The sequence below is a fragment of the Luteibacter sp. 9135 genome (assembly GCF_000745005.1).
Classification (GTDB): Bacteria; Pseudomonadota; Gammaproteobacteria; order Xanthomonadales; family Rhodanobacteraceae; genus Luteibacter.
This window is the reverse complement of the sequence record NZ_JQNB01000001.1, coordinates 4,261,687-4,317,002: the sequence shown is the minus strand read 5'-3', so window position 1 is coordinate 4,317,002 and position 55,316 is coordinate 4,261,687. Positions and strand designations below refer to the sequence as shown.

57 protein-coding genes (2 of these 57 only partly in view) are annotated in these 55,316 nt (G+C 66.5%); 33 read left to right on the top strand and 24 right to left on the bottom strand.

Features of this window, described 5'->3' with window-relative positions; genetic code table 11:
• Positions 1-350 carry the 5' portion of a Glu/Leu/Phe/Val dehydrogenase dimerization domain-containing protein gene (locus tag FA89_RS18375; protein WP_036143059.1) on the bottom strand. It extends 754 nt beyond the left edge of the window, so only the first 350 of its 1,104 coding nucleotides appear in the window; the start codon lies at positions 348-350; its stop codon lies beyond the left edge, outside the window.
• A gap of 191 nt (positions 351-541) precedes the next feature.
• On the bottom strand, positions 542-883 hold the full coding sequence (locus tag FA89_RS18370) for a YXWGXW repeat-containing protein (RefSeq protein WP_051938962.1): 342 nt from the start codon (positions 881-883) through the stop codon (positions 542-544).
• 188 nt (positions 884-1,071) lie between these two features.
• Between FA89_RS18370 and FA89_RS18365 the strand changes: the two genes are divergently transcribed.
• The 5 genes from FA89_RS18365 (at position 1,072) to FA89_RS18345 (ending at position 8,080) form a co-directional block, all read left to right on the top strand.
• Positions 1,072-1,950 carry an alpha/beta hydrolase gene (locus FA89_RS18365; protein WP_051938960.1) on the top strand — a complete coding sequence of 293 codons (879 nt, stop codon included), beginning with the start codon at positions 1,072-1,074 and terminating at the stop codon, positions 1,948-1,950.
• Positions 1,951-1,984: 34 nt separating this feature from the next.
• A complete protein-coding gene (locus FA89_RS18360) occupies positions 1,985-2,482 on the top strand; it encodes a DUF2199 domain-containing protein (RefSeq protein ID WP_036143057.1) in 498 nt (165 codons plus the stop codon).
• A gap of 107 nt (positions 2,483-2,589) precedes the next feature.
• A complete protein-coding gene (locus tag FA89_RS18355) occupies positions 2,590-6,042 on the top strand; it encodes a methylmalonyl-CoA mutase family protein (protein WP_036143055.1) in 3,453 nt (1,150 codons plus the stop codon).
• A 109-nt stretch (positions 6,043-6,151) separates the two neighbouring features.
• Entirely contained in the window at positions 6,152-7,051 is a 900-nt protein-coding gene (locus tag FA89_RS18350) for an alpha/beta hydrolase (protein WP_081916754.1), read from the top strand.
• A 159-nt stretch (positions 7,052-7,210) separates the two neighbouring features.
• Complete coding sequence (locus tag FA89_RS18345) at positions 7,211-8,080, top strand: DUF3014 domain-containing protein (protein ID WP_221174344.1); 870 nt, start codon at positions 7,211-7,213, stop codon at positions 8,078-8,080.
• A gap of 69 nt (positions 8,081-8,149) precedes the next feature.
• Here the strand turns inward: FA89_RS18345 and FA89_RS20750 are convergent, their stop codons facing one another.
• The 3 genes from FA89_RS20750 to FA89_RS18340 form a co-directional block, all read right to left on the bottom strand.
• Entirely contained in the window at positions 8,150-8,353 is a 204-nt protein-coding gene (locus FA89_RS20750) for a hypothetical protein (RefSeq protein ID WP_051938956.1), read from the bottom strand.
• A gap of 226 nt (positions 8,354-8,579) precedes the next feature.
• Entirely contained in the window at positions 8,580-8,819 is a 240-nt protein-coding gene (locus FA89_RS19945) for a ubiquitin-like protein (RefSeq protein ID WP_081916753.1), read from the bottom strand.
• Between the two features lie 253 nt (positions 8,820-9,072).
• Positions 9,073-9,996, bottom strand: coding sequence for a peptidylprolyl isomerase (locus FA89_RS18340; protein ID WP_036143054.1), 924 nt, complete (start codon positions 9,994-9,996; stop codon positions 9,073-9,075).
• 166 nt (positions 9,997-10,162) lie between these two features.
• Between FA89_RS18340 and FA89_RS18335 the strand changes: the two genes are divergently transcribed.
• Positions 10,163-12,391: a DUF5916 domain-containing protein gene (locus FA89_RS18335; RefSeq protein ID WP_036143052.1), complete on the top strand. Its 2,229-nt coding sequence runs from the start codon at positions 10,163-10,165 to the stop codon at positions 12,389-12,391.
• 47 nt (positions 12,392-12,438) lie between these two features.
• Positions 12,439-14,277: a glycoside hydrolase family 15 protein gene (locus FA89_RS18330; RefSeq protein WP_051938954.1), complete on the top strand. Its 1,839-nt coding sequence runs from the start codon at positions 12,439-12,441 to the stop codon at positions 14,275-14,277.
• Here the strand turns inward: FA89_RS18330 and FA89_RS18325 are convergent.
• The 3 genes from FA89_RS18325 to FA89_RS18315 all read right to left on the bottom strand — a co-directional run bounded on the left by FA89_RS18325 (position 14,274) and on the right by FA89_RS18315 (position 17,381).
• Positions 14,274-15,464, bottom strand: coding sequence for a DUF1501 domain-containing protein (locus tag FA89_RS18325; protein WP_036143050.1), 1,191 nt, complete (start codon positions 15,462-15,464; stop codon positions 14,274-14,276). The genes FA89_RS18330 and FA89_RS18325 overlap by 4 nt on opposite strands.
• Before the next feature lie 8 nt (positions 15,465-15,472).
• Positions 15,473-16,981 carry a DUF1800 domain-containing protein gene (locus tag FA89_RS18320; RefSeq protein ID WP_036143048.1) on the bottom strand — a complete coding sequence of 503 codons (1,509 nt, stop codon included), beginning with the start codon at positions 16,979-16,981 and terminating at the stop codon, positions 15,473-15,475.
• Between the two features lie 100 nt (positions 16,982-17,081).
• Positions 17,082-17,381: a hypothetical protein gene (locus FA89_RS18315; RefSeq protein WP_036143046.1), complete on the bottom strand. Its 300-nt coding sequence runs from the start codon at positions 17,379-17,381 to the stop codon at positions 17,082-17,084.
• A gap of 101 nt (positions 17,382-17,482) precedes the next feature.
• On the opposite strand from FA89_RS18315, the gene FA89_RS18310 reads away from it, so the two are divergent.
• On the top strand, positions 17,483-18,079 hold the full coding sequence (locus tag FA89_RS18310) for a class I SAM-dependent methyltransferase (protein ID WP_036143044.1): 597 nt from the start codon (positions 17,483-17,485) through the stop codon (positions 18,077-18,079).
• Here FA89_RS18310 and FA89_RS18305 read toward each other — a convergent pair.
• Positions 18,076-18,855 (bottom strand): CPBP family intramembrane glutamic endopeptidase, encoded by a 780-nt coding sequence (locus FA89_RS18305; RefSeq protein WP_036143043.1) that lies wholly within the window; start codon positions 18,853-18,855, stop codon positions 18,076-18,078. The genes FA89_RS18310 and FA89_RS18305 overlap by 4 nt on opposite strands.
• Before the next feature lie 122 nt (positions 18,856-18,977).
• Here FA89_RS18305 and FA89_RS18300 point away from each other — a divergent pair, with 122 nt between their 5' ends.
• Entirely contained in the window at positions 18,978-20,552 is a 1,575-nt protein-coding gene (locus tag FA89_RS18300) for a hemolysin family protein (RefSeq protein ID WP_036143042.1), read from the top strand.
• 6 nt (positions 20,553-20,558) lie between these two features.
• Here FA89_RS18300 and FA89_RS18295 read toward each other — a convergent pair whose 3' ends face one another.
• On the bottom strand, positions 20,559-20,993 hold the full coding sequence (locus FA89_RS18295; RefSeq protein ID WP_051938952.1) for an MAPEG family protein: 435 nt from the start codon (positions 20,991-20,993) through the stop codon (positions 20,559-20,561).
• Between the two features lie 103 nt (positions 20,994-21,096).
• On the opposite strand from FA89_RS18295, the gene ypfJ reads away from it, so the two are divergent.
• Together ypfJ and FA89_RS18285 are read left to right on the top strand one after the other, a co-directional pair.
• On the top strand, positions 21,097-21,984 hold the full coding sequence (gene ypfJ, locus FA89_RS18290) for a KPN_02809 family neutral zinc metallopeptidase (RefSeq protein ID WP_036143041.1): 888 nt from the start codon (positions 21,097-21,099) through the stop codon (positions 21,982-21,984).
• 10 nt (positions 21,985-21,994) lie between these two features.
• On the top strand, positions 21,995-22,336 hold the full coding sequence (locus tag FA89_RS18285) for a YkgJ family cysteine cluster protein (protein ID WP_036143039.1): 342 nt from the start codon (positions 21,995-21,997) through the stop codon (positions 22,334-22,336).
• Positions 22,337-22,353: 17 nt separating this feature from the next.
• Here the strand turns inward: FA89_RS18285 and FA89_RS18280 are convergent, their stop codons facing one another.
• Positions 22,354-23,160, bottom strand: a complete 807-nt coding sequence (locus tag FA89_RS18280) for an NAD(P)H-dependent oxidoreductase (protein WP_036143037.1) — start codon at positions 23,158-23,160, stop codon at positions 22,354-22,356.
• 85 nt (positions 23,161-23,245) lie between these two features.
• On the opposite strand from FA89_RS18280, the gene FA89_RS18275 reads away from it, so the two are divergent.
• Positions 23,246-24,142, top strand: a complete 897-nt coding sequence (locus FA89_RS18275) for a LysR family transcriptional regulator (RefSeq protein WP_036143035.1) — start codon at positions 23,246-23,248, stop codon at positions 24,140-24,142.
• A 411-nt stretch (positions 24,143-24,553) separates the two neighbouring features.
• Here FA89_RS18275 and FA89_RS18270 read toward each other — a convergent pair whose 3' ends face one another.
• A complete protein-coding gene (locus tag FA89_RS18270; RefSeq protein WP_036144797.1) occupies positions 24,554-26,455 on the bottom strand; it encodes a DEAD/DEAH box helicase in 1,902 nt (633 codons plus the stop codon).
• 148 nt (positions 26,456-26,603) lie between these two features.
• Here FA89_RS18270 and fghA point away from each other — a divergent pair, with 148 nt between their 5' ends.
• Positions 26,604-27,452: an S-formylglutathione hydrolase gene (gene fghA, locus FA89_RS18265; RefSeq protein ID WP_036143034.1), complete on the top strand. Its 849-nt coding sequence runs from the start codon at positions 26,604-26,606 to the stop codon at positions 27,450-27,452.
• A complete protein-coding gene (gene rimJ, locus FA89_RS18260) occupies positions 27,449-28,003 on the top strand; it encodes a ribosomal protein S5-alanine N-acetyltransferase (RefSeq protein WP_036143033.1) in 555 nt (184 codons plus the stop codon). Before fghA ends, rimJ begins: the two co-directional genes overlap by 4 nt.
• Positions 28,004-28,084: 81 nt before the next feature.
• Here rimJ and FA89_RS18255 read toward each other — a convergent pair whose 3' ends face one another.
• The 3 genes from FA89_RS18255 to FA89_RS18245 all read right to left on the bottom strand — a co-directional run bounded on the left by FA89_RS18255 (position 28,085) and on the right by FA89_RS18245 (position 30,741).
• A complete protein-coding gene (locus tag FA89_RS18255; RefSeq protein ID WP_036143031.1) occupies positions 28,085-29,494 on the bottom strand; it encodes a DEAD/DEAH box helicase in 1,410 nt (469 codons plus the stop codon).
• A 229-nt stretch (positions 29,495-29,723) separates the two neighbouring features.
• The gene (locus FA89_RS18250; protein WP_036143029.1) at positions 29,724-30,386 is read right to left on the bottom strand and encodes a class I SAM-dependent methyltransferase; all 663 of its coding nucleotides are present in this window, start codon (positions 30,384-30,386) and stop codon (positions 29,724-29,726) included.
• A gap of 55 nt (positions 30,387-30,441) precedes the next feature.
• Positions 30,442-30,741: an EF-hand domain-containing protein gene (locus FA89_RS18245; RefSeq protein ID WP_036143027.1), complete on the bottom strand. Its 300-nt coding sequence runs from the start codon at positions 30,739-30,741 to the stop codon at positions 30,442-30,444.
• Positions 30,742-30,959: 218 nt separating this feature from the next.
• Here FA89_RS18245 and FA89_RS18240 point away from each other — a divergent pair, with 218 nt between their 5' ends.
• Both FA89_RS18240 and FA89_RS18235 read left to right on the top strand, forming a co-directional pair.
• Positions 30,960-32,216: an MFS transporter gene (locus FA89_RS18240; protein ID WP_051938950.1), complete on the top strand. Its 1,257-nt coding sequence runs from the start codon at positions 30,960-30,962 to the stop codon at positions 32,214-32,216.
• Between the two features lie 31 nt (positions 32,217-32,247).
• Positions 32,248-32,736, top strand: coding sequence for an FKBP-type peptidyl-prolyl cis-trans isomerase (locus tag FA89_RS18235; protein ID WP_036144792.1), 489 nt, complete (start codon positions 32,248-32,250; stop codon positions 32,734-32,736).
• 82 nt (positions 32,737-32,818) lie between these two features.
• On the opposite strand, the gene FA89_RS18230 is transcribed toward FA89_RS18235, so the two are convergent.
• Positions 32,819-33,271, bottom strand: a complete 453-nt coding sequence (locus FA89_RS18230; RefSeq protein ID WP_036143022.1) for an organic hydroperoxide resistance protein — start codon at positions 33,269-33,271, stop codon at positions 32,819-32,821.
• A gap of 126 nt (positions 33,272-33,397) precedes the next feature.
• Positions 33,398-33,904 carry a C40 family peptidase gene (locus FA89_RS18225; protein WP_051938949.1) on the bottom strand — a complete coding sequence of 169 codons (507 nt, stop codon included), beginning with the start codon at positions 33,902-33,904 and terminating at the stop codon, positions 33,398-33,400.
• A gap of 234 nt (positions 33,905-34,138) precedes the next feature.
• Between FA89_RS18225 and gorA the strand changes: the two genes are divergently transcribed.
• Both gorA and hutG read left to right on the top strand, forming a co-directional pair.
• The gene (gene gorA / locus FA89_RS18220) at positions 34,139-35,500 is read left to right on the top strand and encodes a glutathione-disulfide reductase (RefSeq protein ID WP_221174343.1); all 1,362 of its coding nucleotides are present in this window, start codon (positions 34,139-34,141) and stop codon (positions 35,498-35,500) included.
• Between the two features lie 17 nt (positions 35,501-35,517).
• A complete protein-coding gene (gene hutG, locus FA89_RS18215) occupies positions 35,518-36,297 on the top strand; it encodes an N-formylglutamate deformylase (RefSeq protein WP_036143020.1) in 780 nt (259 codons plus the stop codon).
• Here hutG and FA89_RS18210 read toward each other — a convergent pair.
• From FA89_RS18210 to asnS, 6 genes are read right to left on the bottom strand one after another with little or no spacing between them, the layout of a single operon-like run.
• The gene (locus FA89_RS18210; protein WP_441295043.1) at positions 36,290-36,727 is read right to left on the bottom strand and encodes a RidA family protein; all 438 of its coding nucleotides are present in this window, start codon (positions 36,725-36,727) and stop codon (positions 36,290-36,292) included. The two genes, hutG and FA89_RS18210, sit on opposite strands and share 8 nt — an antisense overlap.
• Entirely contained in the window at positions 36,702-38,153 is a 1,452-nt protein-coding gene (locus FA89_RS18205; RefSeq protein WP_036143014.1) for an aldehyde dehydrogenase, read from the bottom strand. Before FA89_RS18205 ends, FA89_RS18210 begins: the two co-directional genes overlap by 26 nt.
• An 8-nt stretch (positions 38,154-38,161) precedes the next feature.
• Positions 38,162-38,950, bottom strand: coding sequence for an SDR family oxidoreductase (locus FA89_RS18200; protein ID WP_036143012.1), 789 nt, complete (start codon positions 38,948-38,950; stop codon positions 38,162-38,164).
• Between the two features lie 28 nt (positions 38,951-38,978).
• Positions 38,979-39,311 (bottom strand): hypothetical protein, encoded by a 333-nt coding sequence (locus tag FA89_RS18195; RefSeq protein ID WP_036143009.1) that lies wholly within the window; start codon positions 39,309-39,311, stop codon positions 38,979-38,981.
• A 3-nt stretch (positions 39,312-39,314) separates the two neighbouring features.
• A complete protein-coding gene (locus FA89_RS18190; RefSeq protein WP_036143006.1) occupies positions 39,315-40,130 on the bottom strand; it encodes a MalM family protein in 816 nt (271 codons plus the stop codon).
• Between the two features lie 17 nt (positions 40,131-40,147).
• Positions 40,148-41,551 (bottom strand): asparagine--tRNA ligase, encoded by a 1,404-nt coding sequence (asnS, locus tag FA89_RS18185; protein WP_036143004.1) that lies wholly within the window; start codon positions 41,549-41,551, stop codon positions 40,148-40,150.
• Positions 41,552-41,671: 120 nt separating this feature from the next.
• On the opposite strand from asnS, the gene FA89_RS18180 reads away from it, so the two are divergent.
• From FA89_RS18180 to radA, 10 genes are all read left to right on the top strand, one after another.
• Positions 41,672-41,998, top strand: coding sequence for a HesB/IscA family protein (locus FA89_RS18180; protein WP_036143001.1), 327 nt, complete (start codon positions 41,672-41,674; stop codon positions 41,996-41,998).
• 195 nt (positions 41,999-42,193) lie between these two features.
• A complete protein-coding gene (gene rpsF / locus FA89_RS18175; RefSeq protein WP_036142999.1) occupies positions 42,194-42,616 on the top strand; it encodes a 30S ribosomal protein S6 in 423 nt (140 codons plus the stop codon).
• 15 nt (positions 42,617-42,631) lie between these two features.
• The gene (gene rpsR / locus FA89_RS18170; RefSeq protein WP_029214018.1) at positions 42,632-42,862 is read left to right on the top strand and encodes a 30S ribosomal protein S18; all 231 of its coding nucleotides are present in this window, start codon (positions 42,632-42,634) and stop codon (positions 42,860-42,862) included.
• 116 nt (positions 42,863-42,978) lie between these two features.
• Positions 42,979-43,425 carry a 50S ribosomal protein L9 gene (gene rplI / locus FA89_RS18165; protein ID WP_036142996.1) on the top strand — a complete coding sequence of 149 codons (447 nt, stop codon included), beginning with the start codon at positions 42,979-42,981 and terminating at the stop codon, positions 43,423-43,425.
• A 277-nt stretch (positions 43,426-43,702) separates the two neighbouring features.
• A complete protein-coding gene (locus FA89_RS18160) occupies positions 43,703-44,923 on the top strand; it encodes an alginate export family protein (RefSeq protein ID WP_036142993.1) in 1,221 nt (406 codons plus the stop codon).
• Between the two features lie 119 nt (positions 44,924-45,042).
• Entirely contained in the window at positions 45,043-46,464 is a 1,422-nt protein-coding gene (locus tag FA89_RS18155; protein ID WP_036142991.1) for a replicative DNA helicase, read from the top strand.
• Positions 46,445-47,251, top strand: coding sequence for an SGNH/GDSL hydrolase family protein (locus tag FA89_RS18150; protein WP_051938947.1), 807 nt, complete (start codon positions 46,445-46,447; stop codon positions 47,249-47,251). The genes FA89_RS18155 and FA89_RS18150 overlap by 20 nt, the downstream gene beginning before the upstream one ends.
• A 302-nt stretch (positions 47,252-47,553) precedes the next feature.
• A complete protein-coding gene (locus FA89_RS18145; protein ID WP_036142989.1) occupies positions 47,554-48,522 on the top strand; it encodes a CsgG/HfaB family protein in 969 nt (322 codons plus the stop codon).
• A 109-nt stretch (positions 48,523-48,631) separates the two neighbouring features.
• Positions 48,632-49,720, top strand: coding sequence for an alanine racemase (alr, locus tag FA89_RS18140; RefSeq protein WP_036142986.1), 1,089 nt, complete (start codon positions 48,632-48,634; stop codon positions 49,718-49,720).
• Between the two features lie 82 nt (positions 49,721-49,802).
• Entirely contained in the window at positions 49,803-51,194 is a 1,392-nt protein-coding gene (gene radA / locus FA89_RS18135) for a DNA repair protein RadA (RefSeq protein ID WP_036142983.1), read from the top strand.
• 2 nt (positions 51,195-51,196) lie between these two features.
• Here the strand turns inward: radA and FA89_RS18130 are convergent, their stop codons facing one another.
• Positions 51,197-51,994: a cytochrome C assembly family protein gene (locus FA89_RS18130; RefSeq protein WP_036142980.1), complete on the bottom strand. Its 798-nt coding sequence runs from the start codon at positions 51,992-51,994 to the stop codon at positions 51,197-51,199.
• 130 nt (positions 51,995-52,124) lie between these two features.
• Here FA89_RS18130 and ffh point away from each other — a divergent pair, with 130 nt between their 5' ends.
• The 5 genes from ffh to rplS all read left to right on the top strand — a co-directional run.
• A complete protein-coding gene (gene ffh / locus FA89_RS18125) occupies positions 52,125-53,516 on the top strand; it encodes a signal recognition particle protein (RefSeq protein WP_036142976.1) in 1,392 nt (463 codons plus the stop codon).
• Positions 53,517-53,623: 107 nt separating this feature from the next.
• The gene (gene rpsP / locus FA89_RS18120) at positions 53,624-53,875 is read left to right on the top strand and encodes a 30S ribosomal protein S16 (RefSeq protein WP_029213716.1); all 252 of its coding nucleotides are present in this window, start codon (positions 53,624-53,626) and stop codon (positions 53,873-53,875) included.
• The gene (rimM, locus tag FA89_RS18115) at positions 53,875-54,390 is read left to right on the top strand and encodes a ribosome maturation factor RimM (protein WP_036142971.1); all 516 of its coding nucleotides are present in this window, start codon (positions 53,875-53,877) and stop codon (positions 54,388-54,390) included. Before rpsP ends, rimM begins: the two co-directional genes overlap by 1 nt.
• Positions 54,391-54,406: 16 nt before the next feature.
• The gene (gene trmD / locus FA89_RS18110) at positions 54,407-55,189 is read left to right on the top strand and encodes a tRNA (guanosine(37)-N1)-methyltransferase TrmD (protein ID WP_036142968.1); all 783 of its coding nucleotides are present in this window, start codon (positions 54,407-54,409) and stop codon (positions 55,187-55,189) included.
• A 10-nt stretch (positions 55,190-55,199) separates the two neighbouring features.
• Positions 55,200-55,316, top strand: the start of a protein-coding gene (gene rplS, locus FA89_RS18105; RefSeq protein ID WP_036142965.1) for a 50S ribosomal protein L19. 297 nt of this gene lie beyond the right edge of the window; only the first 117 of its 414 coding nucleotides appear in the window; it begins with the start codon at positions 55,200-55,202; its stop codon lies off the right edge, out of view.

Here is a 55,316-nt window from a genome sequence, read left to right as displayed (position 1 = left end):
ATGCCCACGTCCTCGGCGGTGATGTAGCGGCCGTTGAGCGAGTTGACGAAACGGCCGAACGCGCGGAACAGCGCCTCGGACTTGTCCTTGGAGGGATCGCCGATGATCACGGCCTTGCCGCCGCCCAGGTTCAGGCCGGCCACCGCGTTCTTGTACGTCATGCCGCGCGACAGGCGCAGCACGTCGTTCACGGCATCCTGCTCGGTCTTGTACGGCCACATGCGCAGGCCGCCGAGCGAGGGGCCCAGCACGGTGTTGTGGATCGCGATGATGGCCTTCAGGCCGGCGTCCTTGTTGTGGCAGAAGACGACTTCTTCGTGGCCCGTGTTGGCGATGGTTTCGAAAATCATCGAACGCAAACTCCAGTGGCAAGCGGCAGAGGGGCCGCTTCTAGGTGAATGACCGGCGATGGGGACCGCCGGTCGATAATGACCGTCCAAAAAAATCGCCCCGGCCTGCAAGGGCGGGGGCGATCTGTCGTGTCAGGCGCCTAGTTTAAACCCTTGCGCCGGTTCGTGTAGGTGCGGCGCAGCAGACGGTCTCAGTGATGCCAGTGGGGGTCGCGCACCCAGGTTTCGCGCTCGACGCGCCAGCCGCGGCCGTAGGGATGCCAGACCGGCGGGTGGTAGACGTAGCCGGGGCGTTGCGCGGCCCAGCGACCACCCACCCAGACGTAGCGGCCGCCATACCAGTTCCAGTAACCGGGGGCCCAGACGTAGCCCACCCGAGGCGGCGGCATGCGTTCGAAGCGCGGCGGCGGCGGACGGTCGGTGACGGTCACGCTGACGTATTCGCGCGCCGCAGCGGGTGCGGTGTAGCTTGCCGCGCCGAAGGTGAGGCCAAGGGCGGCCAGGGTGGCGAGCAGGGGCGTGGGGCGCTTCATGGACAGTCTCCTTCGTGACGCTCCGCGGTTGCGGATTCGAGTGCCAGAACGTCGGCGTGCCGATGCCGGTTGACCCTTGCCTCCGGTGCGTTCAGGTTCGTGAAATCGCCGCGCTGCGGGAACCTTGTTCCCCGCGAGCGCTCGAATTCCCGCATGCTTGCCTTTTCCTCCATCGACCCGCCGAGTCCATGAAGCCTCCCCGTCGGTTCAGCGCGCGCACCGTCGCCACCCTGCTTGGCATCCGCCTCGCCTATAGGCTGGGCAGCCGGTTCGCGCCCGGTCGCACGGTGGCGCACGCCACGCGCATTTTCCAGACGCCGCTGGCCAGCAGCCGCCAGCGGGCGGTACATGCCGTGGCGACGACATCCGCCTCCCGCAGCACGTTGTCCCTGGACGGGGAGTCCATCGAGACCTACGTCTGGGGCGATCCGTCCACGCAGCCTTACATCCTGCTTGTCCATGGCTGGTCCAGCCTCGGCCTGCGTTGGGAGACATGGGCACCCCAGCTGCTTGCCCAGGGTTGGGCGGCTGTGGCGTTCGACCAGCCGGCGCACGGCCAAAGCGGCGGCGAACTGTGCACCCTGCCGGATTTCGTTCGCACCCTGACCGCCGTGGCCCGGTATTTCGGGGATCCGGAAGGCGTAGTCGCCCATTCCCTTGGTGGCGCCGCCGCGACGCTGGCACTGGAGCGTGGCTGGACGACGAAGCGCGTGGTACTGATCGCGCCCGCCGCCGATCCGGAAGCCGCCACCGCGCGATTCGCCCGCTTCGTGCGGCTGGGCCAGCACCTGCGCCCGTCCATGCACGACGCCCTGGCGCGGCGCACGGGTATCGCCATCGAGGCCCTGCACATCGCGCACCATGGTCCGCAACGGACACAGCCCCTGCTGGTGGTGCACGACGAGACCGACCGTGACGTGCCGGTCGCCGAGGGTGAACTGTATGCCCGCCTCTGGCCCGGCGCGACCTTGCTGAAGACGCACGGCCTCGGGCACCGCCGCATCGTCGATGACGCAGGCGTCATGACGGCGGCGATACGCTTTCTCGCGGGCGCGGTGCCTTGTTGACCCGCCTATCCAGCCCCCTTTCCAGGAGCGAGCCATGACGACCACCTGCGCGGTGTGTGGATCGGAGCACGACCCGGAAGCACTCGAACTGGGCTATCGCCGCCCGGATGCCGTACTGGAACTCGACGAGGCCACCCGCGCCGCCAGCGTGTTCGAGAACGACGACCTCTGCGTGATCGACGCGCGTCGTTTCTTCGTCCGCTCCACGTTGCCGTTACCGTTGACGGGGCGCAACGACCGCTACCAGATCGGCGTGTGGGTGGAAGTATCCCCGGCCGACTTCGACCGCATCGGCAAGCTGTGGACCGACCCCGCGCAGGCCGTGGAGCCACCGATGTCGGCCACCCTGGCGAACGAGGTGCGCCATCATCCGCACAGCCTCGGCCAGGCTTTGTTGCTACAGCTGATGGGACCGACCACGCGGCCGCAGGTGTTCGTGCTCGACCCGACGTTCTCGCTGGGCAGCGAACAGCGCCACGGTATTACTTCTCATCGCGCCAGCGAGTACTCCGCGGGACTCAAGCCGGCCTGAGCGGGGCGATGCGCGGCAGTATCGCTGCACTGCGTCAGAGGTCCGGAGGGCGCCGGGGCTAGAATCGACCGGTTCCCTCCCCAGACGTCGCGTTCCCCGGAGTTTCCATGAGCTCGCAGCCCAAGCCTATCCCCGCCAGCCATACCGACGCGGAGGGAACGCCGCTGCGTTTCGTCACGGCGGCCAGCCTGTTCGACGGCCACGACGCCGCGATCAACATCATGCGACGGATCATCCAGAGCCAGGGCGCCGAGGTGATCCACCTGGGCCACAACCGCTCGGTGGAAGACGTGGTGCGCGCCGCCTTGCAGGAAGACGCCGATGCCATCGCGCTGTCGTCGTACCAGGGTGGCCACGTGGAGTACTTCAAGTACATGGTCGACATGCTGCGCGAGCGCGGCGCCGGCCATGTGCGCGTGTTTGGCGGTGGCGGGGGCACCATCACGCCGGAGGAGATCCGCGAACTGCAGGCGTATGGCGTGGAGCGCATCTACCACCCCAATGACGGCATGAAGCTCGGCCTCACCGAGATGATCGAGGACGTGATGACGCGCACGCGCAACGCCACGCGCGAACGCACCGTCACCACGCCGGAAGCTACCTCGGTGGACGACGAGATTTCCATCGGTGCCATGCTGTCCGCCATCGAGGAAGACCAGCTTCCCGAGGCGGAGCTGGCGCGCGTGCGCAAGGCCTGGCAACTGGCCGGCGGCAAGACGCCGGTGCTCGGCCTTACCGGCACCGGTGGCGCGGGCAAGTCGTCGGTCGTGGACGAGCTGTTGCTGCGTTTCCTGCATGCGTTCCCGGACATGCGCATCGCCGTGCTGGCGGTGGATCCCACGCGTCGCCGCAGCGGCGGTGCGCTGCTGGGCGATCGCATCCGCATGAACTCGCTGCGCAGTCCGCGCGTCTACATGCGCTCGATGGCCACGCGCCGGCAGCACGCCGCCACGTCCATCGTGCTGCACGACTGCATCGATTTTCTGAAATCGCAGGCGTATGACCTGGTGATCGTGGAAACCGCCGGCATCGGCCAGAGCGATTCGGAAATCGTCGACCTGGTCGATTTCCCGGTCTACGTGATGACCAGCGAATACGGCGCGGCCAGCCAGCTCGAGAAGATCGACATGCTGGATTTCGCCGAGCTGGTGGTGCTGAACAAGTACGACAAGCGCGGCGCCGAAGACGCCCTGCGCGACGTGCGCAAGCAGTGGAAGCGCAACCGCACCGCCTTCCAGATGGCCGATGAGAACGTGCCGGTGTATCCCACCATCGCCAGCCAGTTCAACGACCCGGGCGTCACCTGGATGTTCGACAACCTGTGCCGGCTGCTGCGCGAGAAGCTGGCGCTGCCGGGCACGAACTGGACACCCGTGGTGGATACCACCCTGCGCGAGCCACGCGCCACGGTGCTGATCCCCGGCAACCGCGTGCGTTACCTCGCGGAAATCGCCGAGCAGGGGCGCGGCGTGAACCACGGCATCGCGAAGCAGGCCGAGGCGGCGAGCAAGGCGCAGCACTATTACGAATCGCTCAAGGATATCGGTGACGACGCGCTGCCGCGGGCGTTCGACCTCTACGACCATGCTGCACTCACCGTCGAAGGCGATCGCTCGCTGGTCACGCTCCGCCAGCGTTACAACGAGACCGTGCGCGAACTCACCAGCGAGGCCATCCACCTGTTGCGGGAATGGCCGTCACGCTTCGCCGCGGTCACCGCGGAGTTCAACGAGTACCAGGTGCGTGACAAGGTGATCCGCGTCGAGAACTACCGCGAGTCGCTCAGCCACCAGAAGATCCCCAAGGTGTCGCCGCCGAAGACGAAGGACTGGGGCGAGCTGCTGTCGTTCCTGATGCGGGAGAACCTGCCCGGTCACTATCCTTATACGGGCGGCGTCTTCCCGTATCGTCGTGCGGGGGAGGATCCCACCCGCATGTTCGCGGGCGAGGGCACGCCGGAACGCACCAACCGTCGTTTCCATTACCTGTCGCTGGGCGGTGCCGCCGCGCGGCTGTCCACGGCCTTCGATTCGGTCACGCTGTACGGCGAAGACCCCGCGCCGCGGCCGGACATCTACGGCAAGATCGGCAACTCCGGCGTGTCCATCGCCACGCTGGACGACATGAAGAAGCTGTATTCGGGCTTCGACCTCTCGGCGCCATCCACGTCTGTGTCGATGACGATCAACGGACCCGCGCCGATCATCCTCGCGATGTTCATGAACACCGCGATCGACCAGAACATCGAGAAGTACCTCAACGAGGACGCCTCACGCTGGGATGCCGCCAACGCGCATATCGCGCGCCTGTACCCGGACGGCAACCGCCCGACGTACCACGGCGACCTGCCAGAGGGTAACGACGGGCTGGGCCTGGCGCTGCTCGGCGTTTCCGGCGAAGAGGTGGTAGATGCAGAGACCTATGCGCGCATCAAGGCCTGGACCCTGGCCAACGTGCGCGGCACGGTGCAGGCGGACATCCTCAAGGAAGACCAGGCCCAGAACACCTGCATCTTCAGCACGGAGTTCGCCCTGCGCATGATGGGCGACATCCAGCAGTATTTCGTCGACCACAAGGTGCGCAATTTCTACTCGGTGTCGATCTCGGGTTATCACATCGCCGAAGCCGGCGCCAACCCGATCAGCCAGCTGGCCTTTACCCTGTCCAACGGCTTCACCATCGTGGAGTACTACCTCGCCCGCGGGATGAAGATCGACGACTTCGCACCCAACCTGTCGTTCTTCTTCTCCAACGGCATGGACCCGGAATACACGGTGATCGGCCGCGTGGCCCGCCGCATCTGGGCGCGCGCGATGCGTGATCGTTACGGTGCCACCGCGCGCAGCCAGATGCTGAAGTATCACATCCAGACCTCCGGCCGATCGCTGCACGCGCAGGAGATCCAGTTCAACGATATCCGCACCACATTGCAGGCGCTGTACGCGTTGTTCGACAACTGCAACAGCCTGCACACGAATGCCTATGACGAGGCGATCACCACGCCTACCGAGGAAAGCGTGCGTCGCGCCGTGGCGATCCAGCTCATCATCAACCGCGAGCTGGGCCTCAACTTCAACGAAAATCCGTGGCAGGGCAGCTACGTAGTCGACGAACTGACCGACCTGGTGGAAGAGGCGGTGTACAAGGAGTTCGAGGCGATCAGCGAGCGCGGCGGCGTGCTGGGCGCCATGGACACCATGTACCAGCGCGGCAAGATCCAGGAAGAGTCGATGTACTACGAGCACCGCAAGCACGACGGCTCGCTGCCGCTGATCGGTGTCAACACCTTCCTGCCCAAGGACCATGGCGGCGAGATCGCCACCGAGATCGAGCTGATCCGCTCCACGGAAGAAGAAAAGGGCCAGCAGATCGACAACGTGCTGCTCTACGGCAAGGCGCGCAATGATCTGGCCCCGGAGAGCCTGGTGACGTTGCAGAAGACAGCGCGCGACCGGCGTAACGTGTTCGAGCAGCTGATGGACGCGGTGAAGAACAACTCCCTCGGCCAGATCAGCCACGCGCTGTACGACGTGGGTGGCGAGTACCGCCGCAACATGTAAGCGGCGCTGCGGCCACGTGCCGCGGCAGGTGCTCGTATGAACCCGGCGAGGCTTGGTCTCGTCGGGTCCATGCCGCTAAGCTGGTGCGACACGTCCAGGGAAGTCACGCATGCAACGGATGGTCATCGCCGCGGGTTTGACGATTTTCGCGATCATGGCGCCGAGAACGCAGGCCACGCAGGCCACGCAGGTCGCGCAAGACACGCAGGTTGCGCACGTCACGCTCGTCGTGCAGCCGCCCCAGGTGGCTCCGCATAGCGACAGCTTTACGCTGGTTGCCAAGGCCCCCGCCGAAACGCGCCACATCAACGTTTACACGCCTCCCGGCTACGACGCGTCGAAAGACCGCTACCCCGTCCTCTACATGCCCGATGGCGGGTTGCAGGAAGATTTCCCGCACGTGGCTGCCACCCTCGACGAAGGCATCCGGGCAGGGGAGATCCGGCCGGTGATCCTGGTCGGCATCGAGAACACCGAACGGCGTCGCGACATGACCGGGCCTACCACGGTGGCAGAGGACAAGAAGATCGCCCCACACGTGGGCGGTTCGGCCGCGTTCCGGGCCTTCATCGCACGGCAGTTGGTGACGGAGATCGGCCGACGTTACCGTGTGGATGGGCACCGCGGCATCATCGGCGAATCGCTGGCGGGGCTGTTTTCGGTGGAAAGCCTGCTGCGCGAGCCCGCGCTGTTCGACACGGTGATCGCGATCAGTCCCAGCCTCTGGTGGAACGACGCGGCGCTGGTGCGCGAGGCACCTGCGCTGCTCGCCGCGATGCCCGCCGCGCCGCGGCGTCTGTTCCTCACCTCTGCCGACGAGGACAACATCGGTCCGCACGTCGCTCAGCTGGATCGCATGCTGGCCGTCGCATCGCCTGCCGGCCTCACATGGACGTACGTGCCCCGCCCGGACCAGCACCACGACACCATTTATCGAGCCTCCGAGCACTACGCACTACGCTGGGCATATCCCCCGCTGAAGCCTGCGGCCGTCGTGCCTGGCCGATGAAGGAAAGCGTGAAGCGTGAGATGCCGCGGTAATGGTGGAATACCGGCATCCTTCCATGGTAACTCGTGTAGTTGCCACCGCTGGATTCACCCTGCAACCTTGAACCATCGCCCCCATCCGTAGTCCCATGGGGACAGATTTTGTCGTGGGAGCGGTACATTGAGCAGTCAGTCGTCGGGTTCGAAGTGGATTGCCGGGGTGTTGATCCTTGCCATCATTGCGGTGGCCGGTGTGTTCTTTTGGCGGGAGAAACAGGCGCGCGACGCCGCCACGCCCGCTCCCGCGGCTGCGTCGTCGGTTGCTGGCGCGACGTCCACGGCGTTGAACGAACCGGCGCTTCCCCAACACCCCATCGGCCCCGCCACGGGTTCCACGGCCGCGCTGCCCAGCCTGGACCAGAGCGACGATGCGGTGCTGTCGGGCCTGCTGGCCTTGACCAACGACGATGCTCTGAAGTCCCTGCTCAAGTCCGATGCCATCGTCTCGCGCATGGTCTCGACCATCGACGCGCTACCGAAACGCACCGTGGGCATGAACGTGTTGCCGCTGCATACGCCGGCCGGCCGCTTCCAGGTGGTGTCGGACGACGGAAGCTTCGTCGCTTCGAAGAAAAATGCGGAGCGCTACGCGACCTACATGTACGTCGCCGACCGCATCAGCCCCAAGGCCGCGGCCGCCTGGTACAAGCACAACTACCCGCTGTTCCAGCAGGCCTATCGTGACCTGGGCACCGGCGGCTATTTCAACGACCGGCTGGTGCAGGTGATCGACGACCTGCTGGCCGCGCCTGAGCCGCAGGGCAACCTGCAGCTGCTGCCGGAGAAAGAGGGTTACCTCTACGCCAACCCCGCCATCGAGCAGCTCTCGGCCGGGCAGCGGTTCATGATCCGCGTGGGGCCGATCAACGAGGCGAAGCTGAAAGCGAAGCTGCGTGCGTTGCGGCAGGAAGTGGTCAAGCCGGACGCGGCCTCGTCCGGGTCCGAGGCGCCTACGGCGTCTTCTGCGAAGGATCCCGCACCGGCACGCTGATGTTGCACAGGTCGATCTTCCCCGCTGGTCGCGTATAGAAATCGTCCTTGCGATGGCGCTTGGCCTCGATCAGCGCGGCGAAAGTGGTGCTGTCCGTCCGCAGCACCTGTATCGGCGTGTGCTCGCTTCGGACACGTCGGAGGCCACGCGCACGCTCTTGCCCGTCACGCACTGCACGGGCTTGTCGTCGAAGCCGATGGGTTCGCCGCCACGCGGGTAGATCGTCTCCTGCCGTGCCTTAGCGACACGCAGGGCAATCTGACGATCGGCCATGCACTCCTCCAAACACACCGAGGTCTCGAAACAAAATACCGGTAAGGAGACCCGCGGTGCGTACAAGCAAACCTGCCTAATAGTTAGATTGTCGCGACTTCAAACAGGCCGACGGCGGCAGGCAGGTCGTTAACCTATGTGATCAGCCCTGCAATATGCGGCCCTGCAAAACCGCCCACGGCGAGCATTGATTCTGCAAATAGCAAACGAGGGCATTCGCGCAAAGTCAGCTCTCTCGGCTTCGTTTGACGTCAAGGTTGATCTTGGCATCCAATCCTATGCCATAAGAAGAGAGAGTTTTTCCATCTTCGAGCACTCCTTTTCCGCCCGGTAACAACAGGCGCTGTCGATCCGTCGGTAGGCCTTCCTTATCAGCGATTTTGGATTTGACTTCGTCGACGGTCGTGTCTGGTTCTACTTCCAAAGCGAGTTGTTTTCCGCTCAGCATGTTGATGAAAATCTGCATGACATTCCCTTTTTCCTATCCGATCAAAGCCGCGGACGGTCGGCTGCTAAAGGACACGAAAACCACCATGGCAACATGGCCGAAAGCAACCCAAATCTAGTCGCGCGCCGATTAATCGCCTCAAAATCACCCAGGTGGCACGGCAGGAGATTTCCAAAGGCTTGATTCGACTTGCGTTAGTCCTTGGGTTTCGCCAGGTCGAGCCGGGAGAAGGTCTTTATTAGGTAGTGGCCGCCGTCTTCGATGGTATCGGTCATGGCTTGCCTGACGGATTCCGCGACGGCACACCGATGTTGCAGAGGTCGATCTTCCCGGCCGGACGGGTGTAGAAAGCGTCCTTGCGGTTGCGCTTGGCCTCGACGAGCGCGGCGAACGTCGTGCTGTCGGTCCGCAGGACCTGGATTGAAGTGCGCTCCGCTACTGGTACATCGGCAGCAAGGCGCACTTGCTTGATCGTGACCCGCTGTTCGGGCTTGTCGTAGAAGCCCATCGGCTCGCCGCCGCGTGGGTACGCGGCGAGCAGGTCCATGCCCTTGATGACCTTGCCGGCCACCGCGAGATTGCGGTCCAGGTTGCGCGGGGCTTGGCCGATGATGGCGTAGAGCGAGCTGCCGTTGCCGGTGTCCGCGCCGATGTCGCGGGCCACGCCCACGGTGCCGTAGCAGTGTGCGATCCATGCCTCGCCCTTGTCGCGGGCCACGGGGAAACCGTCGGAGAAACCGACCTCGGGGGCGTACACGTCGCCATCCGGCAACCGGGTGAACGGGTAGGGCTTGCCGCCCTTGCGCGTGAACTCCGGCGGCAGGGTCTCCTTCGCCGTGCCGAGAGATTTCGCTTTCTTCTTGTCGTCGCCGTCGGGGTCGCCCCATTGGGTGACGAAATTGTCCTGGACGCGGATCACCTGGGTGCCGTCGAAATAGTGCTCGCGGATCAGCGTGCGGATATTGGCCGCATGCAGCGGCGACCAGTCCGGTGCCAGTTCGATCACCACGCGGCCCTGCGGCAGGTCCATGTAGACCAGGTTCTGCGGATCCGGCGTGCGCCATTCGGCCGGAGCTGCCTTGGCGAGCAGTTCCTTCGGTGTCGGTGTGTGCGGCTTGGCAGGCGCGTCGGCGGCCATCGCGGAAGCGGGGAGGGCGCAGGCAAGGGCGAGCGCGAGGCAGGTACGAGCGAGCATGAAACCCCCGGAAGAAAATGGCGAACGCCGTGAAAGTAGCAGAGCACGCCGCCTTCGGGGCGCCTCCCAGGTCGGACATCGCCGCACATAGGCCGATAGTCATGCCCAACCTTTTGCGATCGCCAGGCATCCTATCCGCAGAATGTCACGATCCTCCGGACCCCCCATGCATCGTCGCCTCGCCCTGTTCGCCGTGCTTTTCCTCGTTTCGGCGGTCGCCCGGGCCGAGGTGGTCATCGATGGCCACATCGACCCCGCCGAGTGGGCGAGCGCGCGGCGCATCGCGGATTTTCGCGACACCCAGCCCATGACCGGCAAGCCCGGCAGCCAGCCGACCGAGGCCTGGGTGATGTCCACGCCGAAAGGGCTGGCCGTGGCCATCCGCGTCACCCAGTCGGCCGACGTGCCTCGCTCGCGGCAACAGACCCGCCGCGACGAAGACGCCATGGTCGATCGGATCAACGTCATGGTGGACTTCGATGCGGATGGACGCGTCGGCTACGACTTCGAGGTGAAGTCCATGGGCGGCGTGGCCGACGAGGTCATCACCAACGAATCCGACTTCAGCTATGACTGGGACGGTCGCTGGGACCACGCGGTCAGCGAGGATGCCGAAGGCTACTCCGTCGAGTTGCTGATTCCCTGGTACATCGCACCCATGCGCAAGGCCGATGGCGAGACGCGCACCATCGGCCTGTACATCGACCGGGTGATCGCCGCCACCGGCGAACGGATGGCGTGGCCGGCGGTCGCCTTCGATCGCGGGCGTTTCCTCTCGCGCTTCGAGCGCGTGGAGGTGCCGGCGTACTCGCAGTCGCTGGTGGCCGTGACACCCTATCTCGTCGGCAAGGTGGATCGCGCGCACGGCAGCACGTCGTTCGAACAGGGCGCGGACATCCTCTGGAAACCGAACGGGCAAACCCAGCTCACCGCCACGATCAACCCGGATTTCGGCCAGGTGGAAAGCGACGACCTGGTGGTGAACTTTTCGCCGCAGGAAACCTTCTTCACCGACAAGCGCCCCTTCTTTACCGAAAGCCAGGGCATCTTCGACTTCAGCCTGCTCGACGACGATTCGCAACTGCTCTACACGCGGCGCGTCGGCGGCGCGGCGGACGACGGCCACGGCGCCGCCGACATCGCGGCGGCGGTGAAGGTCAACGGCAGCGTCGGCTCGACCAGCTACGGCATCCTCACGGCGCAAGAGAAAGGCGACGACGGCCGCACGTTCGGCGCGTTCCGGCTGTTGCAGAACGCCGGCACGCAATCCTTCGGCCTGCTGGCCACGCGGGTGAACCATCCCTACCTGGACCGCGACGCCAATGTGCTGGGCCTGGATCACCGCTGGCAGCCCAACGAGAGCTTCACCCTCACCAGCAACGTGGTGGGTAGCAAGATCGACCAGCCACGCAACGACAGCGCCGGGCTGGGTGCCACCGGCATCGCGTTCTGGGAAATGAGCGACGTGTGGAGCCAGCAGTGGCTGGGCATGTACTTCGGCCGGCGGCTGGACATCGACGACTTCGGCTACCTGCCGCGCAACGATATGCGCTACCTGCACTGGGAGGTGCGGCAGCGCGAAACCGACCTGCCGGCCGACTCGGCCTACGCATCGCATGTGTGGCGGTATCGCGTGTCGGCGCAGACCAACACCGAGGGCCTCATCGTGCGCCGTCGCTTCCGTGTCCAGCGGAACAGCCAGCGGCGCGACGGCGGTCAGGAGATGTGGCGGCTGGACGCCCTCACGGCGGCCTACGACGACCTGCTCACGCGCGGCGGCAACAAGCAGCGCACGCCGCCCACGGCCAAGCTCAGCTACGACCGTACGCATCCGCGCGTCGGCCGCTGGGCCTGGGAAGCCGAGGGTTTCATCGGCGGCAACGCGCTCACCGGTTACCACCGCTTGGGCGGCTACTTCAAGTTCACGCCTACCTATTTCATCACCGACGCCTTCAGTGTGTTTGCCGGGGCCAGCTACGAATGGGACCCGAACTGGCTGATCTGGCAGCACGACAACCTGGTGGGCGCCTACGACGGACGCACGGTGGGCCTGGACGGCGGGCTCAACTGGAACCTGGGCAACAAGCAGGAACTGCGGGTGAAGATGCAGACCCTCGCCGTGGGCGCCACGCTGCGTCGCCGTCTCGAGATCACGCCCTCGGGCGCCGCGGTCGATACCGACCAGCCGATCGACGGCCTGGGTGTGGCCAACCTGGGCTTCCAGATCCGCTACCGCTACGAAATAGCGCCCTTGTCCAACCTCTATGTGGTCTACAACCGCGGTGGCTACACCGACGACGTCGACGACGATGTTCAATCCCAGTTCCGGCGCAGTTTCTCCCTGAAGGACGTGCAGGAAGGCCTGGTCAAGGTGGCCTACCGTATGGAGTTCTGAGCGGCCCTACCGCTTCATCTTCACATGCGCTGTGGCATGGGTTAGCCATGTCCAAGCCCTCGAAAACACCGCAGCCCAATCCCGTGCCCGGCCGCACCATCGGTGAGCACGGCATCGTCGGCAACCTCGACACCACGGCACTGGTCGCCAGCGACGGCACCATCGATTTCATGTGCTGGCCGCACATGGACAGCCCCACCGTGTTCGCCGGTTTGCTCGATCCGGACAAGGGTGGAGAGTTCACGGTGACGCCGGACCTGGTCGATGCGAGCACCATGCAGCTCTACGTGCCCGAGACCAACGTGCTCATTACTCGCTGGATGAGCGAAGCGGGCAGCGTCGAACTCACCGATTTCATGCCCCACCCCGAGACGCGGCCGCGCGTGGCCGCCTGCGTGATGCGATGCATCCGCGTGCCGCGGGGCAGGGTGCGTATCCGCGTGCGCTGCCGCCCGCGGCTGGATTACGCACGGCGTGTACCGGCGGTGGAGGAGTACGGCGACAGCGTGGTCTTCCACGACGGGCCGCAGTCCCTGCGCCTGGCGTCGAAGGTGCCGCTGATGATCGAGGAGGGCGAGGGCGCCGCGCACGCCGAGTTCGAACTCAACCCCGGCGAGGAAGTGTGGTTCACCCTCGGCGACGAGGCGCACGATCCGCCCGACGAAACGGAGTGCCGTGCCGCCTGCGAGGATACCGCCGAGGCCTGGCGCCGCTGGACGCGTCGGTCGACCTATCGCGGTCGCTGGCGCGAGCGTGTCGAGCGCTCCGCGCTGGTGCTGAAACTGCTCACCTCGCATACGCATGGTTCGGTGGCCGCCGCCGCGACCTTCGGCCTGCCCGAGGCTACCGGGCAAGGGCGCAACTGGGATTATCGCGCCACCTGGATACGCGATGCCTCGTTCACGGTGTACGCGTTCATGCGCCTGGGCTACATCGACGAAGCGGAGCACTTCCGTCGCTGGACGGAAGCCAGGCTGATGGACCTGGACGAGGACACCGCACTGCGCATCATGTATGCCATCGACGGCACCGAAGCAGCGGAGGAAGACACGCTGGACCACCTGGCCGGCTACGCCGGGTCACGCCCCGTGCGTATCGGAAACGGGGCGCGCACGCAGACCCAGCTGGATATCTTCGGCGAGTTGATGGACAGCCTGTACCTGGCCAACAAGTACGGCCGCGCGATCAGCCACACCGGCTGGCTGCACGTGGTGCGCATGGTCGATCACGTCAGTCGCCACTGGCAGGACCCCGACGAAGGCATCTGGGAGATCCGCGGCGGCCAGCAGCATTTCCTGCATTCCCGGTTGATGTGCTGGGTGGCCCTGGACCGGGCCGTCCGGCTGGCGGGCAAGCGCTCGCTGCCGGGTCCGGCGGTGGAGTGGGCCGCCGTGCGCGACCGCATCGCCGACGACATCTGGACGAACTTCCGTCACCCCGAGTACGGTTACTTCGTGCAGACGCAAGGCGGTACGGATCTGGATGCCGCGCTGCTGATGATGCCGCTGGTGCGCTTCGTCTCCGCCACCGATCCGGTCTGGCTGGCCACGCTGGATGCGATCCACGACCAGCTGGCCGACGACGGCATGATGTTCCGTTATCGCAACGAGGACGGCCTGGAGGGCGGGGAGGGTGCCTTTACCACGTGCACGTTCTGGTATGTGGAATGCCTGGCGCGCGCCGGTCGCCTGACCGAGGCGCGCGAGATCATGGCGCGCGGCGTGCTTTACGCGAACCACCTCGGCCTGTTCTCCGAGGAACTGAGCCTGCGTGCCGCACTGCTAGGCAACTTCCCTCAAGCGCTGACGCATCTGGCCTTCATCAGCGCCGCGTTCTACCTCGACCGTCAGCTGAGCCATCCCGACGGGCAGGTGTGGCAGCCCTAGACCAGATGCAGGTCGGTGGGTTTCGCCTCGGGAAACACCCGGTTGATGTCCGCCTGGGATAACCCGTACATGCGCTGCATCAGGCCACCGAGCAGGTCGCGATAGTTGTTGAGCACCGGGTAGTCGCGGTTCTGTAGCAGGTTCTTCGCATCCACCGCGACCTGCTGCCCGGCGATGCGACCGCCGTTCACCTTGCCGCCCATCACCCAGTACGTGGTGCCGTGACCGTGGTCGGTACCCTTGTTGCCGTTCTCGCGGAAGGTGCGGCCGAATTCGGACACGACCACCACGACGGTGTTGTTCCATTCCGCCTCGCCCAGGCCATCGGCGAACGCCGCCAGTCCCTGGCCGAGGTTGTCGAGGTTGCTGGCCAGCTGGCCGTCCGCCCCGCCCTGGTTGACGTGGGTGTCCCAGCCGCCCACATCGACGAAACCGAGGCGGAAGCGATCGCGCATCAGGGTAGCCATGCGCTGGCCCTGCTGGGCGAAGCCGCGCGCGTTCACCGCCCCGCGGCTGGCGGCAACCATCTCGGTCTGCAGATCCTTCGCGACCTGCTGGCGCAGTTGCAGGCCGTCGGTGGCCGCGGCCTGTAGCGTGGTGCCCTGGTACATGTCGGCAAGGATCTTCGACTGCCGGTCATCGAACACAGCCTTTTCGCCGCCTTTCAGCGAGATGTTGGGCACATCGCCCGCACCGCGGAACGTCAGCGGCAGCGCGTCGGTGAAGGCGATCGGCGGCACGCCGCGCAATACCGACGATAGCCGGCCCATGAAGCCCGAGCCGTAGTCGCGGCTGTTGCCGGAGGCGCCGACCTCGATGTTGTCCTGGGTCTCGAAGTGGCTGCGCGAGAGGTCGTCCGTGCCCGCAAAGGGGACGAAGGCCAGCTGCCGTTTGTCCCACAGCGGGCCCATGCTGGCGGCCACCGCCGGTGCCAGGCCCCAGTTTTCATCCAGGACGCGCACCGATTTCGGATCGCCGGGCGTGGGTCGGGCCAGCGCGATGTTCTTGCGCGATTCGTAGTAGAAATCGCTGGAATAAGGCACCAGCAGGTTGTTGGCGTCGTAGCCGCCACGCAGGAACACCAGCAGGAAGCGTGGTGAGCCGGCGGGCGCGGCGAATACCTGTCCGCCCAGGGTCAGTGCGGGCACGGTGGCGGCGAGGGTGAGCAGGAACTGGCGGCGATCCATGGGAAGCCTCAGTGGTAATTGAAGTCGGGGGAGGACAGCAGGAAGGTGTTCCATTCCTGTTGCGACGTGGCCTGGGCCAGCGCGTCGCGCGTCTTCGGGCTCAGCCACGGCTCGATGGTGGCGTAGTAGGTGGGCGTGGTCAGCTGCGGAAAACCACCGCCCTGCACCTTGCCGCTGTCGTCCACATCGAACAGGTGGTTGGCGCCGCTACCGATGGAGCGGGCTATCTCGAAGCGCTTGGCCACCTGGCCGGAACTGGACCACTCGGTATCGGCGGTGGGCCAGCCGTCAGGCGTGATACGGCCGAACGGCGCCTGGCCGAGCTGGTTGATCCAGTTCACCAGCGGGCGGGGATTGCTCACGGGTTTGCCGTCGTAGGCCAGCCGCATGGTCGACACCAGGAACTGGGTCGGGTCCTTGTAGCGCTTGCCCAGCGAGGCGGTGAACTCCTTCGATTCGAGCATCGTCTGCATTACCGCCGAGATGTCGCCGTCGGTACGGTGGAAGGTCCTGGCCATGGCCGCGACCAGTGACGGCGGCGGGTTGTCTGAGACGAAGTACTTGGCCAGCTTGGTGGACACGAACGTCGCGCATGCCGGCTGGCTGACGATCAGGTCGACCGCTTTCTCCACCTCGTCCATGCCGCCGCCTGCCAGGGTCTGCCCGAGCAAATGCTGGTCGCTGAAATCGTGGCGGTTCGGGTTGAATTCGAACAGGCCGTCCTTGACGTAGTACGCCTGCCAAGCCGGGCGGATCTTCCGCGGCTGCCCGTCGTTGTCGATGCCCACGCCGGTGAGCACGTGGGCCAGGTTCTGCACATCGTCCTGCGTGTAGCCGGAGCCTACGCCCAGCGTATGCAGTTCCATCAGTTCGCGCGCGTAGTTCTCGTTGATCCTGTCGCGCGCGTTCTGTGCGTTGTCCAGGTATTCCAGCATGGCCGGGCTGCGCAGCGTGGCCATGACCAGGTCGCGGAACTTGCCGAGCGCATGCGGGCGGATGGTGTCTTCTTCGTAGCTGGCCACCAGCCAGCGCACGCGGTCCTTGGCCTGGAACACGCTGAAGTGGTTCAGCCAGAACCAGACCATCTGTTCGCGTAGCTGGTTCTCGTCGTACACCGCGCGCAGCAGTTCGATCGCCTGCGCCTGCTCGGCGTACTGGCTGCCTTCCTTCTGCACCGCCTTTTTCGCTTCCGTCTTGGCGTCGCCGTCGGGCATCGCCTTGATGTACTGGTAACGCTGGCGCAGCTGCGCCATGCGCAGGGGTAGCGGTGCCTTCATCACGTCATAGGCGGCGATTTGCGCACGTACCGCCTCAGGCAGGCCTTGGGACGTGGGGTGCAATTGTTCGTCGAGGAAACGGCGCCTGCCCAGTTCGCGGTAGCGCGCCACGGTGGCCGAATCCACGCCGAAGGTGACGCGATTCAGCCACGCCACGTCGTCTCTGGAAAGCGGCGCATCCCGCGCGGCGGCGGGCAGGGCGGTCAGGGCCAGCAGGGTAGCGATAGCGAGCGATCGCATGGAACCTCCGTTCTCGGTGCGTGCAACACCTTAGAACGGCGACCCTTTCAGGGGGTTTACGCATGAATGCCGCAAGAACATGCAGCATTCATGGGTCGGTTCAGATTTCGCTTTCGTCCGGATCGACGAACTCGATCGCGGCCTCGCGCGTTCCGGCAGTCTCTTCGGCCACGCTTCGCACTTCTTCGCCGACCTTGGCGTTCGGTACCTCGACCTCGAGCACGTACGTACGCGACGAGACATCGTCGGACAACTCACTGGAGCTGGAATCGTCCCGAACGCCCATCATCAGGTCGTCGATTTCCTCGACCCGCTCGACCCGGTCGATGCCATGGATGGCGTTCATCACGTCGTCGAAGATATCGCGGTCGCCGGTGATACGGAGCTGGATAAGGGGCATGGGCTGGTCCTCGGAGCAAAGAGCCCCGATGCTGCGGCGATCGATGTATGCCCCGGGTGTACGGCCCGCTACCATGGCGGTTTTCCGGTGGCGTGCGGCGCATGAGCAAGACCTACGACCAGGCCTATTTCGACAAGTGGTACCGCAGCGCGGAGCACGCCGTGCGCTCCCCCGCCGAACTGACCCGCAAGGTGTCGATGGTGCTGGGCCAGGCGGAGTTCTATCTGGGCCGGCCGGTGCGCAACGTGCTGGACGTGGGCTGCGGCGAGGCGCCCTGGCGCGCCGTGCTGCGCCGGTTGCGCCCGGGCATCGCCTACCGTGGCCTGGAAGCCAGCGAATACGCCGTGGCGCGCTACGGCCGCTCCCGGCAGATCGGGCTGGCCCGTTTCGGCCAGCTGGCCGAGCTGCGCTTCGACACCCGCTTCGACCTGGTCGTGTGCACCGACGTACTGCACTACCTCAAGCCGGCGGAGATCCGTGCCGGGCTTACCGGCATCGGCGAGATGACCGAAGGCCTGGCCTTCCTCGAGGTGTACACGCGGGAAGACGATCCCGGCGGCGATCGCGTGGGCTTCCACGGCCGGCCGGCCCGGTTCTATCGCGAGGCGTTCAACGCCGTGGGCCTGATCCCGGTGGGGTCACAGTGCTACGCCAGCCCGCGGCTGGCGCGGCACGTGGCCGCGCTGGAGACCTGCTAACCCGCTGCGGTGGCCGAAAACCACGCCATCACGGCCAGGCCGTTGTTGGCCGCGTGGGCCACATAGGCGGGCCAGATCGAGCCGCTGCGCACGCGCAACCACCCGCAGAACACGCCCACCAGGATCAGGTTGGGCACGGCATACCAGAGCCAGCCCAGGTCGGGCAGGTGTACGGCGCCGAAGATCACGCTGGATATCGCGATGGCCCAGCCGTCGCCCAGGCGGACGCGCAGGCGGGCCAGCAGGGCGCCACGGAACAGCACCTCTTCGACCAGCGGCCCGACCAGGACGGCAACAGGCACCAGGGCCATGCGCATGCCCAGGTGCGCTTTATCGGCGATCTCGGTGACGGTCTGCGAGACCGCGCGATCGCCCGCCAGCCACTGGGTGAGCAGCCCGCCGAGGATGGCGGCGGCGATGCCCAGCCCGGCGCCGATGGCGATGAACTGGCCGTCTGGCTCGCGAAAACCGAGGCCGAGGGCGTCGCCGGATCGTGCCAGCGGACCCCAGCGGCGCAGCACGCCGTGCACGACCAGCCAGGTGGACAGCGCCACGGTCGCCATCACCACCAGGATGATGCGGTCCGGCGCATCCGGCATGGCGTCCGGAAACCAGCGGGCGAGCAGGTCGGTGCCGAGCTTGAACCCCACGCCGAAGCCCACTTGCAGGGCGAAGTAGGCCAGGATCGTGAGAATCGCCTCCACCAGCCCGGGCGCGCGGACAGGGGCGGCGACCGGGACGGGCGGAGGGGTGGCGAGGGGCAGGTCGTGAGGCATGCGGCACCCTAGCGGAGGCCCCGCGGCAAATGCAACGGCGCGCGTGGCGTCGACCGTCACGTGGCACCTGTATAGTATTTCGTCCCTTCAGGAGGAAACCGGGCGCTTCGCCGCGCCGACCCATGTTCGCATTCGACTGGCTTGCCGACCCTTCGGCCTGGGCGGGTCTTCTCACGTTGATCGTGCTGGAGATCGTGCTCGGTATCGACAACCTCGTCTTTGTCGCGATCCTCGCCGACAAGCTTCCCGCCCGCCAGCGCGACCACGCGCGGCTGATGGGCCTGGGCCTCGCGCTGGTCATGCGCCTGTGCCTGCTGGCCGCCATGTCCTGGCTGGTGACGCTGACGACGCCCCTGTTCAACTGGAACGGCTTCGGCCTGTCCTGGCGCGACCTGATCCTGGTGATCGGCGGCGGCTTCCTGTTGTTCAAGGCCACGCTGGAGCTGCACGAGCGCCTGGAGGCCGACGACGACGACGGTGGCAAGTCCGGTCGTCGCGCCAGCTTCTGGCTGGTGGTGGCGCAGATCGTCATCCTCGACGCGGTTTTCTCGCTGGATTCGGTGATCACCGCCGTGGGCATGGTGGATCACCTGTCGATCATGATGGTCGGCGTGGTGGTGGCCATGGCCCTGATGATCACCGCCAGCAAGCCGCTGACCGCGTTCGTCAATGCGCGTCCGACGGTGGTGATCCTCTGCCTGTCCTTCCTGTTGATGATCGGCTTCAGCCTCATCGCCGAGGGCTTCGGCTTCCACATACCCAAGGGCTACCTGTACGCGGCCATCGGCTTCTCGATCATGATCGAGGTGTTCAACCAGACGATGCGGCGCAACCGCCACCGCTCGCTGCTGGTCGGCGGCCGCGCCATGCGCGACCGCACCGCCAAGGCCGTGCTGCGCCTGCTCGGCGGCCGCTCCGACGACGAGCCGGACAACGGCAAGAACGACACCGGCGTCGAAGCCGCGGACACGCCGGTGTTCGGCAAGGACGAGCTGGAGATGGTGCAGGGCGTGCTCGACCTCTCCCAGCGTCCGGTGCGCTCCATCATGACGCCGCGCACGGAGATCGTCTGGGTGGACCCCGGCGAGGACCTGACCACGCTGCTGACGGAAGCACGCGAGTCGGCGCACCACTGGATGCTGGTAGCCGAGGGCGACCTCGACCAACTGGTGGGCGTGGTGTCCTCACGCGACCTGCTGGCCAGCCTGGCCGATCACGGCCGCCTGGAAACCTCGCACTTCGTGCGCAAGCCGATCACGGTGCTGGAATCGCTGAGCGTGCTGCGCCTGATCGACGAGTTCCGCCGCGCGCCGCTGCAGATGGCACTGGTGGTGGACGAATACGGCAGCATCCTCGGCCTGGTCACCCCCGCCGACGTGCTGGAAGTGATCGCCGGCGAATTCCCCGACGAGAGCCGCGAAGGCGACCCCTCGGCGGTCAGCGAGCCCGACGGCGCCTGGTTGCTGGACGCCAGCCTGGATGTACGCCGCGTGGAGCACCTGCTGGGCCACCGCCTGCCGGGCTCGGCCGACGGCAATTTCTCCACGCTGGCGGGCTTCGTGCTGTCCCAGCTGGGCCGCCTGCCAGCGGCAGGCGATCGCTTCGATGTCGATGGTTTCGACTTCGAGGTGACCGCCATGGACGGCGCCCGCATCCAGCGCGTGCGCGTGCTGTCGCTGCCGCGGGACGAGGCCTGAGAGGCCTCAGCCCGCCGCGGCGGCGTCGTCCACCGGCGGCGACGCGTTGTTCTCCATGATGGCCATGCCCATGCCGCCGGCGGCCATCAGCATGAGTGCCGCCCAGGCGATCATCGACACGAGGTAGCCCGGGCCGCGGCGCGAGGCGTCGCGCACATAGGCCACCGCGTACCACACGCGCCCGACCAGCCAGACGATACCGGCGATGCCGGCCCACAGCGGATCCACGTACTGGGCCGCCAGCCACAGCGCCGGGATGAACATCACAGCGTTCTCCAGCGTGTTCATCTGCACGCGCCAGGCGCGCTCGAACGCGGGATCGCCCGAAATGGACGGCGCCTTGATGCCATAGCGTTTGCGTGCATGGCCTACCGTCCATACCGTGTAGAACATGAGCAGCAGGGTGAGCAGGGTGACGACGGCGGGTAGCTGGCTGGTCATGAAGCGATCCGTAGGCTGAATGACCTGCGAGTCTACCGGCAACCGTCCATGCGATCATGCCGACCGCGTCTCGCTGGAGGCGCCCCATGGGAGGAGACACCGCATGCTTTGGCAAAAAGGTCGTAGAAGCGACAACGTGGAAGACGCCGGTCGCGGCAGCGGCGGCGGTGGCGGCTTCGGCGGCCGGGGCCTGGGCATCGGCGGCATCATCCTGCTGGCCATCATCGGCATGGTGTTCTTCAAGGACCCCACCGCGCTCCTGGGTGGGCAGGGCGATCCGGGCGCGACCTCCGGACAGCAGACGCAGCAGCAGTCGGCGCAACCGGTGGATGACGCCGCGGCCTCCGCCGATCCGCAGAAGGACTTCGTGCGCGCCATCCTGGGCGAGACGGAGGACACCTGGGGGGCGATCTTCGCCGCGAAGGGACAGCAGTACGAGCGGCCCACGCTGGTCCTGTTCCGCGACGGCGTGCGCACGGCCTGCGGTTCCGCCTCGTCCGCGGTCGGCCCGTTCTACTGCCCGTCCGATCACAAGGTGTATCTCGACCTCGGTTTCTTCCAGACCATGCAGCAGCGGTTCCATGAGACAGGCGACTTCGCCCGTGCCTACGTCATCGCGCACGAGGTCGGCCACCACGTGCAGAACCTGACCGGCGTGTTCGACAAGGTCGACGGCGCCAAGCGTCGTGGCGCCGCGGTGGAAGGCGCCACCGGTCTGTCGGTGCGTCAGGAGCTCCAGGCCGACTGCTACGCCGGCGTCTGGGCCAATCATTCCGATCAGCGGCAGAAGTGGTTGCAGGCCGGCGATATCGAGTCGGCGATCAACGCGGCCACCGCCATCGGCGACGACACCTTGCAGGAACAGGCGCAGGGTCGCGTCGTGCCCGATTCGTTCACCCATGGCACCTCCGCGCAGCGCGTGCACTGGTTCAAGACCGGCCTGGCCTCGGGCGATATGGCCCAGTGCGACACGTTCGCCGGCCCGCTCTGACCGCCTCCGCATGACGCATCCCTGCCTGCGCTGCGGCGCGTGCTGCGCCACGTATCGCGTGGCGTTCCACTGGATGGAAACCGACCTTGCCGGCGGCATCGTGCCGTCGGCGCTGACGGAGCACCTCGATCCGCACAGGGTGAACATGCACGGCACCAATGCATACGAGCCACGGTGCCGGTCGCTGGTCGGCGAGGTGGGCGTGGCGGCCCATTGCGGTATCTACGCTGTCCGTCCCTCCCCGTGTCACGACCTGCAGCCCGCTTGGGAAAACGGACAGCCTAGCCCGCAGTGCGACAAGGCAAGGCTGAAGCACGGGATGGTGCCGTTGACGCCTGCGGATTTCGCGTAGCGCGTCAACGGTGCACCTCAACGGTCGACCGAGGCTTTTCCCTCCGTCTCCGCGGGTGTTTCGGCCACGTGCGCCATCAGCCCCGTGCGATCCGGCACGAGATGATCGGCCAGTACATGACGGTCCGGGTAGTCGCCACCGTTCTGGGTACGAAAGGCGATAGGTGCGTCGTCGAATAGCCCCTCCACCCGCCTGCGCCATGCCGCAGCGGCTTCGGCCATCGCCGCGGCGTCGATGGCGGCGGCGCCGTAGACGGCGAACGTGGGCAATACCTGCATCCCCGGGAAAAACAGTGTCCCGTGGGTAATGGGAAAGAGCAGCTGGTCCAGCGGACCATTGATACCGCGAGGGGAGTAGTCGATCGCCGGGCCGCCCACGGCGACGGCCAGCAGCGCACGCTTGCCGGCAAAGCCGCCATCGCCGTATCGGAAAGCGTTGCCGGCCTCCCGATAGCCATACGCGAGCCCGTAGGCCCACACCCGATCCACCCAGCCCTTCATGATCGCCGGCATGCTGAACCACCACAGCGGAAAGTGCAGGATCACCGCATCGGCTTCCTGCAGCTTGTGTTGCTCGGCTTGCACGTCGGCCGTCTGGCACGCCTGCGCGAACGCATGCCGCGACTCGTCGATGAAGGAAAGCCGATCCCGCTGCACTCGCTCGGGAAAGTCCTGCGCGTCGAAGACGGCCTTCCATCCCATGGCATACAGATCGGATCGCATCACCTCGTGCCCCCGCGCTTGCAGTACCTCGTGCGAGATGTCGGCCAGCTGGTGCGTCGCGGAGGTGGGTTCGGGGTGTGCATGGACGAGCAGGACTTTCATGGTCGGGATTCCTTCGCTGAAGCAGGAAAGACTGAAGGCCGTTCACTCATAGTGGAAATGAATTTACGCTATCGTAGGTATTGCCATGAACAATGCCTTGCGACGTCTGGACCTGAACCTGCTGGTCACGCTGGATGCCTTGCTGGTCGAGCACAGCGTGACCCGTGCCGCCGCGCGCCTGCATCTCTCGCAACCATCGGTGAGCGTGCAGCTCGCCCGATTGCGGGAGATTTTCGACGACCCCCTGCTGTTACCGGGCCCGCGCGGCATGCGGCCGACCGCACGCGCGGACGAATTGCGTGAGCCGCTCCGGCTGGCCCTGGCCGCGCTCGAACAGGCCGTGGCGCCGGCCCGCCCGTTCGATCCGGCCCGGTCCGACCGGACCTGGCGTATCGCCGCCTTCGACTACAGCGAGTTCACCGTTTTGTTGCCCGCGCTGGCCGAACTGCGCGCGACCGCGCCGGCCATACGGCTTGCCGTGACCCAGAGCGCGCCGGCGCAGGTCGCCCGCCGGGCCGAGCAAGGTGACATCGACCTTGCCTTCCTCATCGGCAGCGAAGCCTCGCCTGACCTGCGTTGCAGGCCGCTGTTCACCGAGCGCTACGTATTGGCGGGCCGTGCCGACCATCCCCAGCTGAAACGGTGCCCGACGCTGGCGCAGTTCTGCAAGCTCGACCAGGTGATCGTGTCGCCGGATGGGGGCGGCTTCCAGGGCGCGACCGACGCGGTGCTGGCCGAGCGTGGCATGCACCGTCGTGTCGTCCTGTCGGTGCCGCATTTCCTGTTCATGAGCGCCGTGCTGGCGAGTACCGACCTGGTGGCGATGGTGCCGTCGCGTCTGGTACGCGATAACGCAATGCTTCGGGTCGTCGAGCCGCCCGTGGATGTGCCCGGCTTCGACATGCTGATGCTCTGGCCCGAGCGGGTCCACCGCGATCCGGGGCATCAGTGGTTGCGGGAGCGTATTGCTGGATCGGTGTGAGTTCGGCATCGCGTTTGGCCTCGGGCCGCGGAGCAGGAGCCGGCGGGTGCCGCCCTCGGGGCCACGCCTTCGGCGACCCGTTGAGGAAAGGCCGCTGGCGCTGCCGTGTATCTGGTTCGCGCACATCGTGCGCTCCTACGCGCGGCCGTCTATTTATTGCCCTACGGGCCGGGTCGGGCTTCGAACGGGGGTTTTCGACTCGACATCCTGTCTCGCGAAAACGGCCGGCCGTCCTGGCCGGCCCCCTTCGGGCCTGATCCGTTCGAATCCCTCGCCTGCGGCTACTGGCCACGAGGGTGGTACCCGCCGGCTCTTGCTCCAACGCACAAGGCCCAACGCGATGCCGAAGGCGAGCCCACACAGAAACCCGCAACAAAAAAAGGCCCCGTTTCCGGGGCCTCTTCACATCGATCAGGAATCGCGTTTCTTGCGTGGCGGCTTGCCACCGCTGGGGCCACCGCTGGGGCGGTTGCCCGAGGGGCGGAAGTTGCCGCGCGACGGCGGACGCGATGCGCCGCCCGGGCCACCGGCACCGGTGCCACCGCTGCCGCTCTGCGGCGATTCCTTGCCGTCCCACTCGGCGATCTTCAGCTGCTGCTGAGCCACCCACACCTTTTTCAGGTGCGTGAAGGTCTCAGCGGGCATGCCGTCCGGCAGGTCGATCAGGCTGTAATCGTCGCGGATGCTGACGCGGCCGATGAACTTGGCTTCCACGCCGCCCTCGTTGGCGATGGCGCCGACGATGTTGCCGGGCTTCACGCCGTGCTCGTGGCCCACTTCAATGCGGTACGTGCGCTTGCCCGCTTCCGTGGTGTGCGGACGCGGCTGGCGCATACCTTCGCGGACCGGGCGCCGGTCGCTGAAGTCACTGCCACCACCTTCACGCGGACCGCGATCACGGTCGAAGTCTCGCTGCGGACGCTCGCGATCGAAATCACGCGGCGGGCGCTCGGTGTACTCGCGCTTGGCCGGCGGCTCGAGCAGCAGTGGCTGGTCGCCCTGGGCGATCTTGGCCAGCGCGGCGGCGATCTCGATCGCCGGCACGTTGTGCTCCTGCTCGAACTTCTCGACCATCTGCTGGAAGAAGCCGAGGTCGCCCGTGGCCAGCGTGTCGGAGATCTTCTGGTTGAACTTGTTGACCCGCGTGTCGTTCACCGCCTCGATGGTCGGCAACTGCATCTGCTCGATCGGCTGGCGCGTGGCGCGCTCGATCTGGCGGAGCAGGTTCTTCTCGCGCGGCGTGACGAACAGGATCGCCTCGCCGCTGCGACCGGCACGACCGGTGCGGCCGATGCGGTGCACGTACGACTCGGTGTCGTGCGGGATGTCGTAGTTCAGCACGTGGCTGATCCGTTCGACATCGAGGCCGCGCGCGGCGACGTCGGTGGCGATGAGGATATCGAGCTTGCCGGTCTTCAGCTGGTCGATCACGCGCTCACGCTGGGCCTGCGCGATGTCGCCGTTGATCGCCGCGGCGGCGAAACCGCGCGCCTGCAGCTTGCTGGCGAGTTCTTCCGTCGCCGACTTGGTGCGGGCGAAGACGATCATGGCGTCGAAGCTCTCGGCCTCGAGGATGCGGGTGAGCGCGTCCAGCTTGTGCACGCCGCTGACCCACCAGTAACGCTGGCGGATGTTGGCCGCGGTGGTGGTCTTGTTCTTGATCGTGACTTCGACAGGGTCTTTCAGGTAGGTCTGCGCGATGCGGCGGATGGGCGCCGGCATGGTCGCGGAGAACAGTGCCACCTGGCGACCTTCCGGCGTGGCCTGCAGGAGCTTTTCGACATCGTCGATGAAGCCCATGCGGAGCATTTCGTCGGCTTCGTCCAGCACCAGGAAGCGCAGCGCGGAAAGATCCAGAGTGCCCTTGTCGAGGTGGTCGATGACACGACCGGGCGTACCGACCAGGACCTGGGCGCCGCGCTTCAGGCCCTGCAGCTGCGGGCCGTAGCTCTGACCGCCGTAAATCGGCAGCACCTGGAAGCCGGGCAGGTAGGTAGCGTACTTCTGGAACGCCTCGGCCACCTGGATGGCCAACTCGCGCGTGGGGGCGAGCACCAGCGCCTGCGGCTTGTTGCCGGCGCGCAGGTCCAGGCGCGATAGCACGGGCAGCGCGAACGCGGCCGTCTTGCCGGTACCGGTCTGTGCCTGGCCGATGACATCGCGGCCTTCGAGCAGGGCCGGGATGGTGGCGGCCTGGATGGGAGAGGGGGTCTCGTAACCTACCTCGGTCAGCGCGCGCACGACGTTGGCGTCGAGAGCGAGCGCGCTGAAACCGGGCAGGGCCGGAGCGTTGTCTGTTTCGGGGGATGACATGGCGACCTCGAAGAGGGGGCGCGACGGCGACATTCGCGCGCCGGCAGTAGCGTTATTGTAGCAGCGATGGACGCTGTTCGTTGTGGTGTGTGGCCACTTGTCACGCCAGCGTTACACTTCCCGGTCAGCTTTCAGATAGGAGAAGGGCATGTCGGCAGTTGAAACGGTGTCCGAACAGCGGTGCTTCGGTGGCGTCCAGGGCTTCTATTCCCACATATCCGACGCATGCGGCGGCCCCATGCGCTTCGCCGTCTACCTGCCTCCTGCCGCCGAACACGGGCCGGTGCCGGTCCTGTACTTTCTTGCGGGGCTGACCTGCACGGCGGAAACGTTTACTACCAAGGCCGGTGCGCAGCGCGTGGCCGCGGAACTGGGCATCGCGCTGGTCATGCCCGATACCAGCCCGCGTGAGACGGGTCTGCCCGGTGCCACCGGCGACTGGGAGTTCGGTGAGGGCGCGGGCTTCTATCTCGACGCTACCGAAGAGCCGTGGGCCTCGCGGTTCCGCATGTATACCTACGTGGTCGATGAACTGCCGCGCGTGCTTTCGGAGCGGTTCGCCCTGGATATGGGCCGTCAGGGCATCTTCGGCCACTCGATGGGCGGGCATGGTGCATTGACGGTCGCACTGCGCAATCCCGGGCGATATCGCTCGGTGTCCGCGTTCGCGCCCATCGTCGCGCCGGCCAGTGTGCCGTGGGGTGAAAAGGCCTTTCCGCGCTACCTGGGCGGCGATCGCAAGGCCTGGGCGAAGTACGACGCCACGGCGCTCGTGACCGCGGGCGCGCGCTTCGACGGTCGGATACTGATCGACCAGGGCGAGGCCGATGGTTTCCTGGTCGGCCAGTTGCAGCCGCAGCGTTTCGAAGCCGCTTGCGAAGACGCGGGCCAGAAGCTCGAACTGCGCATGCACCCCGGTTACGACCACAGTTACTACTTCATCCAGAGTTTCGTCGAGGATCACCTGCGCCACCATGCGAAAGCCTTGTCCGCATGAACGAGCCGATCCGGATGCGCACCGCGCGCACGGTGATCCGATTGCTCGATGTGGAGGATGCTGCGCTATTGCGCACCTATCGCGTGGAAAATCGCGAACACCTCGCACCGTGGGAACCGTTGCGCAGCGACGCCCATTACACGATGGACGCGTGCCGCGCCGCCATCGAGGCTGGCGGGGAAGCGGCGCGTGCCGACCGCGGGTACCCGTTCGCGATACTCACGCCGGATGCGTCCGACATGATCGGCAGCTTCACCTTCGCCAATGTGGTGCGTGGCGTGTTCCAGGCCTGTCACCTCGGTTACGGCATCGCGCGGAAATACGAGGGGCAGGGGCTGATGTTCGAAGCGCTGGATGCGGCGGTCCGCTACGGGTTCGGCCCTCTGGACTTCCATCGCATCATGGCCAACCACATGCCGCGTAACGAGCGCAGTGGCCGATTGCTGGCGCGGCTGGGCTTCGAGAAGGAAGGTTACGCGCGGCGCTACCTGAAGATCGACGGCGTGTGGGAGGACCATGTCCTCACCGCCAGGATACGAAGCCAGGGCTGACGTCAGCCCTGAAACACGATGGGCCGCCCGGGCGAGTTGCCCGGGCGGCCCATCGATCACGCCGCAGCGTGGCAGCGATGCTTACGCGTTGCTGCTGGCCGGACGGCCACCGCGACCCTGGCGACGACGCTTGTGGTTGCCGGTGTTTTCACCGGTACCGGCAGGCGAATGCCCATGCGGGCGATGCGACGACGGGCGACCGCCACCGTTGCCGCCACCGGCGCCCTGGCGCGACTGGCCGTTGCCGCTTGCGGCACGACCCTGACCACCGCCACCGGAACCCGGTGCGCGCGGCTGGCGCTGCTGGCCGCCACCCTGCTTCGGACGCGGTGCACCGGCATCCAGGCGCAGCGGGGTGCTGGGCTCGTAACCGGCCACGTTGACGATTTCCAGGTCGGACTTGAGCAGGCGACCGATGTCGCGCAACAGGCCGGACTCGTCATGGCTGACCAGCGAAATGGCCTCACCCGTGGAGCCGGCGCGGCCGGTACGACCGATGCGGTGCACGTAGTCTTCCGCGACCATGGGCAGGTCGAAGTTGATCACCACCGGCAGCTGGTCGATGTCGATACCGCGTGCGGCGATGTCCGTGGCGACCAGCACGGTGATGCGGTTGGTCTTGAAGTCGGACAGCGCGCGGGTGCGGGCGTTCTGGCTCTTGTTGCCGTGGATGGCTGCCGACTTGATGCCCGACTGCTCCAGGTGGCGCACGAGCTTGTCGGCGCCGTGCTTGGTGCGGCTGAACACCAGGGTCTGGCGGCGGCTGTCCTGCGACAGAATGTGTAGCAGCAGGTCGCGCTTCTTGGCGGCGTCCACCGGATGCACGCGGTGCGTGACGGTGTTGGCGACCGTGTTGGCCGGCTCGGTGGAGATCTCGCGCGGGTTGCGCATGAACTGCTGGGCCAGGGCCTTGATCTCGGGCGCGAACGTGGCCGAGAACAGCAGCGTCTGGCGCTCCTTCGGCACGGCGGCCAGGATGCGCTTCAACGCGGGCAGGAAGCCCATGTCGAGCATGCGGTCGGCTTCGTCCAGCACCAGCACGTCGACCTTGGACAGGTTCACGGAACGCTGCTGCATGTGGTCGAGCAGGCGGCCCGGCGTGGCCACCACGATGTCGACGCCACGACGCAGCGCGTGCAGCTGGTTGCCCATGCCGACGCCGCCGAAGATGACGGTGCTGGAAAGGGGCAAGTACTTGCCGTAGTCGCGCAGGTTGTCCTGCACCTGGGCGGCCAGCTCACGGGTAGGGGTGAGGATCAGCGCGCGGATGGGGCGCGCCTTCTCGCCGCGCACTTCGTTGGCGATGCGCTGCAGCAAGGGAAGGGCGAACGCGGCGGTCTTGCCGGTGCCGGTCTGCGCGGCGGCCATGAGGTCGTGGCCGGCGATGACCTGCGGGATGGCGGCGGCCTGGATCGGCGTCGGTTTTTCGTAGCCGGCTTCGGAAAGGGCACGCAGCAACGCGGGCGCAAGGCCCAGCGAATCAAAAGACATGGGGTGGAGCTCCTGCTTGACTCGAGCGTTCCCTGGAACCGCGCTACGAGTTATGGATTGGCGGCCGCTAACCATGACGAAGACAGCAGGCTGGCCGGTGTCGAGCGCGCTTCCGGGGGTGGGGGAACGGGCGGGAGAAAACTCCGCGCCGGGGGTCCGCAAGGGAGTCGGAGCGCTTCTCGACCGGGTGAGTATACCTTATTGCGACGCACAATGGGCGTCGCCCGGGTCAACCCTGGCGGGAGGCCGTCATCAGGTAGCTGTTGTAGGGCGTGCGGCCGAACAGCGGGCGGAAGTCGACCCGGATGCCGCGCGGCTCCAGCACGTCGCGGATATCCGATTCCGTCGGGAAATACTGCGCGCCGCCGGGAATCCAGCCGACCGCATGGATGAACTTCTCTTCCAGCACCGTGGCCCGGTAGCGCCAGGTGCCGTCGCGGATGACATTGCGCAGGATCAGCACGCCGTCGTCGGCCAAGTGGTCCACCGCGAAGCCGAGCAGGTCGACCTGGCGCTCACGGGGCAGGTAGTGCAGCACGTCCAGCATGGCCACGTGCCCGCGCAGCGGCTGGGAGGCCGTGGCGTCCGCCTCGTGCAGCGCGATGCTCGCGGTCAGCCCGGCGCGCTCCGCGGCCTCGCGCCCCATGGCGATCTTGCGCGGATCGTGGTCGATGCCGACGTAACCCTCGAGCACATCGCACGCGTGCAGGTAGTGCCCCAGCAGGCCCAGCCCGCAGCCGATATCCAGCAACGGCAGCGGCCGACCGCGAATCGCCTGCGCGGCGGCGGCGTATACCGGATCGCTGGCCAGCTTGCCGTGGATGTAGATACGGTCGCCGTAGCGGCTGAAGCGCGAGGCGATGCGGCGGCGGGTCCGGGTGTCGGGATGCATGGCGTCTCCGTCCGTGAAAAAAACGCCGGGCACGCGAGGTGCCCGGCGGGAAGCGCTAGTGCTGGGGCGTCGGGCTCTTGCTCATGTAGGCCTCGTACTCGCTTTTGTCCACCTTGCCGTCATGGTTGGTGTCGGCCTCCTGGATATGGGCGCGCAGGGTCTTGAGGGCCTCGACATCCTTGGGCATGTCCTTGCGCGTGATGTAGCCCTTGCCGTCCTTGTCTAGGTCGCTGAAGGCCGGTGCCGCATGGGCGTCGTCGCCGGCCTGCGGTGCGGCTGCGGGGTGCGCGGAAACGGCGCCGGCGGCCAGGGCCGTGACCAGGCCGATCGAAACGATGAAACGCGAGTGCTTCATGAATCCCTCCGTCGATGGTGCATCGAGACCGATGCGGGCAGTGGACGATGCCCCGGCGCATGTGCAGGTCGTGTACTTCACCGGTAAACCATCGGCTCCGGCCCGCACCTCGCACCCAGGTCATCGCGGCCAGTCTAGCGGGCAGGGCGCCGGCCTGCCTGTCGATCCGATGCGCTGTGCTAGCCTCGGCGCCGCCCCGGAGTCTTGAGGAAATTCTGATGCCACTTCCCGCCGCGCTCCGCGAACTGGACGCCACCCAGCGCCATACGGTGCTGGCCAGTTTCCTCGGCTGGACCCTGGACGCCTTCGACTACTTCCTGCTGACCTTCGTGATCCTGGCCGTGGCACACGAGTTCAACGTGCCCAAGCAGGAGGTCACCTATGGCCTGTTCCTTACGCTGGCCGCCCGGCCCATCGGTGCGCTGGTCTTCGGCCGGCTCGCGGACCGCTACGGTCGTCGCCCCGTACTGATGTTCGACATCGTGCTGTTCTCGGTGCTGGAGGTGGCCTGCGCCTTCGCGCCCAGCCTCGGCGTCCTGCTGGGCCTGCGCTTCCTTTTCGGCATCGCCATGGGCGGGGAGTGGGGCATCGGCGCGTCGCTGGCCATGGAGTCCATCCCGGCGCGCTCGCGAGGTCTCGTATCGGGCCTGTTGCAGAGTGGCTATCCCTGCGGATTTTTCCTTGCGGCGCTGGTCAACTGGCTGCTGGTCGATCACATCGGCTGGCGCGGCCTGTTCATCGTCGGCGCGCTGCCAGCGTTCCTCGTGCTGTATATCCGCCGCAAGGTGCCCGAATCCCCCGTGTGGGAGGGACGCCGGTCGCAAGCGCGCGAGGGTGTCTTCGCCGCCATGCGCGGCCACTGGAAGCTGTTCATCTACCTCATGCTGCTGATGGCGGCGTTCAACATGTTCAGCCACGGCTCGCAGGACATGTACCCCACCTTCGTGCAGGAGACACTGAAGATTCCCGCCGGCTCGGGCACTGCTTTCCTGCTCACCGCGTTGCTCAACCTGGGTGCCCTGGTGGGTGGCCTGACCTTCGGTTCGCTGTCGGAGCGGATCGGCCGGCGACGGGCGATCATCATCGCGGCGGTGCTGGCGATCCCGGTGATCCCGCTATGGACCTATGGCGGCTCGTTGCTGCTGCTGGGCCTGGGCGCCTTCCTGATCCAGGTGATGGTCCAGGGGGCCTGGGGCGTGGTGCCCACCCACCTCAACGAACTGTCGCCCGATGCCGTTCGCGGCACCTTGCCCGGCTTCGCCTACCAGATGGGCAACCTGCTGGCCGCCATCACTGCGACCGCGCAGACCTGGCTGGCGGGACAGCGGGGTGGCGACTTCGCCTTCGCCATGTCCACCTGGATCGCCGTGGTGGCGGTGCTGCTGGCCCTGCTGACCTGGCTGGGCCCCGAGGCACGGGGCGTCGGCTTCGGCGGCAAGGTCGGTCCGCGTGACGACGGCCGTCCCGGCCGGTAAACTGCCGCGTTTTCCTCCGGTAGAAACCAACATGCAGGCTGGCAAGGACAAGGTCATCTCGTTCCACTACACGCTTACCGTCGACGGCGAGAAGGTCGAAAGCTCGATCGAGGGCGGCGAGCCGTTGTGGATCCTGCTGGGCCATGGCCAGCTGATCCCGGGCCTGGAAGCCGGGCTCGAGGGCAAGTCGGAAGGCGATGCGTTCGATATCGAGATCTCGCCCGAGAACGGTTACGGTCCGCGCCAGGAAGGCATGACCCAGCGCGTGCCCAAGAAGTATTTCCCGAAGCAGGGCAAGGGCCTGGCCGTCGGCGATTCCACGGTGCTGTCGCTGAAGGAAGGCGGCAACCGCGTGGTGGTGGTGCAGAAGATCGGCTCCAGCGTGGTCGATGTGGACCTCAACCACCCCATGGCCGGCAAGAGCCTGACCTTCCATGTCGACGTGCAGACCGTGCGCGACGCGACGGAGGAAGAAATCGCCCATGGCCACGCCCACCCCAAGGGTGATGGCGAGCACTGAGCCCCCGGGGCACAGGCATAAAAAAACGGCGCCCCATGGGGCGCCGTTTTGTTTTCCGGCCATCGAGCCGCCGGGCTGACGCTTAGGCCAGCGCTTTGCCGTTGACCGACACGTCCACGTCCACATTGCCGCGGGTGGCGTGCGAGTAGGGGCAGACATCTTCGTGCGCGGTTTTGACGATCTCCTGGGCCACGGCGTCGTCGACGCCCGGCAGGGTCACCTCGAGCTTGACCTGCACGGCAAAGCCGGAACCTTCACGTGGACCGATACCGACGCTGCTGGCCACCGAGGCGCCATCCACCTTGACCTTCTTCTGTCCAGCGACGAAGCGCACGGCGCCTTCGAAGCATGCGGCGTAGCCCGCGGCGAAGAGCTGCTCGGGGTTGCTGCCGCCGCCGTTGCCGCCCATTTCCTTCGGCAGGCGCAGGTCGAGCTTGATCAGGCCATCGTCGCTTTCGACATGGCCTTCGCGGCCGCCGGCGACCTTGGCATGGGCGGTGTAGACGATCTTCTGCACTTTCGAGAGGTTGCTCATGGCGTTGTCCTTTGACGTGTCAGGGGAGGGAGGGCCGGGCAGGCCGACCACGACGTTTATAAGAGCACACAATTAAATCGCGCACAATTCAAAAGGCGTGACGATGTCGGGTCTGTTGTGTTTCGTTCAGTTGAGGACGCGCCGTCCGTAGACGAAATTCTGCTTCCAGTACGAACCGTCCAGGTCGTCCAGGCGCACGGTGCCGCCGGAGTTGGGCGCATGCACGAAGCGGCCCTTGCCGACATACACGCCCACATGGGTCACGTGGCCGCGCCCGAAGAACACCAGATCGCCACTGGCCAGGCTGGATTCGTCGACCTTGGGCTTGTCCAGCGCGGCCATCTCCTGCGATGTACGAGGCAAACGTAGCCCCGTGGATGTCAGGTAGATGTAATTGATCAGGCCGCTGCAATCGAACCCGCCCTGGGGGGTGTTGCCGCCCCAGCGGTAGGGCGTGCCGACCAGACCGATGGCACGGAACAGCACATCGTTGGCGGCATCGGCGGGTGGCGCATCCGCGGCTCGCGTCGACCACTCCAGGTTCTTTGCCAGCGGGACGGCCGATGCGGGATTGCGCTGCTGCGAGGAGGACCGCTTGGGCGGGGCGCTACCGCAGGCAGCGATCAGGCTCATGCCCACGGCTAGCGTCAGCCGCCCGAACAGGCGCCACGGACGACAGGATGGGGGCAAGGCAGGCACCACGGATCGTTCCCCTAGGAGGATAGGCGGACATGAGCTTAACAAATCAAGGGGTTGCACGGAACACCTGCCAAACCGCACGAATTTATCTCACGGACAGGCTGGCGCTCACTCGCGATCTTCACCGGCGGCTGGCTAGCCTCCGGGTTTGACCTGATGGAGCGCCGTATGACCATGGAAGCTTTCGACCTCATCGTCATCGGCGGCGGCTCGGGAGGCCTCGCGACGGCCATCCGGGCGGGGAAACACGGCGCCCGGGTGGCGTTGGTCGAGCCGGTGGAACTCGGTGGCACCTGCGTCAACGCCGGCTGCGTGCCGAAAAAGGCGATGTGGTTCGCGGCGCAGATGGCCGAGGCACAGTGCATCGCGGTGGACTACGGTTTCCACGAAACGCCGGGCCGCCTGGATTGGCCGCGTTTCATCGACCGGCGCAACGCCTACATCGAGCGTATCCATGGCAGCTACCGGCAGTCGCTGGACAAGGCGCACGTCACCCTGGTGCACGAGCGCGCTCGGTTTCTCGCCGCGGACCGCATCCTGGCCGGCGAGCGCGAACTCACCGCGCCGCACATCGTCATCGCCACGGGTTCCACGCCGAACACGCTGGACAAGCCTGGTTTCGATCTCGGTGTCACCTCGGAGGGTTTCTTCCGCCTGCGGGAAAGCCCGAAGCGCACGGCCATCGTCGGCGGCGGTTACATCGCCGTGGAGCTGGCCGGCGTGCTTCGCGCCCTGGGCAGCGAAGTGGACTTATACGTCCGCGGCCGCCTGATGAGCGAGTTCGACGAGGAGATGTCCTACCAGTTGGGCGAGGAGATGCAGAAGCATGGCATCGGCATCCACTACACGTGCCAGATCGACGCGGTGCACGAAAAGGACGGCGTGCTGATGCTTGACTGCGACCGGGGCAACCACCCCGGGCCATACGATCTGCTGGTGTGGGCCGTCGGCCGTCATGCGAATACCCATTCACTCGACATCGACCGTATCGGCGTGCATACGGACGGGCAGGGCCATATCGAGGTCGACGACTTCCAGAACACGTCCGTGCCCGGCGTGTATGCGGTGGGCGACGTGACCCAGCGGCTGGCGCTGACACCGGTGGCCGTCTCGGCGGGGCGCAAGCTGGCCGACCGCCTGTTCGGCGGCAAACCGAACGCGCGGCTGGATTACCGCAACGTGCCCAGCGTGGTGTTCTCGCACCCGCCGCTCGGCACGATCGGCATGTCCGAGCAGCAGGCCCGCGACGCGTACGGCGACGACGTGCAGCTGTACAAGCAGTCGTTCGTGCCCATGCAGCTGGCGCTGGCGCAGCGTCCGATGATGGTGCGGTTCAAGCTGATCTGTGTGGGCGAGGACGCCCGCATCGTCGGCCTGCAGATGCTCGGCCCGGGTGTCGACGAAATCCTCCAGGGCTTTGCCGTGGCGATCAAGATGGGTGCGACCAAGGACGACTTCGACGCCACCCTGGCCATCCATCCCACGTCGGCGGAAGAGATGGTGACCATGGGTGACCGCGTACCCGGTTGAGCGTTTACACTGGCCCCATGATTCCGTACACCCTGCATCGCGGCAACGCGCCGCTCCTGATCAGCCTGCCGCACAACGGCAGCGCCATTCCCGACGACATCGGCGCGCGGATGAAACGCCGCGCCCGACGATCGGTGGATACGGACTGGCACGTGGCCGAGTTGTACGATTTCGCCCGGAACATGGGCGCGAGCATCATCAAGCCGTTCGCCTCGCGCTACGTGGTCGACCTCAACCGTCCGTCGGATGGGCACGCCCTTTACCCGGGCCAGGCCGAAACCGGGCTGGCGCCGCTGGTGATGTTCGACGGCAGCCCGATCTACCGGCCGGGCGCGGAACCGGATGCCGCGGAGATCGCGGACCGTGTCACCCGCTGGTGGAAGCCTTACCACCAGGCCCTGGGCGACGAGATCGCCCGGCTGCGCAAGCAGTTCGGGCGCGTGGTGCTGTGGGAAGGGCACTCCATCCGCAGCCAGGTGCCCATGCTGTTCGAAGGTCGCCTTCCGGATTTCAACCTGGGCACGGCGGATGGCGCCAGTTGCTCGCCCGCGCTGCAGCAGCGCGTGGTCGACCTGCTGCAGGCGCAGGACGAGTACACCTTTGCAGTCAACGGACGCTTCAAGGGCGGCCATATCACGCGTCACTACGGGCGTCCGGACAAGGGCATCGACGCGATCCAGCTGGAGCTGGCGCAGATCAACTACATGGACGAAGACTCGTTCGAATACCTGCCGCGCCAGGCCGCGGGCGTGCAGACGCTGATCGGCGGGATGCTCGAGGCCTGCCTCGTCAGCTGACCACGGCCGCCACGCACTTGAGCTCGATGGCGATGGGCGTGGGCAACGCGGTCACCTCCACGGTGGTCCGGCAGGCATCCACGCCGGCGAACGCTTCCGCGTACAGCCGGTTGTACGTGGCGAAGTCGTCGGCCATGTGGGTGAGGTACACCGTAACGTCCACCAGATCCTCGAAGCGGGCACCGCTGGCCTCGAGCACGGCGCGCACGTTGGCGAACACCTGTCGGCACTGCGCTTCGATGTCGTAGCGAAGCAGCCGTCCATCGGCATCCACGACGTTGCCGGGGATGCTGTTGTCGTCGGGCCGGCGCGGGCCGATGCCGGAGAGGAACAGCAGGGGCCCCACGCGCCGTGCATGGGGATAGGCGCCCACCGGTCCTGGTGCGTTCGCGGTATGGATGCCCTCAGTGCCCATGGTCGATGCAGACATTCCTGGCCTCGGTGAAAAAACGCATGGCTTCCACGCCGCCCTCGCGTCCCATGCCGGATTGCCGGGTGCCGCCGAACGGCGTGCGCAGGTCGCGCAGCATCCAGCAGTTCACCCAGACGATGCCGACATCCAGCCGGGCGGCGACACGATGGGCGCGCGATACGTCGTGGGTCCACACCGAGGCGGCCAGGCCGTAGGGCGTGCCGTTGGCGATCGCCAACGCCTCGTCTTCCGTGTCGAACGGCAGCAGCGTGACCACCGGGCCGAAGATCTCCTCCTGGTTGGCGGCTGCTTCGGCAGGCAATCCTTCGATGACGGTGGGGGCGATGAACCAGCCCGAGGCGCAGCGGCCGGGCACAGCGACGCGATGGCCGCCGCACAGCACCTGCCCGCCATCGGCCCGGGCGCGCTCGATGCACGCCATGACCTTGTCGAAGTGCGCGCGAGAGACGAGTGCGCCCAGGTCGCTGGTGTCATCCGCGGGGTCGCCGACACGCAGGGCCCGGACGCGATCGAGGTAGGCCGCACGGAAACGTTCGTAGATGCCCCGCTGCACCAGCAGGCGCGAACCGCAGAGGCAGATCTCGCCCTGGTTGGCGAACCCGGAACGCACCAGCGTGGCCATGGCCGCGTCGCTGAAGTCGAAATCGTCGAACACCAGCGTGGCGTTCTTGCCGCCCAGTTCCAGCGACGTTTTTTTCAACCGGGCCGCCGCGGCACTGGCGATCGCCGTGCCCGTGCGCGTGCTGCCGGTGAAGGACACCGCCTTGACCGCCTCGTGCGTGACGATGGCTTCGCCCACGCGGGCGCCCGTGCCCTGCACGATGTTGATCACGCCCGGCGGAAAGCCCGCCTCCGTGACCAGCGTGCCCAGCAGCCACGCCGTGTAGGGCGTCACCTCCGACGGCTTGGCCACCACAGTGTTGCCGGCGGCCAGCGCCGGGGCGATCTTCCAGGTGAACAGGTAGAGCGGCAGGTTCCAGGGGCTGATGCAGCCGACCACGCCGAGCGGCAGGCGCAGCGTGTAGTTGATGGCGCCGTGCGCCATGCCGTGCGACTCGCTGCTCCACTGCGTGGCGGCCGCGGCGAAGAAGCGCAGGTTGGCGATGGCGCGGGGAATGTCCAGCGAGCGGGCAAGGGCGACGGGCTTGCCGCTGTCCTGCGATTCCGCGGTGGCGAAGGTATCCAGGCGCACCTGGACCAGGTCGGCCAGACGGGACAGGCAGGCGGCGCGGACGTCGGCCGGTGTCGCGGCCCATCCCGGTGCGGCCCGTTCGGCCGCAGCCACTGCGGCGGCGACGTCGGCGGCATCGGAGTCCGGACAGCTGGCGAACACGGCGCCCGTGGCGGGATCGACCACATCGAGGTAGGCCCCGCCGTGGGGCGCACGCGATGTGCCGTCGATGAAGTTGGCCAGGACGATCATGCGTGCCGTCAGTTCAGGCTGCGCGTGCGCCCGCCATCGACGCTCAGGCTGATGCCGTTGACGTAGCCGGCCGCTGGGCTGGCGAGGAAGGCGATCACCGCCGCCACCTCGGCCGGATCGCCGAAGCGCGCCGCCGGGACACTGGCCAGCAGGCCGCGTTCCACATCCTCACGGCTGCGGCCCGCCTTGCAGCTGGCTTCGACCAGGGCCTCCAGGCGGGGCGTGCGCGTGTAACCCGGCAGCACGTTGTTGACGGTGATGCCTTCGTGCGCCACTTCCGACGACAGGGTCTTGGCCCAGCCCGCCACGGCGGCACGCACCGTGTTGGAAACGCCCAGGTTGGGGATCGGTTCCTTGACCGACGTGGAGATGACATTGACCACGCGCCCGTAGCGTGCGGCACGCATACCCGGCAGGCATGCCCGGGTCACCACCTGCGCGGCCAGCAGGTGCTGGCGGAAGGCGGTGAGGAAGTCGTCGGGGGTGGCGGTCGAGGCTGGCCCCGGCGGCGGGCCCCCGCTGTTGTTCACCACCACGTGCACGGCATGCAGGCCGACGATGCGCGCCACGGCGGCGGCCAACGCGTCGGTATCGAGCATGTCCACGGCGATGGGCTCATGCGACTGGCCGGGCTGACCGGCGGGCAGTTCCCGGGCCAGGGCGGCAAGGGTGTCTGCCGAGCGCGACAGCAGGGTGACGCTGGCGCCCAGTGCCGCCAGTTCGAAGGCGGTGGCGCGGCCTATACCCTGTGACGCGCCACAGACCAGGGCGTGGCGACCGGTGAGGCGAAGATCCATGCGAACTCCCTCGGTGGGATGGCGAGCATCAGCGTTGTTGCGAGGCCCACCACTGTAACGCCATCGCCGCCGCCCAGCACGGCCAGGCCAGCCAGGGTGCACGGCGCCACCAGGCCTGCCAGCGGTTCAGGTCGTCGTCGTTGAAGAGGGCCGGGGCATCCGAGCGCAGTACGCGTCGTATGCGCAGCCAGTTGGCCATGCCGTTGGGCCGGCCGGTGTCGGCTTCCGTGATGGTTTTCCACTGGTCCGGATAGCGGGCGCGGAGGATCGCCGTGAAGCGCCACTGCGCGAGGAAATGGACCAGGAAGAACGCCACGGCGGCCAGCAACAGCGCGAGGTAGAGCATGACCGGGATCGACATGGGTCAGCTGTCCTTGTCTTTCTTCTTGGCCTCGTCGGTGCCCAGCAGGTCGGTGGTGACCACGCTGCGGATCGTCGAGATCACGCCGTTACCCTGCGACGCCTTCGAGCAGACGGCGTTGTTGATCGCCCGCTTGTAGGTGTCGTTCTGCATGCCGAGGAACAACACCCCGTCGGGCCCGTGCGGGATCTTGAAGCTGCCCGCCGAGCTCATCTTCACCGGCGCCTCGGCCGAGAAGCTGCTGGGCGACTGTTCCCAGTAGGTCTGGTCCTTCTGCTGCTTGGCCGACGAATACACCACCATGTAGCGGGCCTTGTCGTCCTCGACCTTGAACTTGCCGAACGCGCCGGTGGTCTCGTTGGTCCAGCCCATGTACTCGCACAGCTGGATGTCCTCGGCGTGCAGCGGCTGGAAGGCGTCGTCCAGCAGCACCACCGTCGGCGCGAACAAGTAGCTGGAGCTGAGCCAGCGCCCGTTGAGCTCGGACTTCATGGCGATCGTGTAGGGCAGCTGGGCGCCGGTGGGCAGGCGGAAGGCCAGGAAGTAGCTGCGGTCGCCATTGAGGTTGGCGACCGGGCTGTCCTTGCTCAGCTCGAAGCGCTGCGGCTGCCAGGGCAGCATGTCCTGGTAGGACAGGTCCGCGAAGCTGCCGCAGCAGGGGGTGGCCGCCTCTAGCGTCTTGCGCGCCGCGTCGATGGCCGCCGTGGTCTTCTCCGGCGGGCGGAAGTTGGGCGGCACGATGGCGCCGATGGTATGGCAGGCGCCGAGGCCGAAGAGGGCCGCGGCGATCAACAGGGGGCGTAGGGCATTTGGGGGCATAGTCTTGGGGAAGCTCGTCAGAACTCGGCGCTTCCTGCGGCACGGGGATAGGGAATGGCGTCGCGGATGTTGGCCAGGCCGCAGACGTACACCAGCAGGCGCTCGAAACCGAGGCCGAAGCCGGCGTGCGGCACTGTGCCGTAGCGGCGCAGGTCGCGATACCAGTTGTAGACGTCTTTATCGAGGCCAAACTGGTCCATGCGGCGATCGAGGTAATCCAGCCGCTCTTCTCGCTGAGCGCCGCCGATGATCTCGCCGATGCCCGGTGCAAGGACGTCCATGGCCGCGACCGTCCTGCCGTCGTCGTTGAGCCGCATGTAGAACGCCTTGATTTCCTCGGGGTAGTTCATGACGACCACGGGACGGCCGATATGTTCCTCGGCGAGGTAACGCTCGTGCTCGGTCTGCAGGTCGATGCCCCAGGCCACCGGGTGCTCGAACTTCTTGCCGCACTTCTGCAGGATATCGACCGCCTCGGTGTACTGGATGCGCTCGAACGGCTTGGCGATGAACGCCTCCAGCCGGGTGATGGCATCGGGCTGCACGCGCTCGGCGAAGAAGGCCATGTCGTCCTGGCGCTCGTCCAGCACCGCCTTGAAGATGCCCTTGAGGAACAGCTCGGCCAGGTCGGCGTTGTCGTCGAGGTTGGCGAAGGCCACCTCCGGCTCGACCATCCAGAACTCCGCCAGGTGGCGGGTGGTGTTCGAGTTCTCGGCGCGGAAGGTGGGTCCGAAGGTGTAGACCTTACTCATGGCCAGGGCGTAGGCCTCGACGTTGAGCTGCCCGGACACTGTAAGGAAGGCCTCGCGACCGAAGAAATCCTTGCGCCAGTCGATACCGCCCTTGTCGTCGCGCGGCAGGTTGGCCAGGTCCAGGGTGGACAGGCGGAACATGTCGCCGGCGCCTTCGGCATCGGACGTGGTGATGATCGGCGTGTTGATCCAGAAGAAGCCCTGCTCGGTCAGCAGCCGGTGGATCGCCGTCATCATGGTGTGGCGCACGCGGGTCACCGCGCCGAACAGGTTGGTGCGCGGGCGCAGGTGGGCCACCTCACGCAGGAACTCCATCGAGTGCTGCTTGGGCTGGATGGGGTAGGTGAGCGGGTTCTCGACGAAACCGGTGACTTCCACCCGCGTGGCCTGGATCTCGAAGGCCTGGCCCTTGCCCTGCGAGGGCACCAGCCGACCGGTGGCGATGACGCCGGCGCCGGCGGAGAGGTGCTTCACCTCGGTCTCGTAGTTGGCGAGATCGGTCGTGGCGACCACTTGGATGGGCGCGAAGCAGGAGCCGTCGCTCACGTTGACGAAGGAGAGGCCACCCTTGGACTCGCGCAGGGTGCGCACCCAGCCGCGGACGGTCACCTCGTGTTCGCCTGCGGCCGTGCCGCCGGCGAGGGCCTGCTTGACGCTTACCACCGTCATCGATTGAAACTCCGGAAAAGGCGCCGCATTTAAGATGGCGCGTAGGACACGACCTTGCATGATAATGTAAGGGTTGGGTGAACGGCACCGTTCCCGGGTATACCACGGTAAAACGAACTCATGAGCATCCAGATCACTCCCGCCGCCTCCGAACGCATGCGCAGCTTCCTGTCCCGGGCGCCGCAGGCCGCCGGTGTGCGCTTTTCCGTCAAGCGGATGGGTTGCTCGGGCTTCGGTTACGTGGTCGATCTGGCCGGTGCCATCGCCGACGAGGACCAGGTGCTCGATATCGACGGCATCCGCGTCGTGGTCGATCCCACCAGCCTCCCGCTGGTCGACGGCACCCTGATCGACTTCCAGCGCCAGGGCCTGAACGCCTCCTTCGTGTTCCACAACCCCAACGCCACCGGCGAATGCGGCTGCGGCGAGTCGTTCACCGTCGCCTGACCCCGCCCTCCCCGTAGGAGCCGACGATGTCGGCGATACACGCGCCACAAGGCGCCTGCGCCGCCCCGGTTGCGACACCCCCCGGTTTCTCCCTACAATAGGCGGCTGGCCCTTCCCCAAGGAGGGGTCTTCTTGCCTCACCGTACGAACGGGAGGCTGCCATCCCCGGAAGGGGTGCATCCACAAGGAGTCACCATGCGTCATTATGAAGTCGTGTTCCTGGTCCATCCGGACCAGAGCGAACAGGTGCCCGCCATGATCGAGCGTTACAAGGCGCTGATCGAAGGCGACAACGGCACGATCCACCGTCTCGAAGACTGGGGCCGCCGCCAGCTGGCTTACCCGATCGAAAACCTCGCCAAGGCTCACTACGTGATGCTGAACATCGAGGTTTCGCAGAACGCCCTGAACGAGCTCGAGACGGGCTTCCGTTTCAACGATGCCGTGCTGCGCCACCTGGTCGTCCGTCGTGACGAGGCCGATACCGAGCCGTCCTTCATCCTCAAGAGCAAGGAAAAGGACGAACAGAAGGGTTCGCGTCGCCGTGACGACGACAGCGACGGCGACGACCGCCGTGGTGGTCGCGACAACGACAACGATCGCGACAGCGACGACTAATCGGGGATCACAGCCATGTCCAAGTTCTTCCGCCGCCGCAAGTTCTGCCGTTTCACCGCCGAAGGCGTCAAAGAGATCGATTACAAGGATCTCAACACCCTCCGCCAGTACGTGACCGAGAACGGCAAGATCGTCCCGAGCCGCATCACCGGCACGAAGGCCCGCTACCAGCGCCAGCTGGCGACCGCGATCAAGCGCGCTCGCTTCCTCTCGCTGCTGCCGTACACCGACAACCACGACGTCTGATCGCGGTAGCCCTCCCTGAGATAGGGGAGGGCGTCCGGCGTCACACGTTTTATTTCGGACAACCGTCCTGGCTGCATGGGGCCCATCCCGTGCTAACGAAACGATAGGAAAAACCCATGGAACTCATTCTCCTCGAGAAGGTGAAGAACCTCGGTAACCTCGGCGACAAGGTCAACGTCAAGCCGGGTTACGGTCGTAACTTCCTCCTCCCGACCGGCAAGGCCGCTCGCGCGACCGCCGCCAACCTCGAAGCGTTCGAAGCACGTCGTGCCGAGTACGAAGCCAAGGCCAAGGACCAGCTGTCCGGTGCCGAGGGTCGTGCCGCCAAGCTCGACGGCGCCGAGGTCACCATCGAAGTCAACGCTTCGCCGGAAGGCAAGCTGTTCGGCTCGGTCACCCCGCGTGACGTGGCCGAGGCCCTGACCGCCAAGGGTCTGGAAGTCGACAAGAGCGAAGTGATCCAGGCCGAAGGCCCGTTCCGCAACACCGGCGAGTACGAAGTCACTGTCGTCCTCCACGCCGATGTGCAGCAGATGGTCAAGGTCAAGGTCATCGGCGCGTAAGCACCGGTTACCGCGATACCCGACGGGCGCCCTTGTGGCGCCCGTTTTCGTTCGTGCCGCGCGACGTGTGGTCCCTGCTTTCCGCGGCAGGCGTCGGCGTGCGGCATTGCGTAATGTCTCAGGCTTCCGCCTCGCCCCGACGCACGCCGTCGCGGCCGTTCGCCGAGGGCGACCGGCGTAGCGACGCCGTTTTGCGCGTAAACCATCCGCTCCGCCTTGGCCGGCCTCGTGCCGCCACCTAGAGTCGGGTGTCCCGCGGGTGGATGGAAGGCGTCGGATGCGTAAGTGGTGGTGGCGGTCGTGCCTCGGCATGGCCGGTAGCTGGATGGGTGGGGCGTCGGCGTGGGCCGCGGATGCGCCGGTCGAAAGCCCGTTCAATATCGACGCGCGGTATCGCTACAGCAACCTGCATTCCGACGGGGCGCCGAAGCGCGGCCATGCCAACACCCTGCGCACGCGGGTCGGTTATCACTGGCGGATCGGCAACGGATGGAGCGCCTACGGCGAAGCCAGTCGCACCTGGTCATTGTTCGGCCAGCAGTACGACGACGGCTCCGGGCGCCGCACACCGTATCCGGCCGAGGCGGACCCGTCCTCCACCGGTATCAGCAACGCCTGGGTGTCCTGGCGCAACGACGATGTGGCCGTACGCGCGGGCAGGCAGTACATCCGCCTGGACGGGGGGCGCTTCGTCAGCAACAACCCGTGGCGGCAAAGCCTGCAGTCGTTCGACGGCGTCGGCGTCACTTGGAAGGCCTGGCAGGGCGCGGAGCTTCGCTATTACTGGCTCGGCCGGGTCAATCGCACGCTCGGCTACGATTTTCACGACCGTGACCAGCTCCGATGGACGCTGGATGCCCACCTGCTCCACGTCGACCAGGCCTTGGCCCTCGGCAAGCTCTCCGCCTACGGCTATTTTGTCCGCAACGACACCGTGGCAGCCCAGTCGGTGAAGACGGTCGGCGTGCGCTGGACGGGCAGTGCGGCCGTGGGGCCCGCAGGCGCCACCCTGGGCTGGACGGCGGACGCGGCGCGGCAGCATGCCTATGCGAACAACCCCGCGCGGTTCAGTCTCGGCTACCACCTCATCGACGCCACCTGGGGCGTGCCCGAGCTGTCGCTGCGGGTGGGTGAGGAACGGCTGGACGGTAACGGCCGCAACGCCATCAACGTCGCCTATGGCGCGGCACGTGCCTTCAACGGCTGGGTGGTGGCCTTCCGCATCCCGCGCAGCGGCCTGCGCGAGCGCTACGTCGGATTGCTGGGCTCCGTCGATGCCGGCCGAAAGGTCAGCTGGCAGGTCACTTTGCGGCACTTCGTCGCGGACGAGGGCGGCGCGGCGCTGGGCCGCGAACTGGATGCCGGCGTGCTGACCGACCTGGGCCACGGTTTCTCGGCGGAGGTGCAGTTCGGCGATTACCGGGCCGCGGGCCATGGCGTGGACGAGCGCAAGCTCTGGCTGATCGGGCAGTACCGCTTCGGTGAAGCGCCGCGCTGACGGATTCGCCCACAGGTTATCCACAGACTTATCCCCTCAACGCCCTGGACCGGGGCGCGTATCATGGTGGAACGGCGACCCGGGCCCGGGTCACGCGCCGACGCATGACGAGGTAAACCATGTCTTTCAATCCAGAACGCGGCGATCGCGGCGATCGCAAGCGCCGCCGCGAGCGCGAGCCCACGGCGTTCGAGTCCCTGCGCATCCCGCCGAACTCCATCGAGGCCGAGCAGGCCGTGCTGGGCGGCCTGATGCTGTCGCCGGATTCCCTGGACAAGGTGGCCGACAAGCTCACCGACGACGATTTCTACCGCAAGGATCACCGCCTGATCTGGCGCGCCATCAACGAGCTGGCCAACAAGGGCATGCCGTGCGACGCCGTGACGCTGGGCGACTGGTTCGCCGCCAACGACATGGTCGAGATGGTCGGCGGCGCCAGTTATTTGATGGAACTGGCCAACTCCACGCCCAGCGCGGCCAACATCGGCGCCTATGGCGACATCGTGCGCGAGAAATCCGTGCTGCGCATGCTGATCGACGCCGGCACGTCGATCACCGAGGACGGCTTCCGCCCCGAGGGAAAGAGCGTCCAGGAAGTGATGGAGCTGGCCGAGCAGCGCGTGTTCCGCATCGCGGAATCCGGCGCGCGCGGCAAGAAGGACATCGTGTCGGTGCGCGAGGCCGTGGGCGAGGCCTTCCGCATGCTGACCGAGCGATACGAGAAGCGCGGCCAGCTGACCGGTCTTTCCACCGGCTTCACCGACCTGGACGAACTCACCTCCGGCCTGCAGCCGTCCGATCTGGTGATCATCGCGGCGCGCCCCTCGATGGGCAAGACGGCGTTCGCGCTCAACCTCGCCGAAGCCGCCGCCCTGCGCGGCAAGAAAGCGGTGGCGGTGTTCTCGATGGAAATGTCGGCGTCGCAGCTGGCCTTCCGTCTGATCTCGTCGCTCGGCCGCGTGCACGCACAGCACCTGCGTAACGGCGACCTGGCCGAGGAAGACTGGCCGCGCGTCACCTCCGCCATCACCATGCTGTCGGATGCGAAGATCTTCATCGACGACACGCCGGCCATGTCGCCGGTGGAAATGCGCTCGCGCTCGCGCCGCCTGCAGCGCGAGCATGGCCTGGGCCTGATCGTCATCGACTACCTGCAGCTGATGCAGGTACCGGGCAACAGCGAAAACCGCGCCACGGAAATCTCGGAAATCTCCCGCGGGCTGAAAGCGCTGGCGAAGGAGCTCAACGTGCCGGTGATCGCGCTGTCGCAGTTGAACCGCTCGCTGGAGCAGCGCGCCGACAAGCGCCCGATGATGTCCGACCTGCGCGAGTCCGGCGCTATCGAGCAGGATGCCGACGTCATCATGTTCATCTACCGCGACGAGTACTACAACAAGGAATCGCCCGACAAGGGACTGGCCGAGATCATCATCGGCAAGCAGCGTAACGGTCCGACGGACACGATCAAGCTGGCCTTCCTCGGGCACTACACCAAGTTCGAGAACTGGGCGCCGGATGCGTATGTGGGCTCGTTCGACTGATCCGGCGCCACGCCGGGCCATCGCGGCCGCGGCGTGGCTGTCGATGTGCCTGTATGCCGGCGTGTCGGCCGCCGCCGGACAGATCGCACTGCCCGAGCATCCCACCGTCGACCAGCGCGCGGACATCGAGCAGCGCCTCAACGACTGGCCGTTGCTGGCGCGTTTCGCCCGGGACAACGCGACCTACCCGCCACCGAAGCCGGGCGAGAAGCGCGTGGTCTTCTTCGGCGACTCCATCACCGATTTCTGGGGGCGCCCGGTGGGCGAATTCTTCCCCGGGCACGGCTATATCAATCGCGGTGTCAGCGGGCAGACCACGCCGCAGATGCTGGTGCGCTTTCGCGCGGACGTGATCGCTCTGAAGCCGGCGGTGGTGGTCATCCTCGCCGGCACCAACGACATCGCCGGCAACACCGGTGCGTCCTCGCTGGGAATGATCGAAGACAACCTGTCGTCGATGACCGAACTGGCACGCGCCCACGGTATCCGCGTGGTGCTGTCGACGTTGCTTCCCGTGCACGATGCGGTGGTGACGGATCAGTCGTTGCGCCGGCCGCCATCGACCATCCGTGCGTTGAATGCGTGGATTCGCCAGTACTGCGCCAGCCAGCACCTCGTTTTGCTCGACTACGCGCCGGCCATGACCGACGGCCACGCCGCACTCAGTCGCGAACTCAGCGACGACGGCCTGCATCCCAATGCACAGGGATACGCGGTCATGTCGCCGCTGGCGGAGCGTGCTGTCGAGAAGGCGCTGGCCGATAGCGGGGTGCGTGACGGACGGTAGCCCGCTCCGTGATTCCGGGTATTCGTGCCGCCTCAACGAAGGTGCGCGTGGCTCGCGGCCTGACACGTTGTTTTAAGACATCGCCCAATGGATTCGGGTATGCCGCGCTGATGGAATATCGGCGATCGCTTCCGTGCCGTGACAGGTTTCATCCCGTCGCATGCGGACGCGTTTTCCTCCGAAGCATGCGTACATCAGACGCGCCAGCACCTTGCTTTGTTTCTGGGTATCGACTGACTTACTGCGTCCCGTCGGTTCTCTAGCATCGTGCCCTGGTTTGACGGCATAAAACAGGATCACCTATGGACATTTCGATCAGGCACGCGGGCGTGGCGTCGCTTGCGCTTGGACTTACTCTTTCGCTTTCCGCGTGCACGGCGGCCAATCCGCTCGTGGCAAAAACGCAGAAGCAGCACGAGGAAAAAGTCGCCGCCATTCCCCATTGCGCTCGCAAGCTCGGCACTATCTCGGTGATCGAGCCGGAGGGCGACGTCCACTGGTGGACCCAGCAGCAGTTGCCTTCGCCCACCAAGCTGATCAAGGTGTTCATCAACAAGTCCGGCTGCTTCACGCTGCTCGACCGCGGCATGGGCATGGGCGCAGCCATGCGCGAGCGGGCGCTGGCAGCGGGCGGCGAACTGCGCGGCGGCGCCAACGTCGGCAAGGGGCAGGTCAAGGCCGCGGACTATGTGATGGTGCCCGACCTCATCTCCGCCAACGCCGATGCCGGCGGCAGCGCGCTCAGCGCGTTAGCCAGCGGTCTGATCGGTGGCAGCACCGGTCGCTTGGTCGGCGCGATCAACATCAGTTCCAAGACATCCGACGTCGTGCTCACCGTTACGGATGTCCGCTCGTCCGAGCAGGTCGCCATGACCGAAGGCCACGGCGAGAAGAACGACATCGGCCTTGGCGCCCGCGGTTCGCTGTTCGGTAGCCAGAGCCTCGGCAGTGCCGGTATCGGCGGTTATGCCAACACCACCATCGGTCAGGTCATCACCATGGCCTACCTCGATGCGTACACCAAGCTCGTCAACGAAATGGGCGGCATGCCGGGCAATGCGTCGGCGGCCAACGCGCGGCAGTCCGGCACGGTGCGTGTCGCGACGCGCCTGTTCGCCACGTCCGCGATGAAGGGCAAGGCGGTGCGCTCGCTCGATCCCGGCATGGTGGTCTACCCGACGGGCGACAAGGTCGGCCTGGTCTGGGAGGTGGAGGACGAGCACGGCAACCGTGGCTGGGTCTCGTCGGAACATTTCGACCTGGCCAAGTAACGCCGGATGGCGGCCCTGTCCCGGGGTCGCCATCCCCGTGCCCTACGGTTGCCCGGTCGATGCGACTAGACTGGGCGGTCACTTCCGCCAGGCATGCCGCCGTCGAGCCATGAGCCGTACCACCGTCGCCACCATCCATCTGGGCGCGCTGCGCCACAACCTCGCACGTGTCCGGTCGCTGGCCGGCAGCGCAAGGGTCATGGCCGTGGTCAAGGCCGATGCGTACGGTCACGGCCTGGAGCGTGTCGCCCGTGCGCTGGGCGACAACGCCGAGGCCTTCGCCGTGGCGGCCATCGCCGATGGCCTCCGGCTGCGCGCCGCCGGCCATCGTCAACGCATCGTGGTGCTGTCCGGTCCCGATACGCCCTCCGACATCGCCGAAATGCAGCGGCTGGGCCTCGACGCGCTGATCCATCACGACGCGCAACTGCCCTGGCTGGCCCGGGCCGATCCGGCACGCGGCTCCCTGCGCGTATGGATCAAGGTCGACACGGGAATGCACCGGCTCGGTTTCGACCCCGCACGGATCAGGGATATTCACGCGGCCCTGTCCGCCATGCCGGCGATCGATCCGGAGCTGGGGCTGATGACGCATTTCGCCTCGTCGGAGGCGTTCGACGACGAGGATACCGCGCGGCAGATCGCCTTGTTCAGGCAAAGCACGGAAGGCCTGGCCGGACCACGGGCACTGTCCAATTCCGCGGCGGTGCTGGGCTGGCCGGATGCGCGTGGCGACTGGGTGCGTACCGGCGGTCTGCTTTACGGGCTGTCCGTCGTCGAGGGCAAGACGGGTGACGACTTCGGCTTCCGGCCGGTCATGACGCTGGCCACGCGGCTGGTCGCCATCAACCGTGTCGGCAAGGGCGAGCGGGTCGGTTACAACGGTACCTACACCTGCCCGGAAGACATGGACATCGGCGTGGCGGCCGTCGGCTACGGCGACGGTTACCCGCGCAGTGCCGCGGCCGGTACGCCGGTGCGGATCAACGGCTGCACGGCGCCGCTGGTCGGGCGCGTGTCGATGGATCTCATCACGATCGACCTGCGTGGCGTGCCCACGGCCCGCACCGGCGATCGCGTCACGCTATGGGGCGATGGCCTCCCCGTGGAAACGGTCGCGGCCGCGGCGGGTACGATTTCCTACGACCTCACCTGCGGCATGACGCGCCGCGTGCTGTTCGTCGAAGACGAGACCTGAAGGGCCGCCCGCGTCGGCGTATCGATCCCTGCGACGCGTCTGTGCGATACAGCTCCCTACCTTTTACGGAATGCCCCCGACCATGGCCAAGGCCAAGACCGCCTACGTATGCACCCAGTGCGGCGCCGAGCACAGCAAGTGGCAAGGGCAGTGTGCCGAATGCAACGAGTGGAACGTGCTGACCGAGTTTGTCGTGCAGCCGGCCAAGCCCGCTGCCGTATCGTCGCCCGGTGCACGCCGCGGCGGCTATGCGGGCGACGCGGCCGGCGCGCCTCGCATTACGGCGCTCGCCGAGGTACTGCTGACCGCCGAGGCGCGCACCCACACGGGCATCGGTGAGCTCGACCGCGTCCTCGGCGGTGGCCTGGTCGACGGCTCCGTCGTGCTGATCGGTGGCGATCCGGGTATCGGCAAGTCCACGCTGCTGCTGCAGATGCTCGGCACCCTGGGCGCGGTGCTGCCCAGCCTTTACGTCACCGGCGAGGAATCGCTCAGCCAGGTGGCCGGCCGCGCGCAGCGCCTCGACCTTCCGCTGGCGCCGCTGCACGCGCTGGCGGAAACCTGCATCGAACGGATACTCGAGCAGGTGGCGACGGCGCGTCCGCGCGTCCTGGTCATCGACTCGATCCAGACCATCTGGACGGAAATGCTCACGGCGGCACCGGGTTCGGTGAGCCAGGTACGCGAGTCCGCCGCCAAGCTCACCCGCTTCGCCAAGGAAACCGGTACCTCGGTGTTCCTGGTCGGCCACGTGACGAAGGAGGGTGGTATCGCCGGCCCGCGCGTGCTCGAGCACATGGTCGATGCGGTGCTCTACTTCGAGGGCGAGTCCGGCAGCCGCTTCCGTGTGCTGCGCGCCTTCAAGAACCGCTTCGGCGCGGTCAACGAACTGGGCGTGTTCGCCATGTCCGAGAAAGGCCTGCGGGAAGTCGCCAACCCCTCGGCCATCTTCCTGTCCTCGCACGCCGGGCCCACGCCGGGCAGTGCGGTCATGGTCACCCGTGAGGGCACGCGTCCGTTGCTGGTCGAGGTGCAGGCGCTGGTCGACCAATCGTCGCTGGGCAATCCCCGCCGCGTGGTGCTGGGCCTGGAGCAGAACCGGCTGGCCATGCTGCTGGCCGTGCTGCATCGCCACGGCGGCGTGGCCGCCTACGACCAGGACGTCTTCGTCAACGTGGTCGGTGGTATCCGTGTGCAGGAAACGGCGTCCGACGTACCGGTGATCATGGCCGTGCTGTCCAGCCTGCGTGATCGTCCGCTGCCCGAAAAAACCATCGCCTTTGGCGAAGTGGGGCTATCCGGCGAGATCCGCCCCGTGCCCAATGGCGAGGAGCGCCTGAAGGAGGCGGCCACCCACGGTTTCCGCCGCGCGGTCGTCCCCGCGGCCAATGCGCCCAAGCGCGGCCGTGTCGGTGAGATGGAGGTGATCGGTGTGGAGCGGCTTTCGCAGGCGCTGGACGCCAGCCGCGACTGAGCTCACGCCACCCGGTGCAGCACCAGCTCCAGGACCGCCTTGGTCCCGAAGAACGCCAGCAGCAGGATGCCCATGCCCGCCAGCGTCAGGTAGACGGCGCGGATACCCCGCCACCCGTGGCGCCAGCGTCCCCACAACAACACGCCGAACACCACCCAGGCGACGATCGACAGCACCGTCTTGTGGACCAGGTGCTGGCCAAACAGGTCGCCGACGAACAGCGCGCCGGTCACCAGGGTGAGCGTCAGCAGCACGAAGCCCGCGGCGATCAACCGGAACAGCAGGACCTCGGTGAGGGTGAGCGGGGGCAGGGCACGCAGCCAGTGCCCGAACCGGCTGCGGCGCAGGGCCCGTTCCTGGATCGCCAGCAGGATGGCCAGCGCGGCGGCGATCGAAAGCAGCCCGAACGCCAGCACGGCGATGGTCACGTGCAGCTCGATCTGCCAGGTCATGCTGTCCGGTGCGGTCTTCGGCGCGAGGAACGCGTCCACGGCCACGAAGATCGCCGCCAGCGGGAAGACGATGATGCCCAGTCCCGCGACGGGCCGTGACAGGTTGACCAGCAAGGTCAGCACGGAGGCAATCCAGGCCACCAGCGACAGGGCGGCAAAGAAATGCAGGTCCAGCGTGCCGCGATGGGCGCTGAGCAGGACTGCGCCATGGGCCAGTGCAGCCACGGCGGCCAGCGATGCCCCCAGGCGCGCAAGGGGCTGCCCGCCCGTCACCAGCGGCCGCGCGAGCGCACCGGCGGCGGACAGGTAGAGGACGACGGCGACCAGCGAGAAAGTGGTGACGATCATGGCGACGCAGTGTGGCATAGCCGCTTTGCGCCGTGAATGCGACACGCTGTCATTTGCGGCATCGCGGAGCGTCCGGCAGCGATAGTGGGCTATAATCCGTCGTTTACAGCAGCCCAGACACGAACTCGCCATGTTCGAATCGCTCAGCAATCGCCTCTCCGATACCGTCAATCGCCTGCGTGGTCGCGGCCGGCTGACCGAGGAAAACATTCGCGAGACGTTGCGCGAGGTGCGCATCGCGCTGCTCGAGGCCGACGTGGCGCTGCCGGTGGTCAAGGCCCTGATCGAACGCGTCAAGGTGCGCGCGGTCGGCCAGGAAGTCCTCAAAAGCCTGTCGCCGGGCCAGGCGCTGGTCAAGGTGGTCAGCGACGAGCTCACCGCCGTCATGGGCCAGGCCAATACCGAGCTGAACCTGGCGGCTACCCCGCCGGCGGTCGTGCTCATGGCCGGCCTGCAGGGCGCGGGCAAGACCACCACCGTCGGCAAGCTGGCGCGGTTCCTGCGCGAGCGCAAGAAAAAGCGCGTCATGGTGGTCAGCTGCGACGTCTACCGCCCCGCCGCCATCGAGCAGTTGCGCACGCTGGCCGAGCAGGTCGAGGTCACCTTCTTCCCGTCGGAAGCCGGGCAGAACCCCGTCGACATCGCCCGTGCCGCCGTGGCCGCCGCCCGGCGCGAGGTCATGGACGTGCTGCTCGTCGATACCGCAGGTCGCCTGCATATCGACGAAGCCATGATGGACGAGATCAAGGCGCTGCACAGCGCCCTCGATCCGATCGAAACCCTGTTCGTCGTCGATTCCATGACCGGCCAGGATGCGGCCAACGTGGCCAAGGCCTTCGCCGATGCGCTTCCGCTCACCGGCGTGGTGCTGACCAAGACGGACGGCGACGCCCGCGGCGGTGCTGCCCTGTCCGTGCGCTACATCACCGGTCGGCCGATCAAGTTCCTGGGTGCGGGTGAGAAGTCCGACGCACTGGAGCCGTTCCATCCGGATCGTCTGGCCCAGCGCATCCTCGGCATGGGCGACGTGCTGTCGCTGGTCGAGGAAGTCGAGCGCAAGGTCGACCAGCAGAAAGCCCAGAAGCTGGCCGAGAAGGTCATGAAGGGCAAGCGCTTCGACCTGAACGATATGCGCGACCAACTGGAACAGATGTCCAATATGGGCGGCCTGGCCGGCCTGATGGACAAGCTGCCGGGCATGGGCAACCTGCCCGACAGCGTCAAGTCCAAGGTCAACGACAACGAACTCAAGCGCATGGTGGCCATCATCGGCTCCATGACCAAGAAAGAACGCCGCCACCCCGATCTGCTCAACGGATCGCGCAAGGCGCGCGTGGCGCGTGGTTCCGGCACGCAGCCGGCCGACGTCAACCGCCTGCTGAAGCAGTTCATGCAGATGGAGAAGATGATGTCCAAGCTGTCCAAAGGCGGCAGCAAGGGCCTCATGCGCCAGATGCGCGGCGCCATGAAGGGCATGGGCGGTATGGGTGGCATGGGCGGCGGCATGCCGCCGATGCGCTGATCGCGCAAAGCCCTTCCCTTTTTCGTAACTTTCGTTAAAATGCCGGGTTTACCGCGCCCGCTTCTCGCGCGCGCTTTGCCGGCATACGGCACTCTGGAGCTCGTAATATGGTTAAGATTCGTCTTTCGCGCGGTGGCGCCAAGGGCCGTCCGTTTTATCACGTCGTCGTGACCGACCAGCGCAGCCCGCGCGACGGTCGCAACATCGAGCGTGTCGGCTATTACAACCCGGTCGCTTCGGGCGCCGACAAGCGCCTCGAGCTCGATGTGGCCAAGGTCCAGGCCTGGGTGGCCAAGGGTGCACAGCTGACCGACAAGGTCCGTGCGCTCGTGAAGGAAGCCGGCAAGCTGGCTGCCTGATGTCGCTGGAGTCCGGTAAGCGCGTCCGTCTCGGGCGCATTGTCGGGCTCTACGGCGTGCAGGGGCAGGTCAAGCTCGAAAGCTGGACCGACCCCCGCATCCAGATCTTCCGTTACCAGCCATGGCTGCTGACCGCGCCGGGCGTGGAAAAGGAGATCGACGGAATCCGCGGGCGCGCGCAGGGCAAAGGCCTCGTGGCCACCCTGCCGGGTATCGAGGATCGCGACCAGGCGACAGCGCTCATCGGGTGTGAGATCACGGTCTCCCGCGATGCGCTGCCGCCTCCCGCTCCTGGCGAGTTCTACTGGACCGATCTCGAAGGCCTCGAGGTCGTTACCACGGAAAACGTCATGCTGGGTCGGGTCAACCATCTATTCGCCACCGGTGCCAACGATGTCATGGTGGTGAAGGATGGCGAGAGGGAGCGGTTGATTCCATTCGTCCAGGGCCCCTACGTGCATTCCGTCGATTTCGACGCGGGGCGCATCGTGGTGGACTGGGACCCCGAGTTCTAGGCAGCGACACCAGGTCATGCGCATCGATGTGGTCTCGTTGTTTCCCGACTTCATCCGCCAGTCGGCGGCGGTCGGGGTGGTCGGCAGGGCGCAACAGCGCGAGTTGTTACAGGTGGAAACCTGGAACCCCCGCGATTTCGCCCCTGACAGGCATCGCACCGTGGACGGTCGCCCTTTTGGCGGTGGACCGGGCATGGTCATGTTGATCGATCCCTTGCGGGCGGCGCTTGCCGCGGTTCGCCAGGCCGCACCGGAGCCGGTGCATGTGATCTACCTCAGCCCGCAAGGTGCGCGGCTGACGCAGAAGAGGACCGAAGCGCTGGCGAGACTGCCGCGAATCGCCCTGGTCTGCGGACGTTACGAGGGCGTGGACGAACGCCTGCTGGAGCACGAGGTCGACGAGGAGCTCTCGATCGGCGATTATGTGCTGTCCGGTGGGGAGCTTGCCGCAGCAGTTGTCATCGATGCGGTGGGTCGTCTTCAGGAGGGCGCGTTGAACGACGCGCAATCCGCCCAGCAGGACTCCTTCTCGGATGGCCTGCTGGATTGCCCGCATTACACCCGTCCCGAGCATCACGATGCCTGGGGCGGCGTGCCGGAGGTGCTGCTTTCCGGCGATCACGCGGCTATTCGCCGCTGGCGTCGGAAACAGTCGCTGGGTCGTACCTGGCTGCGCCGGCCGGATCTGCTAACGCAGCGTGCGCTCGATGATGAATCGAGGACATTGCTGGATGAATTCCGCCGTGAATACGCACGGCCAAACGGTGCGGCCGGAAACGACCGCCGTAATAAAAATTGACAGGTGTGCCATGAACAAACTCCTCCAACAGTTCGAAGCCGAGCAGATCACCCGCCAGCTGCCGGATTTCGGTCCTGGCGACACCGTGATCGTCAACGTCAAGGTGAAGGAAGGTAACCGCGAGCGC

Bases quoted from the DNA above. Each gene is read 5' to 3' on its own strand.
- FA89_RS18335 (WP_036143052.1), top strand. From the start codon at position 10,163: ATGCATCGTCGCCTCGCCCTGTTCGCCGTGCTTTTCCTCGTTTCGGCG.
- radA (WP_036142983.1), top strand. From the start codon at position 49,803: ATGGCCAAGGCCAAGACCGCCTACGTATGCACCCAGTGCGGCGCCGAG.
- FA89_RS19945 (WP_081916753.1), bottom strand. From the start codon at position 8,819: ATGCAGATTTTCATCAACATGCTGAGCGGAAAACAACTCGCTTTGGAA.
- FA89_RS18365 (WP_051938960.1), top strand. From the start codon at position 1,072: ATGAAGCCTCCCCGTCGGTTCAGCGCGCGCACCGTCGCCACCCTGCTT.
- FA89_RS18285 (WP_036143039.1), top strand. From the start codon at position 21,995: ATGACGCATCCCTGCCTGCGCTGCGGCGCGTGCTGCGCCACGTATCGC.
- FA89_RS18145 (WP_036142989.1), top strand. From the start codon at position 47,554: ATGGACATTTCGATCAGGCACGCGGGCGTGGCGTCGCTTGCGCTTGGA.
- fghA (WP_036143034.1), top strand. From the start codon at position 26,604: ATGTCGGCAGTTGAAACGGTGTCCGAACAGCGGTGCTTCGGTGGCGTC.
- asnS (WP_036143004.1), bottom strand. From the start codon at position 41,551: ATGACGGTGGTAAGCGTCAAGCAGGCCCTCGCCGGCGGCACGGCCGCA.
- rpsF (WP_036142999.1), top strand. From the start codon at position 42,194: ATGCGTCATTATGAAGTCGTGTTCCTGGTCCATCCGGACCAGAGCGAA.
- FA89_RS18295 (WP_051938952.1), bottom strand. From the start codon at position 20,993: ATGACCAGCCAGCTACCCGCCGTCGTCACCCTGCTCACCCTGCTGCTC.
- FA89_RS18235 (WP_036144792.1), top strand. From the start codon at position 32,248: ATGCAGGCTGGCAAGGACAAGGTCATCTCGTTCCACTACACGCTTACC.
- FA89_RS18190 (WP_036143006.1), bottom strand. From the start codon at position 40,130: ATGCCCCCAAATGCCCTACGCCCCCTGTTGATCGCCGCGGCCCTCTTC.
- FA89_RS18245 (WP_036143027.1), bottom strand. From the start codon at position 30,741: ATGAAGCACTCGCGTTTCATCGTTTCGATCGGCCTGGTCACGGCCCTG.
- FA89_RS18300 (WP_036143042.1), top strand. From the start codon at position 18,978: ATGTTCGCATTCGACTGGCTTGCCGACCCTTCGGCCTGGGCGGGTCTT.
- FA89_RS18200 (WP_036143012.1), bottom strand. From the start codon at position 38,950: ATGGATCTTCGCCTCACCGGTCGCCACGCCCTGGTCTGTGGCGCGTCA.
- FA89_RS18355 (WP_036143055.1), top strand. From the start codon at position 2,590: ATGAGCTCGCAGCCCAAGCCTATCCCCGCCAGCCATACCGACGCGGAG.
- FA89_RS18230 (WP_036143022.1), bottom strand. From the start codon at position 33,271: ATGAGCAACCTCTCGAAAGTGCAGAAGATCGTCTACACCGCCCATGCC.
- rimJ (WP_036143033.1), top strand. From the start codon at position 27,449: ATGAACGAGCCGATCCGGATGCGCACCGCGCGCACGGTGATCCGATTG.
- ypfJ (WP_036143041.1), top strand. From the start codon at position 21,097: ATGCTTTGGCAAAAAGGTCGTAGAAGCGACAACGTGGAAGACGCCGGT.
- FA89_RS18150 (WP_051938947.1), top strand. From the start codon at position 46,445: ATGTGGGCTCGTTCGACTGATCCGGCGCCACGCCGGGCCATCGCGGCC.
- FA89_RS18240 (WP_051938950.1), top strand. From the start codon at position 30,960: ATGCCACTTCCCGCCGCGCTCCGCGAACTGGACGCCACCCAGCGCCAT.
- FA89_RS18205 (WP_036143014.1), bottom strand. From the start codon at position 38,153: ATGATCGTCCTGGCCAACTTCATCGACGGCACATCGCGTGCGCCCCAC.
- FA89_RS18350 (WP_081916754.1), top strand. From the start codon at position 6,152: ATGCAACGGATGGTCATCGCCGCGGGTTTGACGATTTTCGCGATCATG.
- hutG (WP_036143020.1), top strand. From the start codon at position 35,518: ATGATTCCGTACACCCTGCATCGCGGCAACGCGCCGCTCCTGATCAGC.
- FA89_RS18310 (WP_036143044.1), top strand. From the start codon at position 17,483: ATGAGCAAGACCTACGACCAGGCCTATTTCGACAAGTGGTACCGCAGC.
- rpsR (WP_029214018.1), top strand. From the start codon at position 42,632: ATGTCCAAGTTCTTCCGCCGCCGCAAGTTCTGCCGTTTCACCGCCGAA.
- FA89_RS18315 (WP_036143046.1), bottom strand. From the start codon at position 17,381: ATGCCCCTTATCCAGCTCCGTATCACCGGCGACCGCGATATCTTCGAC.
- FA89_RS18270 (WP_036144797.1), bottom strand. From the start codon at position 26,455: ATGTCATCCCCCGAAACAGACAACGCTCCGGCCCTGCCCGGTTTCAGC.
- FA89_RS18195 (WP_036143009.1), bottom strand. From the start codon at position 39,311: ATGTCGATCCCGGTCATGCTCTACCTCGCGCTGTTGCTGGCCGCCGTG.
- FA89_RS18275 (WP_036143035.1), top strand. From the start codon at position 23,246: ATGAACAATGCCTTGCGACGTCTGGACCTGAACCTGCTGGTCACGCTG.
- alr (WP_036142986.1), top strand. From the start codon at position 48,632: ATGAGCCGTACCACCGTCGCCACCATCCATCTGGGCGCGCTGCGCCAC.
- trmD (WP_036142968.1), top strand. From the start codon at position 54,407: ATGCGCATCGATGTGGTCTCGTTGTTTCCCGACTTCATCCGCCAGTCG.
- gorA (WP_221174343.1), top strand. From the start codon at position 34,139: ATGACCATGGAAGCTTTCGACCTCATCGTCATCGGCGGCGGCTCGGGA.
- FA89_RS18210 (WP_441295043.1), bottom strand. From the start codon at position 36,727: ATGTCTGCATCGACCATGGGCACTGAGGGCATCCATACCGCGAACGCA.
- FA89_RS20750 (WP_051938956.1), bottom strand. From the start codon at position 8,353: ATGGCCGATCGTCAGATTGCCCTGCGTGTCGCTAAGGCACGGCAGGAG.
- FA89_RS18370 (WP_051938962.1), bottom strand. From the start codon at position 883: ATGAAGCGCCCCACGCCCCTGCTCGCCACCCTGGCCGCCCTTGGCCTC.
- FA89_RS18250 (WP_036143029.1), bottom strand. From the start codon at position 30,386: ATGCATCCCGACACCCGGACCCGCCGCCGCATCGCCTCGCGCTTCAGC.
- FA89_RS18330 (WP_051938954.1), top strand. From the start codon at position 12,439: ATGTCCAAGCCCTCGAAAACACCGCAGCCCAATCCCGTGCCCGGCCGC.
- FA89_RS18280 (WP_036143037.1), bottom strand. From the start codon at position 23,160: ATGAAAGTCCTGCTCGTCCATGCACACCCCGAACCCACCTCCGCGACG.
- rimM (WP_036142971.1), top strand. From the start codon at position 53,875: ATGTCGCTGGAGTCCGGTAAGCGCGTCCGTCTCGGGCGCATTGTCGGG.
- FA89_RS18360 (WP_036143057.1), top strand. From the start codon at position 1,985: ATGACGACCACCTGCGCGGTGTGTGGATCGGAGCACGACCCGGAAGCA.
- FA89_RS18305 (WP_036143043.1), bottom strand. From the start codon at position 18,855: ATGCCTCACGACCTGCCCCTCGCCACCCCTCCGCCCGTCCCGGTCGCC.
- FA89_RS18130 (WP_036142980.1), bottom strand. From the start codon at position 51,994: ATGATCGTCACCACTTTCTCGCTGGTCGCCGTCGTCCTCTACCTGTCC.
- FA89_RS18155 (WP_036142991.1), top strand. From the start codon at position 45,043: ATGTCTTTCAATCCAGAACGCGGCGATCGCGGCGATCGCAAGCGCCGC.
- FA89_RS18340 (WP_036143054.1), bottom strand. From the start codon at position 9,996: ATGCTCGCTCGTACCTGCCTCGCGCTCGCCCTTGCCTGCGCCCTCCCC.
- FA89_RS18255 (WP_036143031.1), bottom strand. From the start codon at position 29,494: ATGTCTTTTGATTCGCTGGGCCTTGCGCCCGCGTTGCTGCGTGCCCTT.
- FA89_RS18325 (WP_036143050.1), bottom strand. From the start codon at position 15,464: ATGGATCGCCGCCAGTTCCTGCTCACCCTCGCCGCCACCGTGCCCGCA.
- rplI (WP_036142996.1), top strand. From the start codon at position 42,979: ATGGAACTCATTCTCCTCGAGAAGGTGAAGAACCTCGGTAACCTCGGC.
- FA89_RS18225 (WP_051938949.1), bottom strand. From the start codon at position 33,904: ATGAGCCTGATCGCTGCCTGCGGTAGCGCCCCGCCCAAGCGGTCCTCC.
- FA89_RS18160 (WP_036142993.1), top strand. From the start codon at position 43,703: ATGCGTAAGTGGTGGTGGCGGTCGTGCCTCGGCATGGCCGGTAGCTGG.
- rpsP (WP_029213716.1), top strand. From the start codon at position 53,624: ATGGTTAAGATTCGTCTTTCGCGCGGTGGCGCCAAGGGCCGTCCGTTT.
- FA89_RS18180 (WP_036143001.1), top strand. From the start codon at position 41,672: ATGAGCATCCAGATCACTCCCGCCGCCTCCGAACGCATGCGCAGCTTC.
- FA89_RS18320 (WP_036143048.1), bottom strand. From the start codon at position 16,981: ATGCGATCGCTCGCTATCGCTACCCTGCTGGCCCTGACCGCCCTGCCC.
- ffh (WP_036142976.1), top strand. From the start codon at position 52,125: ATGTTCGAATCGCTCAGCAATCGCCTCTCCGATACCGTCAATCGCCTG.